Source organism: Dyella japonica DSM 16301 (genome assembly GCF_001010355.1).
In the GTDB taxonomy this organism is placed as follows: Bacteria; Pseudomonadota; Gammaproteobacteria; order Xanthomonadales; family Rhodanobacteraceae; genus Dyella; species Dyella japonica.
Genome location: NZ_JPLA01000027.1, coordinates 1 through 57,671, shown reverse-complemented (window position 1 = coordinate 57,671; position 57,671 = coordinate 1). Strand labels below are relative to the sequence as shown.

At 64.6% G+C, this 57,671-nt stretch carries 46 protein-coding genes (1 of these 46 running past the window's edge); 21 read left to right on the top strand and 25 right to left on the bottom strand.

The annotated features are described in order from the left end of the window. Positions 1-1,658: the 3' portion of an arginine--tRNA ligase gene (gene argS / locus Y882_RS11120; RefSeq protein WP_046971982.1), read on the top strand. It extends 34 nt beyond the left edge of the window; 1,658 of the gene's 1,692 nt are visible here — the last part of the coding sequence; its start codon lies off the left edge, out of view; it ends in the stop codon at positions 1,656-1,658. Then, a complete protein-coding gene (locus Y882_RS11115; RefSeq protein ID WP_046971981.1) occupies positions 1,659-2,405 on the top strand; it encodes an SPOR domain-containing protein in 747 nt (248 codons plus the stop codon). A gap of 147 nt (positions 2,406-2,552) precedes the next feature. On the opposite strand, the gene Y882_RS11110 is transcribed toward Y882_RS11115, so the two are convergent. The 5 genes from Y882_RS11110 to speA form a co-directional block, all read right to left on the bottom strand. Next, a complete protein-coding gene (locus Y882_RS11110; protein WP_046971980.1) occupies positions 2,553-3,413 on the bottom strand; it encodes an NAD(P)-dependent oxidoreductase in 861 nt (286 codons plus the stop codon). Between the two features lie 16 nt (positions 3,414-3,429). Next, positions 3,430-4,620: a DUF3734 domain-containing protein gene (locus Y882_RS11105; protein WP_046971979.1), complete on the bottom strand. Its 1,191-nt coding sequence runs from the start codon at positions 4,618-4,620 to the stop codon at positions 3,430-3,432. 16 nt (positions 4,621-4,636) lie between these two features. After that, positions 4,637-5,377 carry an acetoacetate decarboxylase gene (locus Y882_RS11100; protein WP_046971978.1) on the bottom strand — a complete coding sequence of 247 codons (741 nt, stop codon included), beginning with the start codon at positions 5,375-5,377 and terminating at the stop codon, positions 4,637-4,639. 107 nt (positions 5,378-5,484) lie between these two features. Then, positions 5,485-6,270 carry a 3-hydroxybutyrate dehydrogenase gene (locus Y882_RS11095; RefSeq protein WP_046971977.1) on the bottom strand — a complete coding sequence of 262 codons (786 nt, stop codon included), beginning with the start codon at positions 6,268-6,270 and terminating at the stop codon, positions 5,485-5,487. 198 nt (positions 6,271-6,468) lie between these two features. Then, positions 6,469-8,358, bottom strand: a complete 1,890-nt coding sequence (speA, locus tag Y882_RS11090) for a biosynthetic arginine decarboxylase (protein WP_046971976.1) — start codon at positions 8,356-8,358, stop codon at positions 6,469-6,471. Positions 8,359-8,645: 287 nt separating this feature from the next. Here speA and speE point away from each other — a divergent pair, with 287 nt between their 5' ends. Further along, entirely contained in the window at positions 8,646-9,500 is an 855-nt protein-coding gene (speE, locus tag Y882_RS11085) for a polyamine aminopropyltransferase (RefSeq protein ID WP_046971975.1), read from the top strand. Positions 9,501-9,563: 63 nt separating this feature from the next. Here speE and Y882_RS11080 read toward each other — a convergent pair whose 3' ends face one another. After that, a complete protein-coding gene (locus Y882_RS11080) occupies positions 9,564-9,764 on the bottom strand; it encodes a hypothetical protein (protein ID WP_046971974.1) in 201 nt (66 codons plus the stop codon). Positions 9,765-9,930: 166 nt separating this feature from the next. Here Y882_RS11080 and Y882_RS11075 point away from each other — a divergent pair, with 166 nt between their 5' ends. The 5 genes from Y882_RS11075 (at position 9,931) to Y882_RS11055 (ending at position 14,855) form a co-directional block, all read left to right on the top strand. After that, positions 9,931-10,959 (top strand): hypothetical protein, encoded by a 1,029-nt coding sequence (locus Y882_RS11075; protein WP_046971973.1) that lies wholly within the window; start codon positions 9,931-9,933, stop codon positions 10,957-10,959. 110 nt (positions 10,960-11,069) lie between these two features. Continuing rightward, complete coding sequence (locus tag Y882_RS11070; RefSeq protein WP_046971972.1) at positions 11,070-11,702, top strand: ParA family protein; 633 nt, start codon at positions 11,070-11,072, stop codon at positions 11,700-11,702. Positions 11,703-11,904: 202 nt separating this feature from the next. Beyond that, entirely contained in the window at positions 11,905-12,378 is a 474-nt protein-coding gene (locus Y882_RS11065) for a SixA phosphatase family protein (protein WP_046971971.1), read from the top strand. After that, positions 12,375-12,959, top strand: coding sequence for a YceI family protein (locus tag Y882_RS11060; protein WP_046971970.1), 585 nt, complete (start codon positions 12,375-12,377; stop codon positions 12,957-12,959). Before Y882_RS11065 ends, Y882_RS11060 begins: the two co-directional genes overlap by 4 nt. A gap of 30 nt (positions 12,960-12,989) precedes the next feature. Beyond that, positions 12,990-14,855 carry a phospholipase D-like domain-containing protein gene (locus Y882_RS11055; protein WP_046971969.1) on the top strand — a complete coding sequence of 622 codons (1,866 nt, stop codon included), beginning with the start codon at positions 12,990-12,992 and terminating at the stop codon, positions 14,853-14,855. 158 nt (positions 14,856-15,013) lie between these two features. Here the strand turns inward: Y882_RS11055 and Y882_RS11050 are convergent, their stop codons facing one another. Together Y882_RS11050 and Y882_RS11045 are read right to left on the bottom strand one after the other, a co-directional pair. Further along, positions 15,014-15,535 carry an energy transducer TonB gene (locus Y882_RS11050; RefSeq protein ID WP_046971968.1) on the bottom strand — a complete coding sequence of 174 codons (522 nt, stop codon included), beginning with the start codon at positions 15,533-15,535 and terminating at the stop codon, positions 15,014-15,016. 26 nt (positions 15,536-15,561) lie between these two features. Continuing rightward, positions 15,562-16,845 (bottom strand): acetyl-CoA C-acetyltransferase, encoded by a 1,284-nt coding sequence (locus tag Y882_RS11045; protein WP_046971967.1) that lies wholly within the window; start codon positions 16,843-16,845, stop codon positions 15,562-15,564. Positions 16,846-16,961: 116 nt separating this feature from the next. On the opposite strand from Y882_RS11045, the gene Y882_RS11040 reads away from it, so the two are divergent. Further along, entirely contained in the window at positions 16,962-18,089 is a 1,128-nt protein-coding gene (locus Y882_RS11040; protein WP_046971966.1) for a hypothetical protein, read from the top strand. A 104-nt stretch (positions 18,090-18,193) separates the two neighbouring features. Further along, positions 18,194-20,659 (top strand): sensor domain-containing protein, encoded by a 2,466-nt coding sequence (locus Y882_RS11035; protein ID WP_046972004.1) that lies wholly within the window; start codon positions 18,194-18,196, stop codon positions 20,657-20,659. Between the two features lie 55 nt (positions 20,660-20,714). Here the strand turns inward: Y882_RS11035 and Y882_RS11030 are convergent, their stop codons facing one another. The 5 genes from Y882_RS11030 to Y882_RS11010 form a co-directional block, all read right to left on the bottom strand. Continuing rightward, positions 20,715-21,164, bottom strand: coding sequence for a GNAT family N-acetyltransferase (locus Y882_RS11030; RefSeq protein WP_046971965.1), 450 nt, complete (start codon positions 21,162-21,164; stop codon positions 20,715-20,717). Between the two features lie 10 nt (positions 21,165-21,174). Next, positions 21,175-22,572 carry a nitrogen regulation protein NR(I) gene (gene ntrC / locus Y882_RS11025; RefSeq protein WP_046971964.1) on the bottom strand — a complete coding sequence of 466 codons (1,398 nt, stop codon included), beginning with the start codon at positions 22,570-22,572 and terminating at the stop codon, positions 21,175-21,177. Next, complete coding sequence (locus Y882_RS11020; protein WP_046971963.1) at positions 22,565-23,578, bottom strand: two-component system sensor histidine kinase NtrB; 1,014 nt, start codon at positions 23,576-23,578, stop codon at positions 22,565-22,567. The genes ntrC and Y882_RS11020 overlap by 8 nt, the downstream gene beginning before the upstream one ends. A 130-nt stretch (positions 23,579-23,708) precedes the next feature. Continuing rightward, entirely contained in the window at positions 23,709-24,383 is a 675-nt protein-coding gene (locus Y882_RS11015; protein ID WP_046971962.1) for a type 1 glutamine amidotransferase domain-containing protein, read from the bottom strand. 152 nt (positions 24,384-24,535) lie between these two features. Then, entirely contained in the window at positions 24,536-24,727 is a 192-nt protein-coding gene (locus Y882_RS11010; RefSeq protein ID WP_046971961.1) for a hypothetical protein, read from the bottom strand. 193 nt (positions 24,728-24,920) lie between these two features. Between Y882_RS11010 and Y882_RS11005 the strand changes: the two genes are divergently transcribed. Next, a complete protein-coding gene (locus tag Y882_RS11005) occupies positions 24,921-25,910 on the top strand; it encodes an aldo/keto reductase (protein ID WP_046972003.1) in 990 nt (329 codons plus the stop codon). Between the two features lie 212 nt (positions 25,911-26,122). Then, a complete protein-coding gene (locus Y882_RS11000) occupies positions 26,123-26,803 on the top strand; it encodes a class I SAM-dependent methyltransferase (protein ID WP_046971960.1) in 681 nt (226 codons plus the stop codon). Between the two features lie 520 nt (positions 26,804-27,323). Here the strand turns inward: Y882_RS11000 and Y882_RS10990 are convergent. Beyond that, positions 27,324-27,776: a fasciclin domain-containing protein gene (locus tag Y882_RS10990; protein ID WP_046971958.1), complete on the bottom strand. Its 453-nt coding sequence runs from the start codon at positions 27,774-27,776 to the stop codon at positions 27,324-27,326. Positions 27,777-28,025: 249 nt separating this feature from the next. Then, entirely contained in the window at positions 28,026-29,570 is a 1,545-nt protein-coding gene (locus tag Y882_RS10985) for a glycoside hydrolase family 30 protein (protein WP_046971957.1), read from the bottom strand. A 481-nt stretch (positions 29,571-30,051) separates the two neighbouring features. Here Y882_RS10985 and Y882_RS10980 point away from each other — a divergent pair, with 481 nt between their 5' ends. Then, entirely contained in the window at positions 30,052-30,564 is a 513-nt protein-coding gene (locus Y882_RS10980; RefSeq protein ID WP_052949916.1) for a PepSY domain-containing protein, read from the top strand. 65 nt (positions 30,565-30,629) lie between these two features. Here Y882_RS10980 and Y882_RS10975 read toward each other — a convergent pair whose 3' ends face one another. Then, positions 30,630-31,538 carry an alpha/beta hydrolase gene (locus Y882_RS10975; protein WP_046971956.1) on the bottom strand — a complete coding sequence of 303 codons (909 nt, stop codon included), beginning with the start codon at positions 31,536-31,538 and terminating at the stop codon, positions 30,630-30,632. A 195-nt stretch (positions 31,539-31,733) separates the two neighbouring features. Between Y882_RS10975 and Y882_RS10970 the strand changes: the two genes are divergently transcribed. Beyond that, entirely contained in the window at positions 31,734-32,636 is a 903-nt protein-coding gene (locus Y882_RS10970) for a LysR family transcriptional regulator (protein WP_046971955.1), read from the top strand. A 13-nt stretch (positions 32,637-32,649) separates the two neighbouring features. On the opposite strand, the gene Y882_RS10965 is transcribed toward Y882_RS10970, so the two are convergent. Beyond that, complete coding sequence (locus tag Y882_RS10965; protein WP_046971954.1) at positions 32,650-33,876, bottom strand: MFS transporter; 1,227 nt, start codon at positions 33,874-33,876, stop codon at positions 32,650-32,652. A gap of 290 nt (positions 33,877-34,166) precedes the next feature. Here Y882_RS10965 and Y882_RS18915 point away from each other — a divergent pair, with 290 nt between their 5' ends. From Y882_RS18915 to Y882_RS10950, 3 genes are all read left to right on the top strand, one after another. Continuing rightward, complete coding sequence (locus tag Y882_RS18915) at positions 34,167-35,816, top strand: serine hydrolase (RefSeq protein WP_162207413.1); 1,650 nt, start codon at positions 34,167-34,169, stop codon at positions 35,814-35,816. A gap of 76 nt (positions 35,817-35,892) precedes the next feature. Next, entirely contained in the window at positions 35,893-37,629 is a 1,737-nt protein-coding gene (locus tag Y882_RS10955) for an aspartyl protease family protein (RefSeq protein WP_046972000.1), read from the top strand. A 10-nt stretch (positions 37,630-37,639) separates the two neighbouring features. Next, positions 37,640-39,049, top strand: a complete 1,410-nt coding sequence (locus tag Y882_RS10950) for an FUSC family protein (protein WP_046971953.1) — start codon at positions 37,640-37,642, stop codon at positions 39,047-39,049. On the opposite strand, the gene Y882_RS10945 is transcribed toward Y882_RS10950, so the two are convergent. Next, positions 39,050-40,855, bottom strand: a complete 1,806-nt coding sequence (locus Y882_RS10945; RefSeq protein ID WP_046971952.1) for a family 43 glycosylhydrolase — start codon at positions 40,853-40,855, stop codon at positions 39,050-39,052. Positions 40,856-41,080: 225 nt separating this feature from the next. On the opposite strand from Y882_RS10945, the gene Y882_RS10940 reads away from it, so the two are divergent. Together Y882_RS10940 and Y882_RS18910 are read left to right on the top strand one after the other, a co-directional pair. Continuing rightward, positions 41,081-42,640, top strand: a complete 1,560-nt coding sequence (locus Y882_RS10940; protein WP_046971951.1) for a GH39 family glycosyl hydrolase — start codon at positions 41,081-41,083, stop codon at positions 42,638-42,640. A 183-nt stretch (positions 42,641-42,823) separates the two neighbouring features. Next, positions 42,824-43,930, top strand: coding sequence for a M23 family metallopeptidase (locus tag Y882_RS18910; protein ID WP_052949913.1), 1,107 nt, complete (start codon positions 42,824-42,826; stop codon positions 43,928-43,930). Positions 43,931-43,939: 9 nt separating this feature from the next. On the opposite strand, the gene Y882_RS10930 is transcribed toward Y882_RS18910, so the two are convergent. The 4 genes from Y882_RS10930 to Y882_RS20270 form a co-directional block, all read right to left on the bottom strand. Then, positions 43,940-45,271, bottom strand: a complete 1,332-nt coding sequence (locus Y882_RS10930; protein WP_046971950.1) for a hypothetical protein — start codon at positions 45,269-45,271, stop codon at positions 43,940-43,942. 97 nt (positions 45,272-45,368) lie between these two features. Next, the gene (gene glnA / locus Y882_RS10925) at positions 45,369-46,784 is read right to left on the bottom strand and encodes a type I glutamate--ammonia ligase (protein WP_046971949.1); all 1,416 of its coding nucleotides are present in this window, start codon (positions 46,782-46,784) and stop codon (positions 45,369-45,371) included. Positions 46,785-47,066: 282 nt separating this feature from the next. After that, the gene (locus tag Y882_RS10920; protein WP_052949912.1) at positions 47,067-50,312 is read right to left on the bottom strand and encodes a protease pro-enzyme activation domain-containing protein; all 3,246 of its coding nucleotides are present in this window, start codon (positions 50,310-50,312) and stop codon (positions 47,067-47,069) included. 239 nt (positions 50,313-50,551) lie between these two features. Further along, on the bottom strand, positions 50,552-50,737 hold the full coding sequence (locus Y882_RS20270; protein WP_162207412.1) for a hypothetical protein: 186 nt from the start codon (positions 50,735-50,737) through the stop codon (positions 50,552-50,554). Between Y882_RS20270 and Y882_RS10915 the strand changes: the two genes are divergently transcribed. Continuing rightward, the gene (locus Y882_RS10915; RefSeq protein ID WP_052949909.1) at positions 50,736-52,109 is read left to right on the top strand and encodes a sensor histidine kinase; all 1,374 of its coding nucleotides are present in this window, start codon (positions 50,736-50,738) and stop codon (positions 52,107-52,109) included. The two genes, Y882_RS20270 and Y882_RS10915, sit on opposite strands and share 2 nt — an antisense overlap. A 50-nt stretch (positions 52,110-52,159) precedes the next feature. On the opposite strand, the gene Y882_RS10910 is transcribed toward Y882_RS10915, so the two are convergent. Then, positions 52,160-52,876, bottom strand: coding sequence for a response regulator transcription factor (locus Y882_RS10910; RefSeq protein ID WP_052949907.1), 717 nt, complete (start codon positions 52,874-52,876; stop codon positions 52,160-52,162). Positions 52,877-53,046: 170 nt separating this feature from the next. Here Y882_RS10910 and Y882_RS10905 point away from each other — a divergent pair, with 170 nt between their 5' ends. Further along, the gene (locus Y882_RS10905; RefSeq protein ID WP_046971947.1) at positions 53,047-53,844 is read left to right on the top strand and encodes an undecaprenyl-diphosphate phosphatase; all 798 of its coding nucleotides are present in this window, start codon (positions 53,047-53,049) and stop codon (positions 53,842-53,844) included. A 55-nt stretch (positions 53,845-53,899) separates the two neighbouring features. Here Y882_RS10905 and Y882_RS10900 read toward each other — a convergent pair whose 3' ends face one another. Together Y882_RS10900 and Y882_RS10895 are read right to left on the bottom strand one after the other, a co-directional pair. Beyond that, positions 53,900-56,284, bottom strand: coding sequence for an FG-GAP-like repeat-containing protein (locus Y882_RS10900; RefSeq protein ID WP_082121071.1), 2,385 nt, complete (start codon positions 56,282-56,284; stop codon positions 53,900-53,902). 200 nt (positions 56,285-56,484) lie between these two features. Then, positions 56,485-57,435: a LysR family transcriptional regulator gene (locus Y882_RS10895; RefSeq protein ID WP_046971945.1), complete on the bottom strand. Its 951-nt coding sequence runs from the start codon at positions 57,433-57,435 to the stop codon at positions 56,485-56,487. Positions 57,436-57,671 lie beyond the last annotated feature (236 nt).

Genomic DNA, 57,671 nt, shown 5'->3' with positions numbered 1-57,671 from the left:
CCATTCGTACCCTGCAGAATGACGCCACCCTGCCCGCCGAGCTCGAAGTGCCCCACTTCGTGATCGAGCGTACGCGCAGCCGCGATCATGGTGACTTTGCCGCCAACGCGGCGATGCTGCTGGCCAAGCCGGCGCGCGCCAAGCCGCGCGAGCTGGCCGAGAAGCTGGTGGCGGCGCTGCCGGCCAATGGGCTGGTGGGCAAGGTGGAGATTGCCGGCCCCGGCTTCATCAACTTCTTCCTCGCGCCCGGCGCCTACCACGCTGAAGTGGGCCAGGTGCTCGCCGAGGGCAACGCCTACGGCCGCAGCAGCACCGGCAAGGGCGTGACGGCTGGCGTGGAATTCGTCTCGGCCAACCCGACCGGCCCGCTGCACGTCGGTCACGGCCGCAACGCGGTGCTGGGTGACTGCATCGCCCGCGTGCTCGACGCCACCGGTTGGAAGGTGAGGCGCGAGTTCTACTACAACGACGCCGGCGTGCAGATCCACAATCTGGCCGTGTCGACCCAGGCGCGCGTGCGCGGCCTGACGCCGGACGACGCCGGCTGGCCGGAAGACGGCTACCGCGGCGACTACATCGCCGACGTAGCGCAGTCCTACCTCAACGGCGACACCGTCGAAGTGGAAGGCCATGCGGTCACCGGCGCCAGGAACCCCGACGATCTGGAAGCGATCCGCCACTTTGCGGTGGCCTACCTGCGCCGCGAGCAGAACCTGGACCTGGCGGCTTTCGGCGTCGGCTTTGACGTGTACTACCTCGAGTCCTCGCTCTACAACGACGGCAAGGTGGACGAGACCGTGCGCGAGCTGGTCGCCCACGGCCACACCTACGAGGAAGGCGGCGCCCTGTGGCTGCGCTCCACCGACTACGGTGACGACAAGGACCGCGTGATGCGCAAGTCCGACGGCACCTATACGTATTTCGTGCCGGACGTGGCCTACCACATGACCAAGTGGCAGCGCGGTTACGTGAACGCGGTGACCGTGCTCGGGTCCGATCATCACGGCTCGCTGGCGCGCGTGAAGGCGGGCCTGCAGGCGCTGGATACCGGCATTCCCAAGGGTTATCCGAACTACGTGCTGTACCAGATGGTGACGGTGATGCGTGGCGGCGAAGAGGTGAAACTCTCCAAGCGCGCCGGCAGCTACCTCACCCTGCGCGATCTCATCGAGGAAGCCGGCCGCGACGCGACCCGCTACTTCCTGATCGCGCGCAAGGCCGATTCGCAGCTGGTGTTCGACATCGACTTGGCCCGCTCGCAGAGCAACGACAATCCGGTCTATTACATCCAGTACGCCCATGCCCGCGTCTGCCGCGTGCTGGAGGAGTTGGCCGAGCGCGGTCTGCCGGCGGTGGACACGAAGGCGGCCATTGCCCAGCTGTCGCGGCTGGACACCGAGCACGAGCAGGCACTGTTCACCGAGCTGTCGCGCTACGCCGAAGTGGTTGAGGCGGCAGCGGCCAATCTGGAACCGCACCTGATCGCGCAATACCTGCGCGAACTCGCCGGCTCGCTTCACAGTTACTATCACGAGCACAAGTGGATCGTGGACGACGCCGAGCTGCGCAACGCGCGCATCACGCTGGTGCTCGCCACGCGCCAGGTCATACGCAACGGTTTGGATTTGCTGGGACTCAGTGCCCCGGAGAAGATGTAAATGGCAGCACGCAAGGGCAAAGGTCGACAGGCCGTCCGCAACAACAGCGGTGGCATGCCGGGCTGGGGTTGGGCGGTCATCGGCATTCTGATCGGTGCCGTGCTGATGTTCGCCATGCGCGGCCATCTGCCGATGGCGCCGCGCGCCGGCGATGGCCCGCAACCCAACGCCCAGGCCACCGCGCAGCGCGGCAGCGATGCCGGCGCCGCCGGCACGGAATCCACCTCGGCCACCGATACCGCGCCCGCCGCGAAGAAGCCGCAATACGACTTCTACTCGGTGTTGTCGGAGAAGGAAGTGCGCATCCCCGATGCAGTAATCAGCGCGCAGGCCAAGGCCGAGCAGAAGCAGCAAGCGGCCCAGCAGGCGGCAGCCCAGCAGCAGGCCCAGGCCGCCGCGCAGAAGCCGGCGCCCGGCCCGGCCGCCGTCGCCGAAGCCATCACGCCCGCGCCGGAATCGGCCGTGCATGCACCGGCACCCGCGCCGACTGCGGCAGCCGCTGCACCTGCCGCCAGCGGCTACCTGCTGCAGGTCGGCGCCTTCCCCAGCCCGTCCGATGCCGAAACGCTGAAGGCCAAGCTCGCTATGCAAGGCTTCGTCGCCAACGTGTCGCCGGTGAACGTCAACGGCCAGACCTACAACCGTGTGCGCCTGGGCCCGTTCCATTCGGCCACCGAACTGGAATCGGCCAAGCAGCGTTTGTCGTCTGCGGGGATCAATGCGATTGCGCTGAAGGAAGGCAAGTAAGCCTCGTCTCGCAACGCAGCCACAAAAAAAGGCCGCGCGATGCGCGGCTTTTTTGTGCGCGTAATTGTGGGAGCGCATCCTGTGCGCGACGGCCTCGATACAACGCGACGCCGTCGCGCACAGGGTGCGCTCCCACAGTCGTCCTAATCAGCCCTTGCGCTTGAGCCTGATCAAACCGGAGATATCGTCATCGCCGTGGCCTTGCTTCATCAGCTCGGCATAGTCGGCGAGCGAGCGTTCGATTACGCTGCGGTTGGTGCCGGCTTTCTCGGCGATGCCGCGGACGATGCCCAGGTCCTTGTGCAGCAGACCCAGTTTGAAGCCGACGCTGAACTCATTGCGCAGCATGGTGGCGCCGCGCTTTTCGAGGAACCAGTTGCCGGCCGCGCCCGCGCCTAGCGTGGGCAGCAGACGTTCGGGATCCAGACCGAGCGCCTCGGCCAGCGCGAGGCCTTCGCAGACGCCCTGGGCGATGCCTGCCACGAGTACCTGATTCACCGCCTTGGTGGCCTGGCCGGCGCCGACGTCGCCCAGGTGGGTGACGCGCAAGGCGTACGCTTCCAGCACCGGGCGTGCGCGTTCGAGCACGTCGGCGTCGCCGCCCACCATCACGGAGAGCTTGCCGTTCTTCGCGCCTTCCACGCCGCCCGATACCGGCGCGTCAAGGAAGTAAGCGCCGACGGCGGCAATCTTGGCAGCGGCCTGCTTGGCGGTATCGGGCGCCACGGTGGAGTGATCCACCACGATCGCGCCCTTCTTCAGATGCGGCGCGAGTGCATCGACGGTGGCGAGCACGTCGGCATCGGCGGTGACGCACAGCGCGATCACGTCGCACTGCGCAGCGATCTCCGCCAGCGTCGGCGCGAGCACGCCAAGGTCCTTGGCCACCGCATCCGCGTTGGCCTGCGTGCGGCTGGCGACGGCGTGAAGCAGGCCGCGGGCTTTGAGATGACCGGCCATCGGCGTGCCCATGGCGCCGAGTCCGATGAATGCTGCCTTGAGACTCATATGTGTTCCCGGGTTTTCAATCTTCGCAGTGTACGTCGTGGGTGATGAAGGGATGTTCGGGCGTCGGTCGTTCGAACCACTCCGGTTCGTCCAGCGTGCACTGCATGTCATCCATGCCGCTGGTCCAGTGCTGGCGCATGCTGTCGACGCTGAACTCGTAATCCTTGTAATGCCCTTCGTACGGCTTGTTGCGGTAGATGAGGTGGAACAAGTTGATCAGCGCACCACTGGCGTGGACCTCGGCCTGTTTGTAGGCGAGATGGTTGCGCTGGTCTTCCGGCACCAGCTTCATCAGATCGTGAAGTATGCGCTGCTGGCGCTGGCGCTGCGCCATGTATTCGGTGATCAGGCGGGTGCGGCTGGAATACTGGATGTCCTTCGAACGTGTGGTGACTTCGGCAAGGTCGCGCGGCAGCTCGCCGCGGGCACTCCACAGATCCACCTGGAACACCAGCGAGTCGCGGCAGGCCGGGTCGGACAGCACTTTGTACAGCGGCGTGTTGGAGACCATGCCGCCATCCCAGTAGAACTCACCGTCGACTTCGATGGCGGGGAACCCGGGCGGCAGCGCACCCGAGGCCATGAAGTGCTCGACGCGCAGGCTCCCTTCGGTGTTGTCAAAATACGCGAAATTGCCGGTGCGTATGTTGACCGCGCCCACCGAGACGCGCATCGAGGTCTTGTGATTGATGCGGTCGAAATCGACCAGGCGTTCCAGCGTGGTCTTCAACGGCGCGGTGTCGTACCAGCTCGCCGAGGTGGGCGAGGCTCGCCATGGCATCAAGGGAAACGGGCGCGGCGTGAAGAAGCCGGGCTGTCCCTCGGTCAATGCGCGCAGTGCGGCCAAACCACTCAGGCCGTTCTGCCAGGGGAGCTCCCAGGCGGCCGGATCCATCGGCGGCGTGATCCAGGCGGGAAACAGCGGCGGTCGGGTGATGCTTTCCCAGAACTCGCGCAGGCGTTCCACCCGTTGTTCCGGCGCATTGCCGGCAATGATCGCTGCGTTCAACGCGCCAATGGAAATGCCGGCCACCCAGTTCGGATGCAGGCCGGCCTGGTCCAGGGCCTCATAGACACCGGCCTGGTAGGCGCCCAGCGCGCCGCCACCCTGCAGCACCAGCGCGATCGTCTGGTACTTCTGGTGATGCTTTTGCAACAGGTTGAGCGCGGCGGTCTTGTCGCTCGCGGTTTTCTTTCGGACGTCCATACGGATCAGCCTCGACTCACTCGGCCAGATAATCGTGCACCACGGTGCCCAGGTCGAGCGTCAGGTCCGTGATGAAATGCAGGGCCGACTCCACCTTCAACACCGGCAGGTCGGCCACCGGCGCCAGCGCATGCGGGTGCAGCTCCAGCGATCCGGGCCCGGTCCAGGCGCCCTTGAGCGTCACGTTGGTGGTGAAGTAGCGGACCAGTTCGCAGATGCGCGGCGTGCCGTCCACGTGCGGGATGATCTTAAGCAGATAGTTGGGCGCCGCCAACGAGGCCAGCACCGCCTGATGATCCGCCTCGCGGTGCTTGAAACCCATGGTGGCCTTGGCCACGCGCACCTTGCCGTAGTCCAGCGTGCCGACCAGGGTGTCGATCTCGGTGTCCAGCTGCGGACTGGCCAGCTTTTTCGGAAAGCCCCACAGCTCGCGCCCGCCGGCAATCGGCGGATGGTCGTTCAAGTACATCGAATGCACGTAGCCGCCATGTTGACCCTGGAAGCTGACGGGAATCACCTGGCCCGATTCGGTGTAGTCGCCGAAACCGGTGGAATCGGGCATGCGGATGAATTCGTACTTGACCAGCGGCTCGGTGACTTCGAGCGGCTCGGGCACCACGGCGCGCAAGGCGTCGAGATCGGTGCGATAGGTGATGACCAGGAATTCGCGATTGACGAAACGATACGGACCCACGGGAAACGCGGGACTGGTCAAGGGCATGGCGAAAGCATTGGCTTTCACGTCGGCAATCTTCATGGCGAGGCTCCGGACAGACCGCGCACGCGCCGCTCCTGGCTGCGCGTGGCGCGGTATCGACCCACTGCATTGGCGGCCGCCCGGCGCAACCGGGCGGCTCACCGCGATTACTGCATGTACCAGCCGTGGCTGACCACGATCGATTGTCCCGTCAGCGCGGCCGACGGGAAGCTGGCCAGATACAGCGCGGTCTGGGCGATGTCTTCCACCGTGGTGAAGACGCCGTCGACGGTGTCCTTGAGCATCACGTTCTTGATCACCTCGTCTTCGCTGATGCCCAGCTCCTTGGCCTGCTCGGGGATCTGCTTTTCCACCAGCGGCGTGCGCACGAAGCCCGGGCAGATCACATGCGAGCGCACATTGTGTGCGGCGCCTTCCTTCGCCAGCGTGCGCGCCAGGCCAAGCAGGCCGTGCTTGGCGGTGACGTAGGCGGACTTGAGCTTGGAGGCTTCGTGCGAATGCACCGAGCCCATGTAGATCACGGTGCCGCCGCGGTCGTCCTTGTACATGTGCTTGAGCGCGGCCTTGGTGGTGAGGAAGCCGCCATCGAGATGGATGGCCAGCATCTTCTTCCAGTCGGCGAAGGCGAACTGCTCGATCGGATTGATGATCTGCACGCCGGCATTGGAGATGAGGATATCGAGATGACCAAACTGCGCGACCACCTTGTCGGTGCCGGCGTTGACGGCGTCTTCGTTGGTCACGTCCATCGCAATGCCGATGGCCTTGCCGCCGGCCGCATTGATCTCGTTGGCCGCTGCGTCGGCCGCTTGCTGATTGATGTCGGCGATGGCGACCGCCGCACCGTTCTTCGCGTAAAGCTCGGCGATTGCCTTGCCGAGCCCACTGGCCGCGCCAGTGATGAGTGCCACCTTGCCGTCGAGACTTGCCATAACCACTCCTGTCGATGGGGAACGGGGAAAGCAGAAACGGAATCGGGTTGTGGCCCGTGCCGTACAACGGCACAGGCTGTCACAGCTCAGGGGCGCGTATCCATGCGACGAATGGACAAGTTGAAACGCAGGTTTTCCCGTTCGTCATCCCTGCTTTCGCAGGGATGACGAACGTGGAGTGCTCTGCGTTTTACTGTCTCAACGCACACCTTCCGACAGATAGGTATAGCCGGTGAGACCTTCATTCAATGTGACAAACAGCTGCTCTGCCGCATCGCCATCGACACCCGCGGCCGCAATGCGTTCGCGGTAGCTGCGACGCAGGGCTTCAAGGTCGTAGCCGACGTAGTCGAGCATCAGGTCGGTGGTGTCACCGCGACGCTTGTGCGCGAAAACATACGAATCGCCGTCGACGCGCACGTTCACCGCATCGGTGTCGCCAAACAGATTATGGATGTCGCCCAGCGTCTCCTGGTACGCACCGACCATGAAGATGCCCAGGCGATAGCTCTCGTCTTCTTTCAGGGCATGCAGCGGCAGGCTCACGTCCACGCCTTCGGCATCGACGTAGTCATCGATGCGGCCGTCGGAATCGCAGGTGAGATCGACGATCACGCCGCGACGCGTGGGTTCCTCGTCCAGTCGCGCGATCGGCGCGATCGGGAAGATCTGGTCGATGGCCCAGATGTCCGGCACCGATTCGAACACCGAGAAATTGGCGAAGTATTTGTCGACCAGCTTCTCGTCGAGTTCGTCCATGGCCTGGCGGTGCGAGCGCTCGGCGGGCAGCAGTCGCGTGCGCACCGCATTGGCGATGGCGTAATACATGTCGTCCAGATGCGCGCGGTGTTCCAGGTTCAGCTGGCCCAGCGCGTACAGCGCCTGGCCTTCGGCGAGGTGATGCTGGGCTTCATGGAACAGTTCCAGCGCGGGGCGTGTATCGAGCTCGGCCCAGGTTTCGCGCAGGCGGCGCAGCACGGCCGGTTCGTGGTCGTGCGCTTCGGGGATATTGCCCTCGGGCACCGGTTCCACTTCGGTCACGTTGACCACCATCACGGCGTGATGCGCGGTCATCGCACGACCGGCCTCGGTGATGATGTGCGGCGCGGGCAGGTTTTCTTCCGATACCGCTTCGGCCAGCGACTGCACGATGGTGGAGGCGTACTGCTCGATGGAGTAATTGATCGAGTTGTGGCTGCGCGAACGCGAGCCTTCGTAATCCACGCCCAGGCCGCCGCCGACGTCGACGATGTCCAGCGGCACGCCCATACGCTTCAATTCCACGAAGTAGCGCGTGGCTTCGCGCATGCCGTTGGCGATGTCGCGCACATTGGAAATCTGCGAGCCCATGTGGAAGTGCTGCAGCTTCAGCGTGTGCTTCAGATTGGCCTGGTCCAGGCGCTCCACCAGGGTGAGCACCTGGCTGGGCGAGAGGCCGAACTTGCCCTTGTCGCCGCCGGTGTTCTGCCACTTGCCGGCGCCGATGGAGGCCAGTCGCACGCGCACGCCGAGCAGCGGCTCGACGTTGAGCGCCTTCGCCTCGGTGAACACGTGGTCGAGTTCGGAAAGTTTTTCGATCACGATGTGCACGCGCAGGCCGAGCTTGCGGCCGATCAGCGCGAGGCGGATGTATTCGCGATCCTTGTAGCCATTGCAGATCACGATGCTGCCCGGGCGCGCCATCGCCAGCACCGCCATCAGCTCGGGCTTGGAGCCGGCTTCCAGGCCGAAGCCGTGTTCGCCCGCGGCCACCAGCTCGCCGGCCACGCCGCGCTGCTGGTTCACCTTGATCGGATAGACGGCCGTATAGCCGCCGGTGTAATTCCATTCGCCGATGGCCTTGGCGAAGGCATCCTGCAAGCGCTTCAGACGATCGGCGAGGATGTCGGGAAAGCGCACGAGCAAGGGCAGGCGCAGGCCTTCGGCGCGGGCGCGATCCACGATCACCGGCAGCGACAGTGCCGGACCGGTGGCGCCCTTGGGACGCATCACGATATGACCGGCGTCATTGATGTCGACGTAGCCGTCGCCCCAGTGCGGGACGGCGTAGGTATGACGGGCAGCGTCGATGTTCCAGTGCTTCGACATGGAGGGTTCCTTGTGCAACGGGCGTGTAACACCCTGAACATGTCGTCGCAGCGGCGAGCCTTGACGAACACAGTCAGCCGGGCCGGAAGCCTCGCACGCCGCGGGGCCGCGGCTGACCTGGCGTACCGCGGGCGGCTAAGCGCGGCGGTACGGACGGCTATTGTAACGGGCTCTTGTGACAATGTGCCGAAGATCGGGGCCCCCGCGGGCGCCCCGGAGACCCCGGAGACCCCGTTCGGCTACAATTACGGATTCTTTGAATCCATCTTTTCGTCAGGAACGTCCCCATGTCGCAGCATCCCAGCTGGTTCACCGAAGCCCACCAGGCCTCCGGCTCCTCCATCGGCTACCGCGTGGAGAAGCTGCTGCACGCCGAGAAAACGCCGTTCCAGACCATCGAAATCTACCAGACCACCGACTGGGGCAACCTGATGGTGATCGACGGCTGCGTGATGCTGACCAGCCGCGACAACTTCCTCTATCACGAAATGATGACGCACCCGGCCCTGTTCACCCATGCGCGCGCCAAGCGCGTGGTGATCATCGGCGGCGGCGACTGCGGCACGCTGCGTGAAGTGCTCAAGCACGAGGAAGTGGAGCACGCGGTGCAGGTGGAAATCGACGAGCGCGTGACGCGCCTGGCCGAGCAGTATTTCCCGGAACTGTGCGACTCCAACCATGACCCGCGCGCCGAGCTGCTGTTCATCGACGGCATCAAGTACATGGCCGAGGCCGAGCCCGAATCGCTCGACCTGATCATCGTGGACTCCACCGACCCGGTCGGTCCGGCCGAAGGCCTGTTCAATGCCGCCTTCTACAGCAGCTGCTACAAGGCCCTGCGCCACGGCGGCATCCTGGTGCAGCAGTCCGAATCGCCGATCGCGCACCTGGAACTGATCAAGTCTATGCGTTCGGCCATGCGCACCGCCGGCTTCAGCGCGGTGAAGACCCTGCCGTTCCCGCAGCCGTGCTACCCCACCGGCTGGTGGAGCTGCACCATGGTGCGCAAGGGCGGCGATCTGGCCGGCTTCCGCGAGCGCGGCGCGCTGAGCAAGAACTTCCCGACCCGCTACTACAACGCCGATATCCACAAGGCGGCGCTGGCCCAGCCGGAATTCATGCGCGAAGCGCTGGGCGAGTAAGGTCTACCGTTTCCCCGAAACCCGGTGCGGCAACGCACCGGGTTTTTTCGTGTCTGGACCTGCTTAGAACAGCGTCTGGCGCGCCTTGGGCATCAAGACCAGCACCAGCGTGGCCAGCGGCCCCAACACCAGCGACAGCAGGAACCACAGCAGGCCGCTGCGGTTCTTGCCCTGGGCAAGGCCCGCGTTGATCAGGGCCAGCGTGCCCCAGCCCACGAACCAGGGCGCCGCACGGCCGTCGGCCAAAAAGGAAATATCGTTCACGTGGTCTTCTCCTGTGCTGCGCAGGATGACGTATCACCCCGGGGCGTCGCGAAGCGGCCATGCTAGCAAGCTGGGACGCATTCTCCCGCCCATCGCGTCCAGCGGATCAGGCGAGCTTAATCCTTGGACGTTATCCTGATTGTTGGCTCAGTGTAAGGACTACTCGATGCTTGGACGGCGCTTCTTCACGTTTGCCCTGCTGCTGGCCGCGGCTTCCGGCCCGGCTTTGGCGGCCAAGGCCCCCGCAAAAACGCCGCCCGCCGCCACGGATGCCTCGTCGCCCGCCCGCCGCCAGGCCCTGCTGCAATACCAGAAGGATCTGGTCAGCGTGGCCGCCCCGCAGGCCGATCCGATCCCGCTGATGGGCGCCGCCCTGCTGGCCCGGCCCCTGCCGGACCAGCCGGATTTCAACAGCTACCACACCCTGATCGATCGGGCCGCGGCCGCGCAGGGCGCGGGTCCGGAGATCAGCTGGGCCCGCCTGACCGACTGCGACGCCAAGGCCTCGGACTGTCCCAACGCCGACGCCCTGGCCAAGCTGGTGCAGCAGGCGCCGGACAATGCGGCCGTGTGGCTGCTCAAGCTGGGCCAGGATCTGCGCGACGGCAAGAACGACGACGCCCGCCAGGACCTGGCCAAGGCCGCTGCGGCCAAGGTTTATGACGACTACACCGGGGCCACGCTGAAGGCTTTGTCCACCACGGTGACCGTGCTGCCGCCGCCCACCAACGTGGTGGGACCGCTTTCGGCCACCAATGGCGCCGACGTGCAGCTGACCCTGGTGTTCGGTCTGGCCGAAGGCCAGCCACAACCTGCCCTGCAGGCCACGGCGCGCCTGTGCGAAGAGAACGCCGACAAGGCCGGGATCAAGACCGACTGCCTGACCCTGGGCAAGCTATTGGAATGGGGCTCCAGCCCGCTGGCCCGTTCCCTGGGTCTGCATCTGCGCGAAGTCCTGGCCGACGATGCCTCCCAGCAGGAAGACGCCAAGCGCCTGCGCCGCAACCTGGTGTGGCAGGTGCAAAGCTTCTCCCAGCTTTCCATGCGCGCCAAGGGCGATACCGCCGTGGCCCAGCACCTGCTCAAGCTGGCCCGCTCGGGCGGTACACAGATGAGCCTGGTGCTGACCGCCCTGCACGACTACGACATGCCCGTCGATGCACCATCAGACTGGGAGCCGGGCAAGGCCGGCTGATCGCCCCGCCGATCCAGGCAACGCCAGCCCCGCAGATCGACACTCACGCTTGCATCCGCGCCCCGGCCATCGTGTAGGCTGGGGCCCGGCTTGGACACTGGGGCGGCATCATGCTGACGGTACTGGTAGCAAGCAGCAAAGGCGGTTGTGGCAAGAGCACGCTGGTCACGCAATTGGCCTCGCACTGGGCGCAGGATGGCAAGCACACCGCCATCGTCGACGCCGACCGGCAGAAGTCGGGTTTCCGCTGGGCAGCCAATCGCCCCGACAACGTCCCCGGCGTCCTGGCCGTGGAAGGCGGCCGACGTTCGATGGAGAAACTCCCGCCCGATACGCAGCGCGTGCTGATCGACACGCCGGCCGGTTCGCAGGAAAAGGACCTGGAGCCTTACCTGGAGAAAGCCGACATCGTGCTGGTGCCGGTGCTGCCGTCAACCTTTGACCTCGATGCCACGTTCGGCTTTCTCGAGGAACTCAAGCAGATCAATCGCGTCAAACGTGGCAAGTTGCCGGTCGGCCTGGTCGGCAACCGTCTCAAGCCGTGGACCAACGCCAGTCAGGACGCGATGTCGCAGCTGTCCGAGCAGGCGCCGTTTCCGCTGGTGGCGCAGCTGCGCGACAGCCAGGCCTATGTGCTGCTGACCGCGCTGGGCAAGGGGATCTTCGATTACGGGTCGGAAAACGTGCGTAGCCATCAGGAGGACTGGAAACATCTGCTCCGCTGGATCAAGCGCCAGCACTGAATGGTCTAACCGTGATCCGGTGCGGCCAAACGGTGCTCTGTTCTGCACAGCGGGGGTGGCATGATGACCAGCAAGTCGGCGAGGTGGGAGGCGCGGCATGGTGCAGGCGGTTGGCCTGGGCCGGTCGGGCATCGCGACCCGCGGGCCAACGGAAGCAGTGGCCCTGTCACTGCGTAGTACAGCGTATTTCCAGGAGCCAACCATGCACGAACTCATCCTGTTGCGTCACGCCGAAGCTCAGCCGGCTCCCACCGGCGGCGACGACCACAGCCGGCGCCTTAGCGGACGCGGGGAGCAGGAAGCCAAGGCCGCCGGCAAATGGCTGGCCTCGCACGGCGTGAAGCCCGACCGCGTGCTGTGCTCTCCCTCCGAGCGCACCCGCGCCACGGCGGCGCTGGCCCTGTCCGCCTACAGCTACGTCCCGGTCACCGAGTTTGCCGACGACATCTACGACGCCACGCCGGGCGAACTGCTGGCCTTGCTGGACCAGCACGGCGATGCCGGCACGGTGGTGCTGGTCGGCCACAATCCCGGCATCGAACGGCTGGTGGCGCTGCTGGTCGAAGGCCGTTCCGACGAATTCCGCGGCATGCCGCCCGCGGCCTTGGCCGTGCTTCATCTCGACGGCGCACTTGAACCCGGCAACGCCCGCCTGGATGCTTTCTGGTCCCCATGAGTTTGCCGTACGTCAGCTGCTGTCTTGTGCTGTTGTTGCTTACCCTGCTGCCGGCACAAGCAGCGGATTACCGCATCGATCCCGCCCGCTCGCACGCCGACTTCGGCGTGAAGCTGTTCTGGCTGACCCAGCTCAACGGCCGCTTCCAGGAGATCGATGGCGACGTCACGCTGAGCAGCCTGCATGACACCGCCATCGTCGACGCGCACATCACGGTGGAGAGCATCCATATGAACTCCGACCGCATCCGTCGCTGGGTGCTGGCACCGGAGTTTTTCGATGCATCGCGTTTTCCTTCGATCCATTTCGTGTCCGAACCGATCTCGCTCGCCATGCTGGAAAAAGGCGGCGACCTGGATGGCGAGCTGACCCTGCGCGGCGTCACCAAGCCGGCGCATTTCGAAGTGCTTCCCTCGCATTGCCCGCTCGACCTGCCGCAGCAATGCGTGATCTCGGTGCGCGGCACCATCCAGCGCAGCGATTTCGGCATGAGCAACCATCGCACGGCCATTTCCGACCAGGTGCAGCTGGGCATGATGATCAGTCTGGATTACGCCGCGCGTTCAGCCAACACTGACTGAGTGCGTCGTCGTCTCCCGTATCATCGCGCCATGCGCCAACGCTGGATCGCCGTCTCCTTTGTGTTTGTAGCGATCCTGATCCTGTCGGGATGCAGCGTGTCGCCCTCGCGCATCCGGCGCGCCGATGCCGCCGTCGCCGCGGACGTGGAGCGCCAGCTCAATTGCGGCCATCCCGATCATTGCGCCATCGCCTCGCCCTTGCTCGATGCCGCGCACCAGGCGATCAGCGACTCCACGCCTGAGCAGCCGGTGCATGTGGTCACTTTGCTCAACGACAGCGAGGCGGCGATGGTCGCGCGCCTCAACCTGATCCGCGCCGCCCAGCACAGCATCGATGTGCAGACCTATATCTGGGACCAGGACGACGCCGGCCAGCTGGTGCTCGACGAACTGATCAAGGCCGCACGCCGTGGCGTGAAGGTGCGCATTCTGGCCGACCAGTTGTTCTCCTTCGGCGACCCCGTACTGCTGGAGCGGCTGGCCACGGTGCACGAGAACCTCCAGGTGCGCCTGTACAACCCGACGTTCCATGAGGCGCAGACCTCGGTGGTGGAATTCAGCGCGAGCATCGTGTGCTGCTTCATGACGTTCAACCAGCGCATGCACAACAAGCTGCTGCTGGTGGACGATGCGATCGGCATCACTGGCGGGCGCAACTACCAGGACCGCTATTTCGACTGGGACAACGACTTCGATTACGTCGATCGCGACGTGATGGTGGGCGGACCGGCCGCACGCGAAATGGCCGCGAGCTTCGAGACGTTCTGGACGCACAAGCGCTCCACGCCACTTACTCACCTGCGCGACGTCAACCGCACCCTGCTCGACGATATCCATCCCGGCCCGTTGCCGGCACCGCGCTACGCGCATCCGCAACGCGTGGCACGCGTGGTGGAGGAAGCCGGCGATCCCGCGTGGATCGACGACGTGCTGGTGTCCGACACCTTGCGCACCGGCCGCGTCGACTATTTCAGCGATCTCCCGGCCAAGACGGACGAGCCCGGCAAGCGCAGCGCCCACGAATTCACCACCCACCTTATGCGCATGGTCGGCGCCGCGCAGCACGAAGTGGTGCTGCAGACGCCCTACCTGGTGATGAGCGACCGGGCCAAGGCGATCTTCGAACGACTGCGCCAGGGCGACTCGCCGCCGCGCATCGTGGTGTCGACCAATTCGCTGGCCTCGACCGATGCGTTCGCGGTGTATGCGCTCTCGTACAAGCACCGCAAGCGCTACCTCAAGGATTACGGTTTCGAGATCTACGAGATGAAACCGCATGCGCAGGGTCCGGCCGAAGACAACGCCGATGCGGCAGCCGACGAAGGTCCGCAGCCCGCTGCGCAAGGCGGCGCGCAGGCGCGTCATCGGGTCGGCACCGAGCGCGGCCTGCTCGGCAGCCGCAGCACCGCGCGCCGCAATCGCCCGGCGCCGCTGACCACCACCGGACGTCGTTTCGGCCTGCACGCCAAGTCGCTGGTGGTCGATGACGACTTCGCCATGGTCGGCTCGCACAATTTCGATCCCCGTTCGGATCACTACAACACCGAGGCGGGCGTGATCGTCTACGACGCGCGCTTTGCCAGCGAGCTGCGCGACAGCATCCTGCGCGACACGCAACCGGAGAATGCCTGGGTGATCGCCAAGCGCGAGCAGAGCAGCCTGAGCATGGCGATCGGCGATTTCTCCGCCAGCCTGCCGATCTTCGACCTGTGGCCGTATCGCTACGCCACCAGCTATGACCTCAAGGCCGGCTGCATACCGATGCGGCCGAGCGACCCGGCCTTCCTCAGCTGCTATACGCCGGTGGGCGATTTCCCCGATGTCGATGTGTCGCCGAAGCTGATCTATACGCGGCTGATTACGGCGTTTGGGGCGGGTGTGCAGGGCGTGCTGTAGAGGGATTCTTTATCTGTGGGAGCGCACCCTGTGCGCGACAGGCCTACAGAGCGGTACACCCCAGCGTGACTGTCGCGCACAGGGTGCGCTCCCACAGGGCACGGCGTTGCCTGGAGCTGATCGAACATCGATGCCGCGGTCGCGCACAAGGTGCGCTCCTACAAGGGTGGGGTATCGTCGAAGCGCATGACCAGTTGGCCGGTCAGGCCATTGGGATGGTCGCCAGGTACGGCGAAGCGCCAGCCTGTTGCCGTGCGCAATGCCCGGTCATCCAGCCCCGCGTTGCCGCTCGACTCGGTCACAGCCGCATGGCCGACGCGGCCTTCGCCGTCGATGCTGAGCTGCAGCACCACGCGCCCGCTGGCGAAGGCGAGCCGCTGCAGCCAAGGCGTCGCCAGCGGCGGCATGTCGATGGGCGTGAGGGTTGGCAGCTCCTCGGCAATGCGCGCTGGCGCGGTCACGGTGCGCGGATGCACAAGTGCTGCCTTAGCAACGGATTCGCGTGCTGCAGGCTCGCGCGCATGGCGACGCAGTATCCGGCGGACTTTGTCACTGCCGGCAGACGATGACGCCGCCGGACCCTGCCAGTCGCCGGTGAATGTGCTGAGCCAGGCCGTGCCCGCCACGCCGATCGCCAGCGCGAGCAGGCTCAGGCTGGCGGTGGTGCGCAGTCGAAACATCGCAATGACGGTGCCGAGCGGATCGCTCAGCGTTCGAGGATGGCGGTGACGCCCATGCCGCCGGCGGTGCAGATGGAAATGAGGCCGCGTCCCGAACCCTTCTGCTCCAGCAGTTTGGCCAGCGTGGCGACGACGCGCGCACCGGTGGCCGCGAACGGATGACCGGCGGCGAGGCTGGAACCGTTGACGTTGAGCCTGGCCGGATCGATCGCACCCAACGGCTGGTCGAGGCCAAGGCGGTTCTTGCAGTATTCCGCGCTTTCCCACGCGCGCAGCGTGCACAGCACCTGGGCGGCGAACGCCTCGTGGATTTCGTAGAAATCGAAGTCCTGCAGGCTCAGGCCATGGCGCGCCAGCATGCGCGGCACCGCCACGGTGGGCGCCATCAGCAGGCCTTCGCCATGCACGAAATCGACCGCAGCCACTTCCGCGTCGCGGAACCAGGCCTGCACTTTGAGGCCGCGCTGGTTGGCCCACGCCTCGGTGCCCAGCAGCACGGCGGCCGCGCCATCGGACAAACCGGTGGAGTTGCCAGCGGTGAGCGTGCCATGACCGGAGCTCTTGTCGAACGCCGGCTTGAGCGAGCCGAGTTTCTCCAACGTGCTGTCGGGACGCAGGAAACCGTCGCGCTTCAAGCCGCGGAACGGCACCACCAGATCCTCGAAGAAACCGGCGTCATAGGCCGCCGCGAGCTTGCGGTGGCTGTCCAGCGCCAGCTGGTCCTGCGCCTGGCGCGTGATATGCCACTCCTTGGCCATCTTTTCGCAGTGGTCGCCCATCGACATGCCGGTGCGCGGCTCGGCCACGCCAGGAAACGCCGGCTTGAGTTCCTTCAGCGAAAAACCTTGCGTAGCGCTGCGCAGCTTCTCCTGCCAGGTCCTGGCGCGGTTGACCGCGAGCAGCCGCTTGCGCAGGCGCTCGCCCAGCACGATGGGCACGTCGCTGGTGGTATCCGAACCGCCCGCAATGCCCGCTTCGATCTGCCCGGTGGCGATCTTGTTGGCGATGATGATGGCGTTGTCCAGCGAGGTGCCGCAGGCACGCGCCGTGGTGATGCCGGGCGTGGTGGGCGCCAGTCCCGAGGACAGCACCGCTTCGCGCGCCAGGTTCCACTCGGAGGCGTGCTTGATCACCGCGCCCATGGCCACTTCGCCCAGCTCCACGCCGTGCAGGCCATAGCGTTCCACCAGGGACCCAAGCACCTTGACCGACATGCCGAAGTTGCCGACATCGGCGTAGGCGGTGTTGTTGCGGCAGAACGGGATACGTACGCCGCCGATCACACCGACGCGCTTGAGCGTGTTTTCCATGTCTGGAACAGTCCGAAGAACCGAGTCCTCAAGGCTAACCCGCCCTGCCATCACGGGAAAGCCCAAAACCCGGCAAATGCTAGAATCCGGTTCTTTGCTGTTCGGGTTCGTGATCTGTGGAAGCACAAACGCTAGTCGCCCTGCCGGTGGTCCTCGCGCTGGAGCTGTCGGCCGGTGACACGCCCTCGCACCGTACGCTGAGCCGCGACGAGGCCGCCGAACTGGCCGCGCTGGTCGCCGCCGACCTGCACACCCTGGTGCCCCAGGTGGACGAGGCCCGCCTCGCCCTGGCCGGCGCCCTGTTCGACGCGGTGGAACTGCTGCGCCCGGGTTTCCCGGTGTGGGCCACGCTGGATGAACTGGCCCGGCGCGTGCCGCGTGGTCATCTGGAGAACGTGGTGGCCTTTGGCACCCACGACGGCCACATGCCCGCCCAGCCGCTGGAACCGGAGGCGGCCTTTGCCGATGGCCCGATGCGCCTGCTGCCGATCTCGCTGCTGGCGCCCGAAGCGCTGGCCGAGAGCCTCTCGGAAAAGCTCGAAGTGGAACTGGTGGGCCGTGGCGAAGCCGGCGCGCGCACCGCCGACTGGCTGATGCGCACGCTGGGCGTACGGCTGGAACACGCGCGTTACCTGAGCCGCAACGATCTGCTCGCGCTGACCTGCGTGCAATACGAACACGTCAACCTCGCGCCGCTGTGGAGTCTGCTGGAGGCCGCGCTGCTTACGCCGTATCGCGACGAAAGCACGCTGAGCGCGCGCGGCCTGGCGCTGCGCTATCACCAGGGCAAGGTCCAGGTGCAATCGCCCGCCGACTGGCTGCGCAGCCAGCCGATGGATCCGCAGCAGCGCGCGCATGACTTCGCCGGTGCGATCTTCGAACTGCGCCAATACGCCGCACTGCTCGATGCGCATCACGTGCCGCTGGTGTTGGCCGATGGCGAACCCGCCACAGGCTACTTGCTCGAAACCTTCGGCAACGCCGATGCCGGCTACGATGCGCCGACCCTCTATGCGCACGAAGCACCGGGCCTGGGCGTGGTGGCAGTGACGCTGGCGCAGCGTGGCGACGGCGGCCGTGCCCGCGTGCTTGCGCATGGCTATCCGCTGCACCCCAAGGCCTTGGGTCCACTGGTCACCGAGCTGGCGCAGCGCCATGGTGTCTCGGCCGACCTGCATGCGCTGGGTCGCATCCTGCTCGATGCCGATGGCCTGTTGGGTGCGCCTGCCCAGGCCTTGCACTGAACGCCAACGCATAACAGTTCAGCAGGGACCCTGCACAGCCGGCCTCAGTTGGCGCATGATGCGCTGACAAGGCGCGGGGGGTGCGCCAGCGGGCCGAACCGACGATGCGCGAAACCGATCACGAGTTCGTCCCAGCAGGAGGCGAGGCGCATTGGCCCGCCCACGTGCTGGATGGCGCGCCCGCTTTGATCACCTATGTGGATCGCGATCGGCGTTTTCGCTTCGTCAACGCCACCCATCGCACCTGGCTGGGCATCGAACCCGCACGCATGATCGGTCGCACCGTCGACGAAGTGATCGGCATGTGGAATCTCGAGCGCGCCGGCGCCTGCCTTGAACAGGCCCTGGCCGGCGAAGCAAGCGTCTACGAAGGCGAACTGTTTGCCGGCGCCGCGCGCTGTTATGTGCACGGCAACTTCCAGCCGGACGTGGACGACGACGGCCACGTGCGCGGTGTATTCACCGTGTTCACCGACATCACCGCGCGCCATGCGCTGGAGCTGCAGCTGCGCGAAAGCGAGCAGCGCTTTTTCGGCGCCTTCCAGCACGCGCCGATCGGCATGGCGCTGGTCACCACCGAAGGCCACATGCTCCGCGTCAATGCGGCGCTATGCGAGATGCTGGGCTACAGCGAACAGGAACTGCTGACGCGCGCTCTGCCCGACCTCACCCACGTCGACGACCTGCCCGCCTCGCGCGAGCTGTCCCGCTCACTACGGGAGGGCCGGCGCGAGACGTATCAATTGGAGAAGCGCTACATCCACCGCGACGGTCATGTGGTGTATGTGCTGCTCAGCGTGTCGCTGGTGCGCGCGATCAACGGTGAGCCGTATCACGCCGTCGCGCAGATTCTCGACATCAGCCAGCGCAAGGCGTACGAGGAAGCGCTGTTCCGCGAACGCGAGCTGGCCGAAGTGACCTTGCGTTCCATTGGCGACGCGGTCATCACCACCGATTTGAGGCATTGCGTGACCTCGCTCAACCCGATCGCCGAAGCGATGACCGGATGGAGCCAGGCCGAAGCGGTGGGCAAGCCGATGAGCGAAGTGTTCCGCCTCATCGACAGCCGCACACGCGAGCCGCTGCACAGCCCACTGCTCGATGCCATCACGCGCGACGCCATCGTGGAACTGAAGGGCAATGCCGTGCTGCTGCACCGCAATGGCTTCGAAACGCCGATCGAAGATTCCGCCGCCTCGATCCACGATCACGCCGGCAGTGTGATCGGCGGCGTGCTGGTGTTCCACGACGTGAGCGAAACGCGCGCGCTCGCGCTGAAGATGGCGCACCTGGCGCAGCACGACACGCTCACCGGCCTGCCCAACCGCAGCCTGCTGCAGTCGCGCCTGGAACAGGTGCTGGCCGCGGCCGTGCGGCGCCAGGACGAAGCGGCGCTGCTGCATATCGACATCGACCACTTCAAGCTGATCAACGACGCGCTCGGCCACAGCGCCGGCGACGATCTGCTGCGTGCCTTCGCCGCCCACCTGCGCCATCACCTGCGCAACGAAGACACCGTCAGCCGCATCGGCGGCGACGAGTTCGTGGTGCTGCTGTCCCACGTGGACGGCCGCTCCGGCGCCAGCCAGCTGTGCGAGAAGCTCATGCGTCTGTGGCAGGCCTCGCCGGCCAGCAAGATGGGCGAGTTCAACATCACCTATAGCGTGGGCATCAGCGTCTATCCCGATGATGCGCTCGACGCCGAAGCGATGCTGCGCAACGCCGACATCGCCATGTACGAAGTGAAGATGAAGGGTCGCAACGACTACCGCTTCTTCACCTCGCAGATGAGCGAGCTGCCGGCGGCGCGCCTGCGCATCGAGCAGGATCTGCGCAAGGCGCTCAAGCGCGGCGACCTGCATCTGCACTACCAGCCCAAGGTCGACGCGCGTACCGGCGTGATTGTCGGCGCCGAAGCGCTGTTGCGCTGGCAGGTGGATGGCCGCGACGTGTACATGCCCGATCAGTTCATCCCGGTGGCCGAAGAAAGCGGCCTGATCGTGCCGATCGGCGAGTGGGTGATCCACCAGGCCTGTCGCCAGGCCGGTGCGTGGTATCGCGCCGGCAAGCCCATCGTGGTGGCGGTGAACGTGGCGGCGCCGCAGTTCCAGCACCCGGGTTTCCACGCCACGCTCAAGAACGCGCTGGACGAAGCGCAGCTGCCGCCATCGCTGATCGAACTGGAACTGACCGAACGCATGGTGATGTCCGCCGGCGACCAGAGCCGGGCGCTGATGCAGGGCATCAAGGATCTGGGCGTGAGCCTGGCGCTGGACGATTTCGGCACGGGCTATTGCAGCCTGTCCTACCTGAAGTACTTCCCCATCGACGCGCTGAAGATCGATCGCACCTTCGTGCGCGACATCGCCACCGACGCGGACAACGCCGCCATCACCGATGCCATCATCACCATGGCGCGCGGCCTGGACATGAGCGTGGTAGCCGAAGGCGTGGAAACGGCGGCGCAAGCGGAACATCTACGCCGTGCCGGCTGTTCACTGCTGCAGGGCTTCCTGTTCGGCACGGCGATCCCGCCGGAACAGTTCAGTCAGCAGCTCCTGCCCGCCTGAGTAACACAGGGCCACGATCCCCTTGTAGGAGCGCACCCTGTGCGCGACCAGCCCTTCAGAACTCCGCTTCGTACATAAAGTAATGACAGCGCTCCATGCCCAGCCCCGCATAGGTACGCTGCGCCCGCTCGTTCTCCGTCTCCACGTACAAACGAAGACCCACCGCACCCGCCTGGCTCGCGCGCTGCTTCGCATCGTCGTACAGACTGCGAAACACCCCTTCCCGGCGAGCCGACTCCACCACGTACACACTCTGGATCCACCAGAAATCGCCCGCGCGCCAGTCACTCCATTCGTAGGTCACGAGCAGACAACCGACCGGCTCGCCGGCGCGTTCGGCCACCAGATAAAAGCCGCGGCGCGGTTCGTCGAACACCGCCGTCACGCCCCGCCCGATCACGACCGGCGATAGCGCCTTCTGCTCGGTCTCCCACGCCATGGCGGTGTTCCACTGCGCGATATGGGCGATGTCGTCGCGGCTGGCGATGCGTATCTCGATGCTCATGCGGAATCTCTCAAGGCTTGGCAGGTCCGCGCGTGCGTGACGCGCCGAGTTTGCGGGTCAAGGTATTGCGGCCCACCCCCAGCGCGGCGGCCGCGTGCTGTCGATGGCCCTCGTGCGCATCCAGCGCCACCTGCAGCAGAGTCTGGTCCAGTGCGGCGCGGGCGCGCGTGTGGATGTCGACCTCGCCATCGGCCAGGGCCTGCGTCACCCACTCGCGCAAGGCGTCGGTCCAACCACCGGACGAACTGCTTGAGGCACCCGCGCCCAGGTCCGAAGGAAGAATCTCGTTGCCCGGCGCTATCACCGCCAGTCGGCGACAGAGGTTTTCCAGCTCGCGCACGTTGCCGGGGAAATCACGCTGTGCGACCGCCTTGAGCGCCGCCTTGGAAAACCGCTTGGGCGCGAGCTGCAGCTCCTGCGCGGCAGCGGCGAGGAAGTGCCGCGCCAGCAGCGGGATATCCGCGCGGCGCTGGCGCAGCGGCGGCAGCTCGATGCGCACCACGTCAAGGCGATGCTTGAGGTCGGCGCGGAACTGGCCCGCGGCGACGCGCGCATCCAGGTCCTGGTGGGTGGCCGCGATGATGCGCACGTTGCCGCGGATCAGTTCGCGGCCGCCCACGCGATAGAACTCGCCGCCTGCCAGCACGCGCAACAAGCGCGTCTGCAAGGCCAGCGGCATATCGCCGATTTCATCGAGAAACAGCGTGCCGCCTTCGGCTTGTTCGAAACGACCGGCATGGCGTCGCGTGGCGCCAGTGAAAGCGCCCGCCTCGTGCCCGAACAATTCGCTTTCCAGCAGTTCGCTGGGAATGGCTGCCGTGTTGAGCGCCACGAACGGTTTGCCGCGACGCGCACTCTCATCGTGCAGGGCGCGCGCCACCAGCTCCTTGCCCGTACCGGTTTCGCCGGTGATCAGCACGTTGAGGTCGCTCGCCGCGACGCGACCGATCAGACGGAAAACTTCGCGCATCGCCGGGCTATCGCCCAACAAGGCATGCGTGGGCGCAGGTGCTGTATCGGGCGCCGTCGTCGAGGTCGGCAGATCCGCCAGCGCGCGCTGCACGGCGGCCACTGCCTGATCGAGATCGAACGGTTTGGCGAGATAGTCCACTGCGCCCGCGCGATACGCCGCCGCCGTGGTCGCCACATCGGTAAAGGCGCTCATCACGATCACCGGGCCCAGGCCTTGCGCCTTCCATGCGGCAATCAGGGCCAGTCCGTCCTCGCCCGGCATGCGTACATCGGTGAGCAACAGGGCCGGCGACGATGTGCGCAGCGCCTCGCGTACCGCCTCCGCGTCGCCAAACTCGCGCACGTTGAGGCCGGCGTCGCGCAGCGCTTCGGCGAGCACGAAGCGGATGCCGCGATCGTCGTCGGCAATCCAGATCTCCTGGGCTGATTCAGTCATGCGCGTGGCCCATAGGCAGATAGAGAGAGAACGTGGTTTCGCCAGGGCGACCCACATGGCGCAGCTCGCCGCCGTGCTCGCGCGCAATCTCGCGCGCCAGCGCCAGGCCCAGTCCACTGCCATCGGCGCGACCGGACACCAGCGGTTCGAACAAGGTATCGCGCAGGTGCTCGGGCACGCCCGGTCCGTCGTCGACCACATCGACGCGCAGCGCCATGCGCGCCATGCGTTCGCCCAGCCTTACCGACGGTTCGGCGCGCGTGCGCAACAGCAGCGTTCTTGCACCCGCTTCGACCGCATTGCGCGCCAGGTTGAGCAGCAACTGCAGCAGGCGGTCGGCGTCGCCGTAGATATCGGGTAGGCTCGGGTCGTAGTCGTGGCGCACCGTCGGCGGCTGCGCTTCGGCCAGCAGCAGATCGCCAAGGCGCTCCAGTTGCACGTGGATGTTGACGTCGCCCAATTGCGCAGCGGCGCCGTCATGGTGCAACAGGCGATTGGCCAGGGCGGCCAGCCGATCGGCTTCGGCGATCACCAGGCCAGCGAGGCTGCGCAGCTGTTCGTCTTCGACGCGCCGCTGCAGCAACTGCGCCGCACCGCGCAAACCGGCCAGCGGGTTCTTCACCTCATGCGCAAAGCCGCGCAGGGTGGCCGAGAGCGGCGTGGCCGAAGGCGCCGGCGGCGCCAGCGCATGCACTTCGAGCAACAGCTCGCCGGAGGCCAGGCGCTGCATCGATACATCGACCCGCGCCATCTCGCCGCGCGCCGAGGGGATGTCGATGCCGCGCAACTGATGCGGCGAGGGTTCCTGCAGGGCGCGACTGGCGAGCGCCATCCACTCCGGCCGATGCAGCAACACCCCCAGCGACTGCCCAACGGCACTGCGGGGACCGATATCCAGCAACTCCGCCAAGGCCGGATTCACCCACAGCAGGCGCAGCCGCTCATCCGCCAGCGCCATCCCGGTCGCCAACGGCTCCGCCCACCCACGCGCTGCCGTATCGTTCATTGCACCATCATGGACAATGCGCCGGCTTGGTGCAATGCCGCATGGGGCGGGGTCGGTGTGGGGGCCGAGCCCCCGGGCGCACATCTCTCGGCGCCGTGGGCTCGGCAAAGGCTTTCTGCCGCTGGTGAATCTATTTGAACAGCGCCATGAGAGCCTGCGCGCCGGCCGTCGAAGAGGCTGGGTTCTGGCCGGTGACGAGGCGACCGTCGGTCACGGTGAACACTTCCCAGTTGGCCTTCTTCTCGAACGTGGCGCCAAGCTTCAGCAGCTCGTCTTCGACCAGGAAGGGGACGACGTGGGTCAGTTGGACTTCTTCTTCTTCGCCGTTGGTGAAGCCGGTGACGTGCTTGCCCTTCACCAGTGGTTCGCCCTTGTGCTTGACGTGCCGCAATACGCCGGGAGCGTGGCAGACGAAGGCGATGGGTTTGCCGCTGTCGTAGAACGATTCGATCAACTTGATCGAGACCGGGTCTTCGGCAAGATCCCACATGGGGCCGTGGCCACCCGAATAGAACACGGTGTCGAAATCCTTCGACGAGACGGAGTCCAGGCGCGATGTGTTGGCCAGCACATTCAGTGCTGCCTTGTCCTGCTTGATGCGAGTCTGCGCAGGCGTCTGGTTGTTCGGGTCATCGCTCTTGGGATCGATGGGCGGCTGGCCACCCTTGGGCGACACGACGGTCACCGATACACCGGCGTCGGTGAAAACGTAGTACGGCGCCGCAAATTCCTCCAGCCAGAAGCCGGTCTTTCTTCCCGTGTTTCCGAGTATGTCGTGTGAGGTGAGTACCATCAGTATCTTCATGCCGTAACCCTCGTTAGCTGCGACCAAGATCTGCCATCTCGCCCGATGGATGGGCTTCCACGGCGGGCGATCATGCTCGATGGGTCGGTTGTTCGGACCCCCGGCCGCAAAGATTGCCCCGGCTACTCCATGTGGTCTATCGAGCTTTGGTATCAGTTTTCGTTCGTGCGCTGATCGAGCATCGCGTGGCGAATTGCGAGGTGCGAAATCCGGTGTGCGCGTCGATGCATCGTGATGATCTTCCCGCTATGCAGTGATGTCTTTGCGAAAGCCATCGCAGGCGCGATCTCAGCGCCGCGCAGAGACAAATGCACACGCGTGCGGGAATGACGGCGGCGATTCATTAGCCCTCCTTATAGGGGCATGCCGTTTGCCCCCACTAATCAGCCGCACCCCGCGCCCTTAGATTGCTGGCCACGTAGCCAGCGCGCACCGTCCACCGTAGACACAGAAGACTCCATGGCGACGCGGGACGGCGCCAGGCCTGCCGTGGAGAGCGATGCAAGCAAGGCATCGCAGCATCAACCGGAGAACATCATGCAAAAGCGTCAATTGGGTACAAGTGGTTTGCAAGTCTCGGCCATCGGCTTCGGCGCGATGGGCCTGAGCGCCATCTATGGACCGCCGACCGACACGACCGAGGCCATCGCCCTCCTTCGCGCGGCGTTCGAACGCGGCGTCGACTTTTTCGACACGGCGGAGACGTACGGCCCCTATGTCAACGAAGAGCTGCTCGGTGCGGCGGTCGAACCTTTTCGCGATCAAGTGGTGATCGCCACCAAGTTCGGCTTTGAATTCGGTGCCAACGGCCAGCGTCGCATGAACAGCCGGCCGGAGCACGTCAAGAAGGTGGCCGAGGAGCAGCTCAAGCGGCTGCGCACGGATCACATCGATCTGCTTTATCAACATCGCGTCGATCCGAACGTGCCGATCGAGGACGTCGCGGGCGCGGTCAAGGATCTGATCGCCGAGGGCAAGGTCAAATACTTCGGCTTGTCCGAGGCCAGCGCACGTACCGTCCGCCGCGCGCACGCCGTGCAGCCCGTGGCGGCATTGCAGAACGAGTATTCGCTGTGGTGGCGCGAGCCCGAGGCGGAGGTGTTGCCGACGCTGCAGGAGCTGGGCATCGGCTTTGTTCCCTTCAGCCCGTTGGGCAAGGGCTTCCTCACCGGCGCGATCAACCAGGACACGAGCTTCCACAGCACCGATATGCGCAACGCTGCATTCCCGCGCTTCTCGGCGGAAGCGCGAGCAGCGAACCAGGCCTTGGTGGACGTGCTGGGCGACATCGCTTCGGCCCGCAAGGTGACGCGCGCGCAGATCGCTCTCGCCTGGTTGCTGGCGCAGCAGCCGTGGATCGTGCCCATCCCCGGAACGACCAAGCTCCATCGCCTCGATGAGAACCTCGGCGCCGCGGACGTTCGCCTCAGCGCGGCTGACCTGAGCGAAATCGATCTCGCCCTGGCCAGCATCACGGTGGTGGGCAACCGCTACAACGAAGCGATGGAGCGGATGGTCGATCGCTGATCGGTTTTTCGAAGCTGCCGTCTGCTATGTACCGCCGCAACGGTCATCCGTTGCGGCGGTGTCGCGCGCGAGTGATGGATCGACGAAGTAGCCGCACTGCCGCCAGTGAGTGCATGAGACTCAGCTCCGAAAATCCGTAGCTTTCGCCGTGTACGCTATCGACGCTTTGGTTCCACTCCCCGTCCCCGTCCCCGTCAAAAGCAGTGTTATCCATGACCAAGCCTTCTGCCCCCCTCGACTCCGAGCACGGCGCCGCCGTCTATTCCGATCGCGTATTGAAGATCTATGACCGTTGGGTCCTGGGCTTCTCAAACAACTACGCGTGGAAGTGCCCGACGGATGCTGTGCTGCTTCCCTTTTTCCGGCAACACCTGAGCTCCAATCACCTGGATGTCGGCGTAGGTTCGGGCTACTACCTGGCGCATAGCTCGGGGCAACCCGGGCAGAAAGTCGCGCTGCTCGATCTCAACGACAACAGCCTGAGGGCAGCTGGTTCGCGCATTGCACATGTGCAGCCATCGCTGGTCCGCGACGATGTGTTGCATCCCGCGGGCGCACTCGGCGGCAGGAAGTTCGATTCCATTTCGCTGTTCTATCTGCTGCATTGCCTGCCAGGAACCATGACCGAGAAGGCGCGCAAGGTGCTTTCCACGCTGGTCCCTCACCTGACCCCGGGCGGCGTGCTGTACGGCGCGACCATTCTGGGTGAGGAGGCGAACCACAACTGGCTCGGTCGGCGGTTGATGGCGCTTTACAACCGCAAAGGCATTTTTGGAAACCGCCACGACACCTTGGCAAGTCTGCAGTCGGTACTCAATGAATACTTCGCCAAGGTCGCTGTCTGGCAGGTGGGAAAGGTGGCGCTGTTCAGGGCTGAAATGCCGCTGCCCTAAAAGAGAGGAGCACGCGAAGCCGTGCTCTGGCAGGGCCGAATGGGCTAACGCGAGACCGCTTCCACCGCGGCGCGTACCCATCGGCGGCGCAAGTCGGTGGCTCGCGACAACCAACTCTTGCGCATCACATGCAGCGCATGCAGTTCTTCGATCGATGGCGCGTGTCGATACGCACCTCGCCGGAACGGCCGGAAGAAGTACCCCAATCGCGTGACGGCGCCGAGGATCATCGACCGCCGCCGCGTTTGAGTCGTCGCGCTGCTTCCATCGCTGCCGCCAGCTGCTGCCGCTGAGACATCACGGGAGAGAGCTGTTTGTACGGCTCACCGAACATGTGATCGAACAGATCACCGATGGACTGGATAAGCTTAGCTAGCCGAGAGGGTCGGGACGTGTAGCGAAAATGGCCAGCCATGGTAGTCACCTTGAGTTTTGAGGACGCGCCCAGGTGGACGCGAATCCCTGCCGGCGTGCCGACAGGTGCTGTGGTGGGGACCTGCCCCACCACAACCTGTACTGGTTAATGCTTGGTGGGTACGTTCACGGTGTCGATCGCATGGATGATGCCGTTGCTCGACGTGATATCCGCCTTGGTGATGGTGGCTGCGCCAATGCGCAGCTTGTCGCCGTCCTTGGTGACCGTCGCCGTCTGGCCTTGCATCATCTTTGGTGTGGTGAGCTTCTCGACGTCTGCGGCCGATGCGCGACCCGGCAACACGTGATACTTCAGCACGGAGATCAACTCCGCCTTGTTTTCCGGCTTGAGCCAGTTGGACAGCACGTCCTTGGGCAGTTTCTCGAACGCTTCATCCGTGGGCGCAAAGACGGTGTAGGGGCCGGTGCCCTTCAAGACGTTGGTAAGTTCTGCCGCTTCAAGCGCCTTGCCAAGGGTATCGAAGCTGCCGTTGGCAGCCGCTGTTTCGACGAGGTTCTTGCTGCTAACGCGAGACACGTTGCTATCGTTGGTGGACATGAGTATTTGCCTTCAGTGAAGACCCGCAGGGCGGATCCAGAGCGGCCGAAACCGCAACTCCGATACAGATCGGAGAAATACTCAGATGGCGTTAGGGAGAGGACCGCGAGGCTGAGACGCCTGCCAAGGAGGAGACTTTCTATCCTGGCGCCCATGCAGCATGCACGTGTAGTTGTTACGTAAGGGTGATGTGGCTGCGCGCCGTCCTCATGCCAGTGGGCGAGCCATCCTTCCCCAACGCGACGTCGATCAGCGGGACCGTTGCAGCCACTCGAGCGCACGTCGCAGCCACGCGTTCGCCTGGTTGGGGTTCCACACCAGGGTCGCCACGCTGCGCGGTGGCATGGCGTAGTCGAAACGGGTCTGGCCTTCCGCCACCGAGACGTTCCGCGCACCCTCACCGCTATTGACCATCACCAGCACGATCGATCCGTCATTGGGATTGAGGAAGGCCACGTTGTCCAGACCCTTCTCGGTGGCCGTGGAGTTGATGCGCAGCGCGCCAGGCGGCACGAACCGACTGAAGTGGGCCAGCGCGTAGTACTCGTCGTTGCGGCTCACCTCGCCGGTGGCCGAGTCGATCGTCACCACGCCCTTGCAGGCGTCGCAGCCGCCAAAATGCGGGCCGTGCTTCTCGTCCAGCACCAGGTTCCAATAGATGACGCCGCGCGCCCACTGCCGGATGCCTGCGATCAGCAGGTCGCGCGAGAACCACAGCAGCTCGCCCTTGCTGGCGGATGCCCAGTCGCCGCCGGAACACTCGGTGATGTAGGCGTCCTTGTCGGGATAGGCGCGGTGCACGCGGCCCTGTGCATACGGGCTGCCTTCGTAGCAATGCCAGGCGACGCCATCGATGTAGCGTGCCGCCGCAGCGTCGCCCAGCACAGCCAGGGGCTGCTCCGGCGCATTCCAGTTGTGGTCCCATTCCAGGATCCGCGTGTTCGAGTGGCGGCTTGCCAGCTTGGGACCCAGGTATTGCGCGACGATGCGTGCCCGCGTGGCCGCCGGCATCTGCATGCCGGGATAGGTGATCGGTATGAAGCCGGGTTCGTTCTGCAGGGTCAGCGCGAAAATCGGGATGCCATAGCCGCTGTAGGCATCGAGATACTTGATCAGATAGTCCGTGTACGTCTCTTCGTACTGCTCGAGCAGCTCGCCGCCGATCAGGTTTTCGCTGGTCTTCATCCAGGCCGGCGCGCTCCATGGTGTGGCCACGATCTGCAGGTCCGGGTGGATGGAAAGCACTTCGAGCACCGTCGGTATCACGTCGCGCAGATTGCTGGTGATATTGAAGTGTTCCAACGACGGATCGGTCTGACCGAACGGCACATCGTCCAGCGTGTAAGGCTTGATCGAAAAATCCGAGGCGCCGATGGTCAGGCGCATCATGTGGAAATTGAGGTTGGGCGGCGGCCCATACAGCTCGTGCAGCAGCGCGCTGCGTTGCGTATCGCTGAGGTCGTTCTGCAGCAGCCACGCCGAGGAGTCGGTCATCGCCGCGCCAAAGCCCACCATGCTTTGATAAGTGGTCTGCGCATCGATGACCACGTCGGCAGGCGCCGAGCCGCGGGCGCGCATCGCCAGATCGGGTTGCCGCGCCAGCTTCAGGCGACGGTCGGCCGTGCTGAGCCACAGCTCGACCGCAGGCAGCAGTGACGGCGCGGCAGGCGCAACGTGGGCGCCCACCACCGGGCGCTCGAAGCGCGGCGCATAGAGGGCAGTCAGGGTGAGCAGCGCAATCAGGCCGACGGGGACAAGTGCGGCCCACCTGGATTCCGGTCGATGCTCATCCATGGCTCACGAAAAACCCTACGCTCGCGCTGCAGTTCAGTTGGATCACGAAACTCCCGGGTTTGCACATCAACACAAGATCCTGCCCGATCACGACATCCGCATGGGATTGCTTGCTCCAGCACCCCGGCACGACCCCGATGCCATGCGCGCAGCATAGCGAACCTGCGCCGATTTGACTGTGGCCGAGTGCATTGAATGGCCAGCGCAAAGGCTTGTCGATCTGTGCGGCTCGCTCTCTCGTCAAGCCCGGCATGCTGTCAGCAGGCTGCACGTCGCGTCTTTTCAATGATGGCGCTGCACGAGGACGCCGTGGTCCGTTGGCGCGCATTCATCACCTCGCCCCGTCAGGTCACTGAGCGCGGTGTACAGGCCTTTATTTCATGAATCGACCGTAAGTGTCACGGCCGGCTTCACGCGCCCTTTGACTCAACCATGCGCGCGCCGGCGGCACGATGCGCCGCCAACAGCAAAGGAGTTCATCATGATCAAGCGCATGCTTCCCCTAATGATTGGACTGGCTGTTTCCAGTGTGGCGTCCGCGCAGACGATGCCTGCCACGGCGCAGTCGACGACCAGTGCCACGACCCAGACGACCCAGACCACCACGGTGACGACCTGGAGCAATCAGCCGCCGACCGGTGCGTTGACCGAAGAAGCGATCAAGACCTCGATCGCCAATGCCGGCTACAAGGAGGTCAAGGGCCTGGCCTTCAAGGACGGTGTGTGGCGCAGCGAGGCGCGCGGCGGCGACAAGAAGTGGGTCAAGCTCTCGGTCGGTCCCGTCAGCGGCAAGGTGTACCCGGCCGATGCGCCGTCCAAGCTCAACGAGAACGAAGTCAATGCACAGCTGGCGACGGCGGGCTTCCAGAACGTCAAGCACGTGAAGTTCGCCGATGGCCTGTGGAGCGCCGACGCCAAGAGCAAGCGGGGCAACGATGTGAATCTGCTGGTCGATCCCACCGATGGCAGTGTGGTGGCCCGCTCGCGCGACTGACGCGTCTTTGGGATTGCAGTGAACGATGGAACCCGGCGTCATCACGACGCCGGGTTCTTGCTGTCTCAGCCCTGGATCACGCCGATGGTCCGCAACCAGACCTGCACCAGTTTCGGCCAGTCGTTGATCGGAAACTCCGGATGCTGCATGCCGAAGGCGTGGCCGCCGTGCGCATAGATGTGCAATTCCGTGGGAACGTCGGCGTCCTTGAGCGCGGTGAAGTACACCAGTGACTGCTCGACACCATCCACCTGATCATCCTCCGCCTGCGCCAGGAAGGTTGGCGGCGTGTCGTGGGACACCGGCACATGGGGATTCAAGCTGTTCTGCTCGGTGGCGAGATGGCCCGGGTAGATCGCCACTGCAAAATCCGGGCGGCTGCTTTGCTTGTCGGCCTCGTCCACCGGCTTGTACAGCTGACGCTTGAAATTGGTGCTGGCTTCGGCCACCAGATAGCCGCCCGCGGAAAAACCCAGCACGCCGATCTTGTGCGGATCGATATGCCATTCGGCGGCGCGCGAGCGCACCAGCCTCAGCGTCCTCTGCGTGTCCTGCAGCGAGGGCACCGACAATTGGAGGTTGTGCGGGCGACTGTCGGTTTGCCAGACATAGGGAATGCTTGGCACGCGATACTTCAGCAGTACACAGGTAATGCCTTGCGAGGTGAGCCAGCGGCAGACGTCGGTGCCCTCAAGATCGATCGCCAGTATCTGGAAGCCACCGCCCGGGATCACCACGACCGCCGCGCCCGTGTTGACACCCGTGGGCGTGTACACCGTCATCGTGGGGCGGGTCACATTGGTGATCGCACCCTTGGTCAGCTGTTCGGGTCCTGGCACCGGTTGCAGGCCCGGCGCCGCGCCCGGCCAGATCGGTATTTGCGTATGACCTTCTGAAGGCTGCCAAACGGGCGCTTCTGCATAGGCGCTTGCACTCGCGGCCAGCAAACACGCGGCGATCATCCCCATCTTCATGGTGCTTCCTCCCTGTTGGCGCTCGGCCACGTCATTCGTACGCGACCCGATGCGCGATCGATCCCAGAGTGACCACCATGCCCATCGCATCGGGCCATGCGCGGCGGCGCCTGTGGAATTTTTCGGGCAATGCGTTCGCGATGGGCAGGTGACCCGATGGCATAATCGGCCTGCTCCTATTAGGAGGCCTAATGAATGGCATCGGCGAACTTCAACGACCTGGCGGCTTTTGCGCTGGTGGCGAAAGAACGCAGCTTTACCCGCGCGGCGGCCAAGCTGGGTGTTTCCCAATCGGCGCTTAGCCAGACCATCCGCGCCCTGGAAGAACGGCTGGGCCTGCGCCTGCTCACCCGCACCACGCGCAGCGTATCGCCCACGGATGCGGGCGAACGCTTGTTGCAAACCATTGCGCCGCGCTTCGAGGACATCGAAACCGAACTGGCCGCGTTGAGCGAGTTGCGCGACAAGCCGGCGGGCAAGATCCGCATCACCTCGTCCGAACGTCCGGCCATCACCATCATCGCCCCGGCATTGGCCAGGTTGCTGGCGAAGTATCCGGACATCCAGGTGGAAGTGGTGATCGATTACGGCCTCAAGGACATCGTTGCCGAACGCTACGATGCAGGTGTACGGCTGGGCGAGCAGCTGTCCAAGGACATGATCGCCGTGCGGATCGGTCCGGACCTGCGCATGGCGGTGTTTGGATCGCCGTCGTACTTCAAGCAGCATGCGCGCCCGCGTTCGCCCGGCGATCTCACTAGGCACCGCTGCATCAATCTGCGGCTGCCGCCCCACGGCAGCATCCTGCCGTGGGAGTTCGAGAAGAACGGCCATGAAGTGAAGGTGCAGGTGGAAGGGCCGCTGGTGTTCAACAATCGCGCCATGCGCTTGCACGCGGCGCTGCATGGGCTGGGCCTGGCGTATATGCCCGAGGACGAAGAGATCAAGACGCACATCGCCGAAGGCCGCCTGATCCGCGTCCTGGCCGACTGGTGCCAGCCCTTTGCGGGCTATCACCTTTACTACCCGAGCCGCCGGCACCCGTCGCCGGCATTTACCTTGCTGGTGGATGCGCTGCGCTATCGCGGAAAAAAGTGAAGGGCTGCGTTGCTCAGCAGGCCTCGGCGGCAACCGTCGCTACGCTGCGGCGATCCATCGCCGCGGAAACCGACCACAGCAGCAAGCCGCCCAATGCCAGACCGCTGCCCACCCAGCCGGGCGAGGTCCAGCCATGGCCGTGCGCGATCGCCAGTCCGCCAAGAAAAGGGCCGAGCGCATTGGCGGCGTTGAAGGCGGAATGGTTGAGCGATGCGACAAGGCCCTGGGCGTCGCCGGCCACATCCATCAGTCGGGTCTGCAGCACGGTGCCCAGCGCACCACCGATGCCGATCAGGAACACCGTGGCACTGAGCGCCCACACATTGCCCGCAGTGAACGGGAAGATGGCGAGGATCAGCGCACTCCACAGCAGCAGGCCACCGGCCGTGCGCATCAGCGCGCGATCGGCAAAGGCCGGGACGATCACATTGCCCAGCGTCATGCCGATGCCGAACACGCCCATCACCCAGGGCACGCTGTCGAGCGACATATGCGTCACGTGCAGCAGGATGTCGGCGAGATAGGTGTACACGGCGAACATGCCGCCGAAACCGATCGCGCCGATGCCCAGCGTCAGCCACACCTGCGAGCGCTTCAGCGCGCCCAGTTCGCGCAGCGGACTCGCCTTGGCGTCGGCCGGCGTATCCGGCGCAAAGGCCAGCACGGCGCTCATGGTCGCGACACCCAACAAGGCCACCAGCGCAAAACTCCAGCGCCATCCCACCGCCTGACCAAGCCAGCTGGCCAGCGGCACGCCCACCACCGTGGCGCAGGTAAGGCCCAGGAACATCTGGCCCACCGCACGCGTGCGCCGATTGGCAGGCACCAGCGAACTGGCCACCAGGGCGCCCACGCCAAAGTAGGCGCCGTGCGGCAGGCCGCTGAGAAAGCGGAACAGCAGCATCCAGTGGTAACTCGGCGACAGACCGGTCAAGCCGTTGAACACGGTGAACATCGCCATCAGCAGCACCAGCAGACGGCGGCGCGGCAGGCGCGCACCGAGCACGGTGATCACCGGCGCACCGACCACCACGCCCAAGGCATAGGCACTGATCGCGTGGCCGGCCGTCGGCGCGTCGATACCCAGCCCCTGCGCGAACAAGGGCAGCATGCTCATGGTGGCGAACTCGGTGGTGCCGATGGCAAAGCCACCGACTGCCAGCGCGAGGATGACCAGTCCGACGTGGGGAACGCGTACAGGCGGCGTGCCCGGAGCGAGGGCGGGGGAAGAGGCGGACATGGGGACTACTCGGGCCGTGGGGCGGCGCAGTGGTGCGCTGCAGCAAGCGATCGTAGCGGCTATCCCCCGGCGTTGCCAGCCTGAGAGCCTGGCGAGTGGCGACCTGCTGCCGCCCAGAGTTGGGCGAAATCATCGGACAAAGCGCACGCATCGCCGCTTCATGCATCGCAAGAAAGCACGACGCATTTCATGCATAACTCGTCTTGTCCGCTCAACGCGAGGCTGCCAAAGTCCGCGCGCGGTGGTGCGAGCGCTGGTTATCCGTGTCTGACTCACTCAAGGGAATGTCCATGAAACGGCTTTGTTTCGCATTGAGTTGCCTGCTTGTCACGACGGCCGCCTGGGCAGACGCGCCGCAGCTCCCTGCACGCGTGGCGCAAGCCGTGCAGCAACGCATCGACGTCGGCGAATATCCGGTCGTCGTGATCGGCGTGGTCGATGGCGATCGCAGTGCGGTCTATACCTACGGCAAACTCGATGGCGGTCGCGCGCCCGATGGCGACACCGTGTTCGAGATTGGTTCGATCACCAAGACCTTCACCGCGACCCTGCTCGCGCAGCAGGTCATCGCCGGCAAGCTGCAGCTCGATCAGCCGGTCGCCACGCTGCTGCCAGGCTTCACGGTGCCGACGCGCGACGGCAAGAGCGTGACCCTGGGCAATCTTGCCTCGCAGAACTCCGGCCTGCCGCGCATGCCCACCAACTTTGCTTCGGCGAACCCCAACGATCCGTTCGTCGACTACGACGCCGCCAAGCTGAAAGCCTTCCTGGCGTCGTACAGCCTGCCGCGTGATCCCGGCGCGAGCTACGAATACTCCAATCTCGGCGTCGGCCTGCTCGGCTACGCACTCAGCGTGCATGCGGGCAAGAGCTACGAGCAGCTGCTGCAACAGCAGATCTTCCAACCGCTGGGCATGCATCACAGCACCAGCGTGCAGGATGACGCGCTGCGCGGACGCCTTGCACCCGGGCATGGCGGCAAGGATCAACCGGTGGCGAACTGGCATTTCGACGTGCTGGCTGGCGCGGGCGCCATCGTCAGCACCGCCGACGACATGCTGCGCTATCTCAAGGCCAATATGGGACTGCAGCCCTCGCCGCTCTACCCCGCCATGCAGCTGGCGCAGACGCCGCGTGCCGACAGCCCGATTCCGTCCGAACGTCTGGGCCTGGTATGGATGGTGCGTCACAGCGCCGGCGGCGACATCATCGAACATAACGGCATGACCGGCGGCTATGCGAGCTACCTCGGCTTTACCGCCGATCGTCGGCATGGCGTCGTGGTGCTGACCAACAAGAACGTTACCGTCGATGACCTTGGGCAGGCGACCTTGCTGCCCGATGTCGCGCTCGCTCCCGCGCACAAGCGCATCGCCGTTACGGCGCAGGAGCTGGAAGCCTACGACGGTGCGTATGAGCTGCACCCGGGATTTGAGATCACTGTCTTTCACAAGGGCGATCAGTTGATCACGCAGGGCACCGGCCAGGCACCGTTCCCGGTGTATGCCAGCGCCAAGGACGAGTTCTTCGCCGACGTGGCCGAGATCAGCCTGAGCTTCCAGCGCGACGAGCATGGCAAGGTCAACCAGCTGGTGCTGCACCAGCACGGCGACCATGTCGCCCCACGCGTTGGCGCCCAGGTGGCCGACGCCAAGGTGCCGCAGTCCGTTACCTTGGACGCCACCACGCTGGCGAACTACATCGGTCACTACCAGCTCACCCACGATGCCGTCATCGACGTCACCGTCAAGGACGGGCAGCCCTTCGTGCAGCTCACCGGGCAACCGGCATTCCCCCTGTTTGCCAGTGCCAGGGACAAGTTCTTCCTCAGCGTGGTGGATGCCAAGATCGACTTCGAACGCGACGCCAGCGGCAGGATCGTGGCGCTGACGCTGCACCAGAACGGCGTCGATCGCCGGGCGCCTCGCATCGAGCAGTGATCGCAGCTGGCCGCCGTTCTATGCTGCGGCCAGGGCCAACGGGGGGTGAGGCATGAGGATGCTGCGGCTGGGCTGCATGGCAATCGGCGTCTTGCTTGCAGGGCAAGCCTGGGCCGAGGACTGCCATCTGAAGGACTACGGCACGCTGCCCATCGAAATGGTGGGCAGTCGCGCCACCACCATGGTCAAGATCAATGGCACCGACACGCGCTTCATTCTCGATACCGGCGCGTTCTTCAACTTCATGTCCAAGGCCAACGCCGCATCGCTGGGGCTCAAGCTGCAACCGGCGCCGTTCGGTTATCGCATGGGTGGCGTGGGCGGCGAGACGAATGTGCAGCAGGCACACGTCAGGGAGTTCGGCATACTCGGCACCACGCTCAACAATGTCGACTTCATTGTGGGCGGCACCGATGTGGGCGATGGACTGCTTGGCGCCAACCTGCTCGACTTCGCCGATCTTGAGCTCGATCTCGCCCACGGCAAGGTGACGCTGTTCAAAGTGGAGCACTGCGAGAAGACCTCGCTCGCCTATTGGGTGAAGGACGGCAAGTACAACGTCGCGGATCTTGAACCGGCCGAGATGGGGTTTGACCGGCGCAGCTTTCTCACCGTCACCATCAATGGCGTAAAGGTGCGGGCGGTGCTGGACTCGGGTGCGGCAGCCACGCTGTTGAGCCGCGATGCGGCACGACGCGCAGGCATCGACGTGAAGGCGCTTGGCGTCAAGGCCGGCAGCAGCACCTTCGGCGTGGGCGCCAAGCCGGTCAGGACCTGGACCGTGAATATCGATACGTTTTCGGTCGGCACGGAGACGATCCAGCACAGCCAGATGATGGTGCTCGACGGAAATTTTGGCGACAAGACGGAGATGCTGCTGGGCGTGGACTTCCTGCTCGCCCATCACCTGTTCATCGCCAACAGCAAGAAGAAGGCCTATTTCACCTATAACGGCGGACGCGTATTCAGCTTCGCCAGCGCAGCAGACGAAGAAGTCCCCAAGCCGGCTGATACCGCGGCCGACGAGAACGGCTCCAACAGCGCGAGGGAGCACGCCTTGCTCGGCCAGGCACACCTGTCGCGCGGCGAAGCGAAGGCCGCCGTGGCCGAACTGGATCAGGCGATCCGCCTTGCACCCGATCAAGCCGCTTACTACGTCGCGCGTGCGCGGGCGCAGATGGCAGACAAGCAGCCGGAGGCAGCACTCGCCGATCTGGACAAGGCGCTGAGCCTGGACCCGAAGAATCTCGATGCGTTGCAGATGCGCGCCGAACATCGCTACGCAACGAAAGAACTGGCGGGAGCGGCCACCGATGCAGCAGCGGCCGCCGCGCTCGCGCCCGCGGGATCGGCCCGGGCACGCTCGATTGCCGCCCTGTACATCAAGCTCGATGAGCCAGCCGCCGCCTTGCCGCTGCTCGACGACTGGATACGCCTGCACGACAACGACGCCATGCTGGGATCGGCACTCAACGAACGCTGCTGGGCGCGCGCGCTCAGCAACCAGATGCTCGACGACGCTTTGAAGGACTGCCGCAAAGCGATCAAGCGCGATGGCGCGGATGCGGCCTATCTGGACAGCCTAGGTCTGGTGCAGTTGCGGCTGGAGCATTACCCGGAATCGATCAAGGCCTACGAGCAAGCCGTCGCGCAGAGCCCGGGTTCGGCCTGGTCGCGCTACGGACTGGGCCTGGCGAAGATCCGCAGCGGGCAGACGGAAGCGGGCAACGCCGACCTGGCAGCCGCCCGCACGCTCGATCCGCAGATCGAACAACATGCCAGCAAGTTCGCCCTGGCCGTACCGAAACCCTAGGCCAGCGCGCATGACCAACAGCTTCCCCACCTGGATCCGCCTGGCCCGCTCGCATGCATCGGTGTTGATGCAACCGCTGGTGGAAGCGGTGGTGACCATGTTCGCGGTGTTGGCCACGCTGGGCTGCACATTGGCCATCGCAGCAGGCAGCGGGCCCGCCGTGCTGGCGGTGGTGTTGACCCTCTCGTTGTCACGCAGCCATCTGGATCGCGACCTGCGTGGTCGCCTGGAGGCCGCACTGGTCCTGCCGCTGGTGGGCCTGGTGGCGATAGGCGTGGGCATGTTGCTGCGGCAATTGCCCTGGGTCGGCGCGCTGACGTTTGTCGCTGGCATGTTCGTGTCGATCTGGTTGCGCAACTTCGGCTCGATGGCGCGTCGTGCGGGGCACTTGATCGCCTTGCCGTTTGTCACTTTGCTGACCGTGCCTCATGTGCGCGCTGCCGCGAACGGCGTACTTCCCCCCATGCTGGTGCCGATCGTGGTCGCCTTGCTGTCGCTGCTATGGGTGACGGTGTTTCATGTGGTGGCGCGCCGACTGGGCCTGCTGCCACCGTTGACCGCACCGGCACCCACGGCTGCGACGCCCGGGCAGGAGAGCAGGCTGCGGCCCACCGCCAGCACGCGTATGGCCATCCAGATGGCGGTCGCCTTGTCGCTGTCCTTCGTGGTCGGTTACCAGTGCTTCGCCGAGCGCTGGGCGTGGATCGTGCTCACGGCCTTCATCGTCCACAGCGGCAATCGCGGGCGTTTGGACGTGGCCTACAAGAGCGGACTGCGCGTGCTCGGTGCTGCCGCGGGTACCGTGCTCGCGATGTCGTTGAGCTTTCATGCACAGGCGAGTCCGATCAACACGGGCCTGTGGATTCTTGCCGCGCTGTTCTTCGGTGTCTGGTTGCGTCCGCTCGGTTATGCATGGTGGGCGTTGTTCGTCACCCTGGCATTGGCCCTGCTGCAAGGCTTTGAGCCGCAGCCGCCTGGCATGCTGTTGTGGCAGCGACTGGAGGAGATTCTGATCGGCGCTGTGATCGGGCTGGCCTCGGCGTGGTTCGTGTGGCCGGTGCGCTCTACCGATGTACTGCGCCGTCGCTTGGCGGATGCGCTTGCGGCGATGGCCGAAGCCACCGATCCGGCCACCCCTGAGCGCAGTCCCGCACGCGTGGCCAAGACGCTGGATGAGCTGGCCGGCATGGCTGCACCCTTTCGTGCCGCGCGTCGATTCACGCAAGGCTTTCGTACCGTCCAGCCCGCCGATTGGGTGGATACGCTGCTGGCATGCCGTACAGCGGCCATCGAAGTGATCGCGCGGGGCGAAACACCGGGCCGGCTGCGTCAGGCCATCGGCGCGGCACGCAAGTCGCTGCGCGAACCCGACACGCTGTTGCCGGCGCTGCAGCAGTTGCGTCAGACGCTCGACGGCTGATCAATCGCCCGCGGGAAGACTTTGCACGCGTGAAAGCGCGGAAACGCCGTGCTCGTCGAACGCTTCGACCGCCACCACGTAGTTCACGCCCTTGTTCAACGCGTGCAGTACGAGTCGGGTGGGTTGGTCGGCAAAGCGCTGATAGGTCGAATGCAGACGATCGACCGCCAGCCCCCAGCGCACGTTGTAACCCACCGCGCCGGGCACCGGCGTCCACACGATCTCGGCATCGCGCGTGTCGCTCAGGCGCTTGGCCGACTGCAGCGCCGGCGCTGCAGGCAGTGCACCGTCGGCGTTACCGAAGACGCGCAGATCCGCAATCGCCAGCGTGCGTGCGCCCACATGCTGATGGCGATAGCGCACATATCGAATCCGCGCCGCTCGATCGAGTTCGACGTAGGCGTTGGCGCGATCGCGCGTTTCGTGTGAAAGATCGGCCAAGGTGCTCCAGTGCGTGCCATCGCGCGATCCTTCCAGCACGAACTGCGTGACGATGTCGGGCGCATCACCGTAGCGTCCGGACTGGTAGTCCGCGAAGTTCACCTGCACGGCGCGCACCGTGCGCTCGCCGCCAAGATCCACCGTCAGCGTCTGACCCGCCGTGTTGCTGTCGGCCAGCCAGAACGTGCGCGGATTTTCATCCGTCGCTGCCGAGGCCGGATGCCCGGGCTGCGATGACGATGCCGTGGCCTGCTTGCGATAGGACAACAGCATCCAGCCGGTGAAGGTGTCCTCGCCTTCCTGCATCGCATGGTCGGGCATGCGGTGCGGGAAATCGCCGAAGCGGGTATCGATCCACATTTGGCCGTCCGCATGGAAACCGGCTGGGTAGAGGCCGATGCGGCGCTCGAAGGTCCAGTTGGAACCGATCCACGACGTGCCGGTATTCCACACATTGCCGTGGGCGTCCTCGAAGGTTGAGCCATGGCCCACACCAGTGACGAAACCGCCCGGCTTCTCGCCGACCGGGTTGTAGGGTGCATAACGGAACGGGCCGAGCGGCGCATCGCCCACCACGACGCCGGTGCCGTAGACATTGAACTCCGTGCCTGGCGCGGCGTACTGCAGGTAGTAGCGGTCGCCGTGGCGATTCATCCAGGCGCCCTCGAGAAACGGCTTGGTCGTTTCATCGGTGTGATCCTGGCCGAAGCGCTCCCAGCCGTGCTGGGTCGGGTTCAACTGAAGCAAGGACTGCGGCCGAGTAGCGAAGCTCAGACGCTTGCCCTCGCCTTGGTCGGCATCACCGAACTTCAGATCGAGCTGGGCGCCATACAGCGGATGCACGTTGGACGAATCCCAGTACAGATAGACCTTGCCGTCGTTGTCCTGAAATAGCGCAGGGTCCCAGGGGCCGGGCGGCAGCTCATCGGGTTTCATCGTCGCTTCGCCGACGCTGGAGACGGCGCCTGGGATAGGCGGCAACAGACGCGTCCAAAAGGTCCAATGGCCGTGCGCCGGATCCGTGCTTGCGAGCAACGGCCGCGGCTCAGTGGCGGACTGCATGAGGAATAGCCGTCCATCCGCCACCAGCGTGGCCGGCGCCACTTCGCTGTCGAACGGCCATTGATCGGGCTGCACGAAGTCCCAGTGCAGCAGGTCGGTGGAGTGCCAGTAACCGTCCGCGAGCGTCATGAACAGGTAGTAGGCATCGCCGTAGCGCACCACCGCCGGGTCGGCGCCGGTGCGGTAGGAAATGCCCTCGTTCATCTGCTCGAAGTTGTAACGGTAGTCGATGTCGACGGGGTTGGCCCAGGTCCGCGAAGCCGCCGGCGCGGCGGATGCGGCCGCCGCGACCAGCCATGCCATGCAGCAAAACATGGCGATCCGAAGCGGGGCAAAAGCCTTGGAGACAGGGTCTGACATCGGATACATCCCATGCTGCAGCGCAGCGGCGCCGGATTCTGTGAACTTCCCTTATTGATCAGGTGACCCGGTCTGTAAGAGACTCCGTCACCATCGACGTAAACGTTTACATCGTAGCCGCCCGATCACGGCCGGCCAACCCTCTCCCCGTTGATCGAAGGACTCGTCATGACTACCCCGTCGCCGCTCCGCCGCCTTGCCCTGCGCACCTGCGCCGCGGCCTGCCTCGCCCTGCTCGGCTCGGTGCACGCGGCGCCCGCCGGCAACGACGCCGTGCAGCTGCAGGTGGATGCGACGGCCAAGGGCACGCCGCTGCCGCACTTCTGGGAAAACATGTTCGGCTCCGGCCGCGCCGTGCTGGCGCTGCGCGACGACTACCGCAAGGATCTGGAAGCGGTGAAGGGCGCCACCGGCTTCAGCTATGTGCGCTTCCACGGCATCTTCGACCGCGACATGGGCGTGGCCTACCGCGATGCGCAGGGCAAGCTGCAGTTCAACTTCAGCTATGTCGACCAGGTCTACGACGGCCTGCTCGCGCGTGGCGTCAAGCCGTTCGTCGAGCTGGGCTTCATGCCGCCGGAAATGAGCACCGATCCGGCCAGCCACCACGACTTCTGGTATCACCCCAACGTGATGCCGCCGAAGGATCCGGCCGAGTGGGACGCGCTGGTGCGCGCCTTCCTCAAGCATGAGATCGAGCGCTACGGCATCGACGAAGTGCGCAGCTGGTACTTCGAGGTCTGGAACGAACCGAATCTCGCCTTCTGGGGCGGCAAGCCGGAGAAGGACACCTATTACGAACTGTACGACCGCACCGCGCGCACGGTGAAGTCGGTGGACAGGCAGTTCCGCATCGGCGGCCCGGCCACCGCCCAGGCGGCGTGGTTGCCGGAGTTCCTCAAGCATGTGAAGCAGAGCGGCGCGCCGATCGATTTCGTCAGCACGCATGTGTACGGCGACGACACCGCCGACAATGTGTTCAAGACCACGGAAAACATTCCGCGCCGGGACATGGTCTGCCGCGCCGTGGACAAGTCGCATAAGGAAATCGGCGCATCGCCGTTCCCGAAGCTGCCGCTGATCTACAGCGAATACAACGCTTCGTACGCCAACCTGCCCAATGTCACCGACACGGTCTACATGGGCCCGTGGATGGCCAACACCATTCGCGAATGCGCGGGCAAGGTCGACATGATGAGCTACTGGTCGTTCTCCGACGTGTTTGACGAACAAGGCGTGGTGAAGACGCCGTTCTACGGCGGCTTTGGCCTGATCGCTGCCGATCGCATCGAGAAGCCCGCGTTCAACGCGTTCGCCATGCTGCACAAACTCGGCGAGACGCAGCTGCCGCTGAAGACTGACAGCGCCCTGGCCACGCGCCGCGCCGATGGCACCGTCGTGCTGGCCTTGTGGAACTACACCAAGCCACTGGGCGACACCGCCGATTACACGCCGGGCGTGCCCACCGGCGACACCAAGCACTTCGATGTGGACCTGAAGCATCTGGGCAAAGCCACCGGTGCGACGGTGTGGCGCCTGGATCAGGATCACGGAAACGCCGTGGCCGCCTTCGACAAAATGGGCCGCCCGGCAACCCCGAGCCGCGAACAGATCACTCAGCTACGTGAGGCGGGCAAACTCGCCGCTCCGGAACAGGCCACCCTGCAGAACGGCCGCCTGAGCATCGATATCCCGCCGCAGGGTCTGGTGGTGGTGGAACTGCACTGACCACCAACGAGCGTGTGACGCCGCCATCCCCTCGTGGCGACGTCACACGCTGCTTTATCCCGCCGCAACGGGCGCAGTGACCTCTGGCATTGGCGCCTGATCCTTCGCGGATCAAAGCTCGCGCTGCTATCCACACGGATGACGCCGATGCGTTGCTGGCGCGGGTCTCTCTTCGCTTTGCTCATGTTGCTCACTGCGCCAGCCGTCATCGCGCAACGTGCACCGCTGCACCAATCATTCGATCTGCGCGTGCCGTGGACGCCGGAACCGGTCGTCGTCGCCGGCAAGGCGTCCCTGCTGTACGAACTGCACCTCACCAACGAGGCGCAGGAGACGCTGACGATCCAGCGCATCGAAGTGCTCGACGATCAGCAACACATGCTGGTCGGTTTGGTGGGCAGCGAACTGGCCGCAGCTGTCGGCAGGGCCGATCGCGCCAAAGGCGATGAGCGCTTGCGCATGGCGCCGGGCATGTCGGCCGTGGCCTATCTCTCTGTCCCGCTTGCCGACACCGCTGCGGTGCACCTGCACCACCGCGTGGTTTACGCCGCTCAGGCGAATCAAGACCTCACCGCCGATGGCGCCAATATCACGACATCCCGGCGCCCGCCGCTGCAACTCGGCGCGCCCCTGCGTGGCGGCCCGTGGGTAGCGATCTACGATGCGAGTTGGGAGCGCGGCCATCGTCGTGTGCTTTACGCCACCGACGGCAGCGTCAAAGTACCTGGCCGGTTTGCGATCGATTGGATCCTTCTGGGACCGCACGGGGGCTTCGCCAAGGACAAGGGCGAGTTGCCCAGCCAATGGTTCGGCTATGCCGCCAACGTGGTCGCAGTCGCCGATGCCACCGTGGCATCGACGGGTGAAGGCGTCGCCGAACCGGCGACGCTGGCCGAAGGTGCCGCGCACAAGGTGACGCTGGAAGATGCTGCCGGCAACTACGTGAGCCTCGATCTGGGCGATGGACGCTACGCGTTCTACGAACACCTCAAGCCTGCAAGCATCCGCGTGAAAGCCGGCCAGCGTGTGCATCGCGGCGAGGTGATCGGGCAACTAGGCTTTACCGGCGAATCCACCGGCCCGCATCTGCACTTCCACGTGAGCGATGCCAATGCGCCGCTCGCTGCGGAAGGGTTGCCCTATGCCATGGAGCCGTTTCGCGTCCTCGGCGGCTATGCATCGATCGAGGACTTCGCCCAGGGCAAGCCCTGGATGCCGGCAACAGCGCCCGCAATCGGTGATGGCTTTCCTGCGCCGCTTTGGGTGGTGGACTTTGGCAACGGCCGTTGAGGTTATGTCCTAGATCCCTGCAGGAAGCGGCCAGATGGTGGGCCATGGATCACTGCTGGTGGTGTCCCGCACATCCATGTGAATACTCTTGCTGTCTGCCGTGACCTCGACATGACGGTCGTCCGCAAAAAGCATCCACGCCGGACGTGTAGCCAAGCGTTGTTGCAACGGCACAGCGTGATCGTGCGTTTCCCGCAACCAGAGGATCAGGGCGCCCATGCGAAGACTGGCAGCGACATCCTGTTGGCGCGCGAGGTAGGGATCGAAGGCGGGTCCGGGAATACGGGACAAGATGGTGCCCGCGCTATTGGAAACCAGATCGAAGATGTCGACGTCTGGCGGAGCGGTCGCCAACGCCACGCGTTTGTCCGACAACAACCTCTCTGGCAGCGATGCGTTGCATAGGGCACCGTAACGCGGCGCCAACATGAGTCGCGCCCCCTTCGCATTCACGCTCAGGTTGTCGTACCAGTGCTCCTGTTTTCCGAAGAGCTCAGGGGATGCCACCAGGGCAAATTCCGAGCGGATGCTCGGACATAGGTCGATATCCGCGTTGGTCACCGGCACGAACGCTGCCGCGCACGATGCGGGCAGAGGTTCATCGGCCGGAAACGCCGCCAACAGCTGCACGAACAGCTGCACGGCGCCACGCAACCGCGCAGCGAAGATCAACGTGCTGACCAGCGTGTTGCTGTGCGCGTGCAGTCGGCGCATGGTCGCCACTTGCGTGCAGGCGGCGTCCATCGCTTGTGCTGCGTGACCGTCGAGGAAGTTCGCTGCGATGGCGGTATGCCACAGTCCCATGGATGCACCGAAGGACGGCATCGGCGCCACGGGGGCCATGGGCATATCTGTCCAGACGTAGTCGAAGTCACGCAGCGCTTCATCACGCGCGAGCCTGTGCTGGTGACGTGTCAGCAACTGGTTCACTTCATCGCGATGCGCTCGCACTTTGCCCGGGCAATCGGCTTCGCGCGGCTTGCACAGCAGCTCTCGATCTGCGCGGGACATCTTCGCAAGCGCGGGGAAGTCGGCTTGCGGGTTGGGTATGGGGTCGGTGCTGCCGGTTCCCGGCTTGAAGTTCGATTCCCACGCGAGCACGCGCAGGCGATCCTTCGCATACGCCGCGTCGAGCTGATCAGCTGGCACGTCGTAATCAGCAAACCACAGCCATGGATACGCATTGCGCCCCTGCGGCGGTTGGCTATTCGCTTGCAGCGCGGCCAATGCGTTGGCCTGCTCCGGCGTCGGCGGCCGCAAGCGCCCCCATGCAAACGCCGCCACGATGGCGACGATCATTCCAGCGACCGCCCACAGCATTCCCTTCAGCGCGCGATGCATGCAAGTTCCCCTTGTGTCCCTGCACGCATTCTAGCCACAGAAAAAACGAAGGGCGCCGAAGCGCCCGTCGTCTCTCTGCCATCGCGGAAACTTGCGATCAGAGCGCGTAGTACATCTGGAACTCCAGCGGATGCGTGCTGGCGCGGTAGCGGGTCACTTCCTGCATCTTCAATGCGATGTACGCATCGATGAAGTCGTCGGTGAACACGCCACCGGCCTTGAGGAAGTCGCGGTCCTTGTCGAGCGCGTTGAGCGCTTCGTCGAGGCTGGCGCAGACCTGCGGGATGTTCTTCTCTTCTTCCGGCGGCAGGTCGTACAGATCCTTGTCGGCCGGTGCGCCCGGGTCGATCTTGTTGATGATGCCGTCCAGGCCGGCCATCATCAGCGCGGTGAACACCAGGTAGCCGGAGTTCATCGGATCGGGGAAGCGCACTTCGATGCGGCGGCCCTTCGGGCTGGACACATACGGAATGCGGCAGCTGGCCGAACGGTTGCGGGCCGAGTAGGCCAGCATCACCGGCGCTTCGAAGCCCGGCACCAGGCGCTTGTAGCTGTTGGTGGTGGAGTTGGCGAACGCGTTGATGGCCTTGGCGTGCTTGAAGATGCCGCCGATGTACCACAGCGCCGTCTGCGACAGGCCGCCGTACAGATCACCGGCGAACATGTTGTTGCCGTCCTTAGCCAGCGACTGGTGCACGTGCATGCCGCTGCCGTTGTCGCCAACGATCGGCTTGGGCATGAAGGTGACGGTCTTGCCGTTCTGGTGCGCCACGTTCTTGATGACGTACTTCATCGTCATCAGTTCGTCCGCCTTCTTCACCAGCGTGTTGAACTTCACGCCGATCTCGCACTGGCCGGCATTGGCCACTTCGTGGTGATGCACTTCCACCACCTGGCCGAGTGACTCCAGCACCTTGCACATGTCGGCGCGCAGGTCGCCCAGCGAGTCGACCGGGCTGACCGGGAAGTAGCCGCCCTTTACGCCCGGACGGTGGCCGGTGTTGTTGTCTTCGTACTTGTAGCGCGAGCTCCACGCGGCTTCTTCGGAGCCGATTTCGTAGAACACGCGGCCCATGTCGTTCTGCCAGCGCACGGAATCGAAGATGAAGAATTCCGGCTCCGGACCGAAGAACGCCGTGTCGGCGATGCCGGTGGACTTGAGGAACGCCTCACCGCGCTTGGCGATGGAACGCGGGTCGCGGCCATAGGCCTGCATGGTGGACGGCTCGAGCACGTCGCAATGCAGGACCATCTGGGTGTGGGCGCTGAACGGGTCGAGGTAGGCGGTGTCCGGATCGGGCATCAGCACCATGTCCGATTCGTTGATGCCCTTCCAGCCGGCGATCGACGAACCGTCGAACATCTTGCCGTCCTCGAACGTGCCCTCGTCGATGGCATGCGCCGGGAACGTCACGTGGTGATGCTTGCCGAGCATGTCGGCAAAACGCAGGTCGACGAATTCGACCTCGTGTTCCTGGATCAGGTCGAGCACTTTCTGGACGGGGGACGACATGGGAAACCTCAGCGTTGGAACGACGGAATGTGGAAAGACGAGAGCGCTTTTGCAAAGCCTATGCCATGACTCGAAACGCTTTTGTGACAAGGACTTCCACGTGTGGAGGGTCACGCAGCAGCCCGACTTTGCACCAAACGCGAGCTAAGTACCTGCCGTCATAGCACCAAGTAGTGGCAATCAGGGCAGCCAGGACACGAGCTCACGGCAAACGCAAAAAGAAAGGCCGGACGATAGTCCGGCCTTTCTCACGCCGCAACACGGAAGCTGCGGATGGTGCGCTCAGGGTGTGGACGGCATGGTGTAACCCGCCGTGGCCGAGCCCTGCAGGCGCGTCGCCTGCACCTTCGCGCCGGCCGGGATCACCAGCGGACTGCCATAGGCATCGGTCACCCGGAACGGTTCGAAGCCCGAGCCCGTGGCCTGCCACTCGTAGACGTCGCCTGCCGTGCCCACCCACAGGAGGTCGGCCAGGCCGTCACCGTTGTAGTCGGCGATGCTGGACAAGGTATAGCCGGGCGTCACGCTGCGGATCTCCTGATCCACCACATTGAAGCCGTTCATCACCCACCAGCTCATCTGGTTGGACGAGGGATTGGTCCAGATCAGGGCGGTCTTGCCGTTGCCCGTCAGGTCGCCTGCGCCATACAAGGTAAAGCCGGCGGGATGATCGTTGATGCGGTGACGGACGAAGTCGCCAGCGTGATTGTTGATCCATACGTACACGCTGTTGTCGCTGCGGCTGGTCCACACGATGTCCGCGTAACCGTCGCCGTCGACGTCGGCGATGGTGGGGACATAGCCCGCGGCAGCGGCAAGCGTAGAGGGCGGCTCCACGAAGAAATGACGTTGGATGGCGCCGAGGCGGAAGGTGGCGGTGAGATCAAGCTGCCACCAGGCAATCTGTCCGGTGCTCTCGTTGCGCCAGAGCAGCTCGTCCTTGCCGACACCGTCAAAGTCGCCAGCACCCACCAGCGTCCAGCCAGCGCCGTAAGGGGCACCTTGGGCCGAGGCGAGGTAATTGCCCTGGCCACCGCTGCCGTTGGAAAGCCACACGTAGAGCTGGTTGTCCGGGCCGGTCCAGGCCACGCTGGCCAGGTTGAGTCCGGGCAGCAGCGCCTGCAGCAATTCGCCTGCGGGGTCATCGATGTGCTGGTAGAACGCACCGACGGCACCGATCGTGTAGCCCGGCGCGATGGACTGCGTCTTCGTCTGCATGGCGGTGCTGCCCTGCATCGAGATATCGGTGAAGATGCCAGCCACCGAATCGACCAGGGCGATGTCGCTGTAACCGTCGACGCCGGCAGCGTTGGGACCCAGGAAGTCGCCTGGCGACGCGTAACCACGCTGACGCGGGTGGTCATAGGCGGTCATCGCGTTGACCAGGTTGGCGACGTTGATCGAGCCCAGGCCGGTCGCATAGTCGTAGCCCGCCTGGGTTTTCCATGCCGGGGCCAGGCTCACATCGCCACCGTGGCTGACCACGCCGAACGCATTGCTGCCCTTGCCGGAATAGCACGACGTGCTGCCCGCGTAGCACGGTTCGTCGATATCACCCTGGGTGATGTCGTTGAACACGCAGTTGGCGCCGACCGAGGTGCCGTTGGAGGAATTGCACGCCGCCAGCATGCCGGTGTTCGGCGACACGTTGGTGCCGTATTCGCGCGTACCCAAGGCATACAGGGCCGGTGCCACGTTGCCATGGGCCTGGTTGGTGGCCTGGTTCACCAACGCCTGCACGCCTGCCATGGCCGGCGCAGCGAACGAGGTGCCACCGGCACTGTTGTAATAGACATTGTCGGGGTTGGTGTAGTCACAGGCCGTACCGCCGACGCCCGGATCGGACATGCAGAACACCAGCGCGTGGCCGTACAGGCCATTGGCCGCGAACAGCGATACGTCCGGCAGCATGCGCGTAGCCGTGCCTGGCGCACCATAGATACCCGTCTGCCATTCAGGCTGGTTCCACAAGGTACTCGGGCCACCGCTGCCGCCACCGGTGTTGAGGAACTGCTGGCCCTTAGGGTCGTTGCAGGCCGTGACACCGTCGCTGAGCTTCAGCACGACATCGAGCTTGCTGCTGGCGCACGAGGTGTTCCAGGTCTGCTCCGGGATGTAGCTGATGGCGGACTGGCCGTAGACCAGATTGCTCTGCGTCCAGTACTTGCTGTACTGGTTGAAGTCGTCGAAGTCCGTACCGCCCACGGCCACGTTGAAAGGCGTGGATGCCATGGCGTTCACCGCGGAGCCAAACAGGGCTGCCGCTTCGTTCTGATCGCAACCGGCCGAACCGGCATCGCCAGAGGATACGAACACCGTGACGCCTTCTGCCGCCGCCTGCTGCCAGATCAGCCCGACCTGGCTCACGACGTTGGTAAGGCTCATCACTTCGCATTCGCCGTAGCTCAGGCTGAAGATGGTCGGAGGCGGTACGTCGAAGTTGTTGAGCATGTTGAGCGCGGCGGTGAACGGACCGAAGCTCGGGCTGTTGCTGTCGTCGCAGGAGGCAAACATGATGTTGGCGTCCGGCGCAGCGGCTCCCGCCCACTCCGCGTCCAGGGCCGCTTCGCCTTCATCGCCGTTGAGACCCGGATCGGGGCAACTGGTATCACCGACACCCACGATGGGGTTGGTGTAGTTCACCATGCCCTTCGCATCCGCCGGCAGGAAGGCCTGGCGGAATGTGTTGATATCCGCAGGCAGCACGTCCGTGCGCTCAAGCACCGCGACGGTCTGGCCGGCGCCGCGAATCGGCGTGGTCTGGTTCCACAGCGGGGTGACGTTGTAGATCGTATTGAAGTCTGCTGGAACCACATCGTAGGCCGCCGCCGTATCCACCGTGCCCGGTGGCACGGTAAAGGCAGGATTGGCCGACAGCTGCTTCCACTTGCCGGTCTTCTTGTCCTTATTCACCACGCCCACGTTGTGGTACTGCGGCTTGGGGAAAAAGTTGTCGAGCGAGGCGACACCGCCCACGACGGAAGCTAGCGCCTGTGGAATCTGCTGCTCTTTGGTGTTGGCGAAATGCGTTTCACCGTTCAGCTTGAAGCGGTGGATTTCGGTGTGGAACGCCTTGCCCACCGCGGCGGGGGTGCCGGAAAAACGGATCATCACGCCCGAGGGCATCACGCGTTCGACCTTCAGGCCCTGCGAGGTCAGCCACTGGGTAACCTGGTCGATGTCCGACTGTGCCGGACCAAACATCGTGCCGATCTGCTTGGCGGTCAGCCACTTGTGGAAGTAGGGCGAACCAGGGTTGTTGAGCTGGTTCACATAGGCGTCGAAGCGCCCCTGCTTCTCTGCGCTGCGCTTGAGGATCAGCGTCATATTGTGGATCTGGCTGCCCGCGGGCATCGCGCCGGTATCCGAGGCGATCATGGCCCGGGTGGGCCGGCTGCCGGCCAGGGTGGTCAACCGCGCATTGTCGACGGCGCCGGTGATGCGCGCCTTGTCCGGCGCCAGGTTCAGTGGATTGGCTTGCGTCGGTGCCGCATGGGCAACCAGGGGCGAGCCAACGCCCAACAACATGAGCGCTGCCCAAGGCAGCACCCCCGCTTTACATCGAAACATAGTGGTTTTCTCCCCGAAATTCGTGCGCAAAAAGCCGTCCAGGCCTGGCTGCCCCCCGGCAGCCAGATCCTGGCGATCGCTTGCTGTGTCGCTCCCCGAATCCTCGCCACGTCGATGCAATACAAACGTAACGGCGAGGTCATCCGGACCGTAGAGGAAGCATCCGCCGCTCGTCACGCACCACAATTTCGCTCGACTTACAAAAACTCACCAAGCACCATGGCCGCTTGATGGACGTCCCGATTGGCTTCGGTGAGCTGACGTCCGGGGGGATTGCCGTTCATGTCTGCACATTCCAGATCGACCGCGTGGCAACGGGTCATTGCGTGGCTGCACCGCGTTCCCATCAGTGATCCGGTTGACCGGCGAAACGCCGTCTTCATGCAGCTGCTGCTGGCTTTCCAGGGCCTGCGCACGCCCTTGATGAAGATCTACCTGCTGGCCACGGAATGGCCGTACATGGTCGCGACGTTCTTCAACAAGACCGTGACCGGACCGGTGGTGTCCATCACCGTGGACCTGGGTACGGATGTGGCCATTACCGCCGCCGCGTGGCTGGGCCTGTACCTGATTCGACGGGGCAAGTTCCGCCAGGCGGTAAAGCAGTTCCTCGCCACGCAACTGATCTGCGGCGTGGTCGTCTACGCCACCTTTGGCTATAAGGTCACGCCGGGGGACACGCTGCTGCTCATATCGCTGGCGCTTGGCGGGTTGATGCTTGGCCGGCGCGCGCTGTGGACCATCTACGTCACCATTCTGCTGGTGCTCGCCACCGGCATGACCGCCGACTACCTGCATTCGACCCGCGCGGCGCACGACTTCTTTGCGGCGTATCACGACCTGCTCTTTCGCACTTTCAGCTACGCGCTCATCACCATCATTCTCGACCGAAGCATCGGTGCACTGCGCGAAGCACTGGCCGAGTCGGACACGCATCGCCGCCAGCTCCAACATGAGATGCTCGAGCGCGAACTGGCCCAGGAGCAGCTGCTGCATTCGCGGAAGATGGATGCCATCGGCCGCCTTTCGCAGGGCATTGCACACGACTTCAACAACGTCCTCGGCATTGTGCTTGGGTTTGCGCAGGAACGTTATCGCTTGGATGAGCCCGGCGCGGATCGTTCGTCCGATGCCCTTGCATTGGCGCAGGCTCTGCTGGGTGTGGAGACCGCGGCGCGGCGCGCCGATGCCATCACGCGCAAGTTGCTCAATTTCAGCCGCCACGACACCACCAACATCGAGACTTTCGACGTCACGCAGGCCACCCGCGACCTCGAGCTCATGCTTCGCCAGCTGTTTCCCAACCATGTCCAGCTGATGGTCGAAACACCCGCCGATACGCTGCTGATCGATTTCGACCAGAGCCAGTTCGAACTGGCCATCCTCAATATTGCTTCCAACGCACGCGATGCCATGCCCGACGGCGGACGCTTTGAAGCGGCGCTGTCGCGCGAAGGCGAAAGCGGCGTGGTACTTACACTGCGCGACAACGGCACAGGCATGACCGAAGAGGTGAAGGCCCGCATGTTCGAGCCGTTTTTCACCACCAAGCCGATCGGCCGCGGCACCGGCGTGGGCCTCACCGTGGTCTACAACCTGGTGGTGCAGGCGGCGGGCGACATCACGGTCGAGAGCCATCCTGATCGAGGCACCACGTTCCGCATCCGGCTGCCGTTGTCGAAGCGTCGTCATGGAGCAGGCGCCCATCCGACGATGACGCCCGTGTCTGCGTTGGCGAACGTCTGGGCGCGCTGACGGCGCGCCTTCCGGCGATCCACCGGCGGGCGTTTCGTCGCCGCGTGACGTCAGAGCAAGACGAACACGTACCCTTCGCCATGCACCGCATTGAGCGGCAATGGCGCACCCACCACGCGCTGTACTTTCTTGCGCAGGCGATGGATCAGCGAATCCAGCCGGTGCGTATCGAAATCGTAGACGTTGTCGGTCAGCATCTCGATCAGTTCGGCGCGCGACACGGGATGGTTGGGCGTCTCCAGCAGGCGGGTCAGCAGTTTGCCCTCCGTCTTGGTAAGGGCGACCGCGTTTCCGGCCGGTTCGAGCAGGCACCAGCCGTCCGCGTCCAGCCGCCAGCGCCCTGCCTGGGCCGGCGGCAAGGCACGCAGGCGACGCGCGAGGCTGTACAGGGTGGCGCCCAGCAGGTCCACGTCCACCGGTTTGGTGAGATAGGCGTCCGCCCCTTCGGTGAGGCCGCGCACGCGATCGGCCATGCCATTGCGGCCCGTCAGCATCACGATGCCCACGTCACCCATCTTCGAGCGCAGCTCACGCGTGAGGTCGAATCCGTCCGCATCGGGAAGGCCCACATCCAGTATCAGGATGTCCGGCCACCTCGGCTGCATGTAGCGTTCGAGCACACTTGCGTTACCTGCCGCGACCACCTCAAAGCCGAATCGCTGCAACTGGGGAACCAGCACGTGATCCCTGAGCAGTTCATCGTCTTCGAGCATCAGTACGCGAAGAGGAGCCTTGCCGGCGGAGGGAGAAGCGGACGTCGGATTCATCGGAAAATTCATTCACGCGATACGCGGACTGTACTGTCTGGACGGCGCCATCGTCGCCGCGCCGCACCATCGCATGAACCTACGATCATCCATGATGTGTCGAAGTCCACATCACATGCGCCGATCCACTTAAGCTATGGCGCCTTATTGCAGGCTATGGAAGCCCATCCGTGAGCGATCTCATCAACGTCATTGTGCTCGGCATCATCGAGGGCATCACCGAGTTCCTGCCCATCTCCAGCACGGGCCACCTGCTGATCGCCGAGAAGTTCGGTCTGGGCGAACGCTCGGACCTGTTCAACGTAGGCATCCAGGCGGGCGCGATCCTCGCGGTCACCTTCATCTACTGGGGCCGCATCTGGCGGTTGTTCACGCAGTGGCGCGATCCGGCCAACCGCGACTATCTCGCCAAGCTGTTCGTGGCTTTCATGATTACGGCGGTGCTTGGCTTCATCGCGGTGAAGCTGGGCTTCAAGCTGCCCGAGGCAGTGACGCCGGTGGCGTGGGCGTTGGTGATCGGCGGCATCTGGATGATCGTGGCCGAATATCTGGCGGCCCGGCAGCCGGACCGCACGCGCGTGACCTGGGTGGTGGCGATCCTGGTCGGCATTGCGCAGATGATCGCAGGCATCTTTCCGGGCACGTCACGCTCGGGCGCCACCATCTTCGCGGCGATGCTCTTTGGTACCAGCAACCGCGCGGCGGCGACGGAATTCGCCTTCCTCGTCGGCATTCCCACGATGTACGCGGCGACCGGCTATGAGTTGCTCAAGGTGCTGAAGGAAGGCGGCGTGCATCACGAAGACTGGACCGCGCTCGGCGTCGGCTTTGTCGTGTCGGCTATCGTTGCGTTCATCGCGGTGAAGTGGCTGCTCGGTTATATCCGCAGCCATCGCTTCATCCCGTTTGCGATCTATCGCATCGTGGTCGGCGCGGCGTTGCTCTTGCTGGTGCCGGCGGGCGGTTGAGCAGGCTCTGACAGGCGCACCACAGAGAGGGGGCTTGCGCCCCCTCTCTTGTTTCTTACCGCCAGGGCAGCGGCTGCGCTCCATTGGAAGGCGCACCGATCACATACCACCCCTGCGGGTAAGTCCACTGCTGCGGGTTGGTGGGCATGGGAGCGACGCCCGAATAGCTGAAGTCGCTCTGGTCCACCAGCACGCCGCTCGTGCCAATCGTGTTGTGCAACCGGTCCAGCACGTACAGCGCTGTGCTGTTGTAGCCACCCAGGATCTGATAACCACCCGATTCGGGCTTGTCCATCCATCCATTGCCGGCCCACGACGGCGTCAACGTATAAGACGTCTGCGTCTGTGCGGAGTAGGTGCGCGAGAGCAGGCCGCCAAAGCCTGTGTTGTTGGACGGCTTGAACCATTCAATACCGATGCCCTGGCCCTGCCAGCCACCACCGAACGACCAGATGTAACGCGGGTCCACGTTGCCGCCGCCCCACTGGGTCAGCGTCGCACTCATGTCATACGAGGCGAAGGCACCGCTATGCGAATCCCACACCCAGAGGTCGTTGGCGGCACTGCTCCACAAGAGGCTCGCCATGCCCGACGGCGAGTAATAGCCGATGCCCACCGGGTAATAACCGCATGGCACGGAGACAATCCGGTAACCCACACGCGTGCTGCCATTCATCAACCAATACGCGAACTGGCAGTCGCTCGGGTCGAGCCACAACAGATCGTCATGACCATCGCCATCGATGTCCGCCGCACCCACCAGCTGCCAGTTGGCCGGGTACGTGCCGAACTGCACCGAGGAAAAGTGGCCGCCGTGAATGTTGGTCCACATCCACAGATCGCGATTGGCGCTGGTGAAGACCAGGTCCGCATAGCCATCGCCGTTGAAGTCACCCACGGCGCCGACGAAGTAGCCCGGCGTGACGTTGTACGTGAATCCCCCATTGCGGCTTACCGGCGCCGTCTTGCCCGTACCAGGCGCCCGGCTGGCACTCATCGGCCAATAAGCGACCTGACTCGTGCCCGGATTGAACCACAGCAAGTCTGACGATCCGTCGCCAGTGAAGTCCCCCGGCACGTGGCCGCTGCCCGGGATGGCCGTCGTCGGATGCAGCACGGGCAACGTATCGAAAGACACCACTGGCGCATAAGGCGTGTTGTCTGCGGTCACCGTCACCGACACCGTCGCGGTCACCTTGGCCCGCCCATAGTAGGCAGCATAGGTAAAGGTGTCCGTTCCGCTGTAACCCACGGTGGGCACATAGGTCAGCGTGCTGCCATCGACGAAGGCCTGGCCATGCGCCGGCTGGCTATCCACGGCGTAAGCGATCTTGCCGTTGTTGCCGATACTGCCGGGCAAGTTCACCTTCGTACGATGCCCCCCGCTCGTTGCCGTCACCGGCGCAGCGGCCAGCGGCGTGTACAACTGCAGGAAGCGCACGCCGCCGGCTACCGACACCATCAGGATCGAGCCGTCATCGGACAGACGCGTGCGGCCGCCCATGAAGCCGGCGTTCCAGGATGGAACGGTAAAGCTGCTCAGGAAATCGTACGAGCCGATCTGCTGGAACGTATCGGTGTCGTAGACAAGCACGTTGCTCGTGCCCGCCATGGGGGCATACAGCTTGTGGTCAACCGGATGGTAGGCGACTCCCACCGGATGCGCGGTGAGGCCCGAGGCGCCGAGCGTGGTCAAGCGCTTGTAGCTGGCGTCGTAAACGAATACGCCCGATGCCGCGACGATGGTGAACTGCGTTGCGTCCCCACTGATGCCGACTTCGTAATTGAAGGCCGACGTGCCATCGGTGTACCCGTTGCGCGCGTCCAACGCATTGCTGGCCGGGAAATAGACGTCCCAACGTCCGTCGGAAATATTGCTCTCCGCCAGTGCAAACGTGCGCTTGCCGGCATCGGTCGCCAGCATCGTATTCTGCAGAATTCCCGGACCTGAGCTGGCCGGCATGGCGATGTTGGTCCAGGTCAGGCTCGAAGGATCGAGGCGCTGAAACGGCACCCAGCCGCTTCCCGAGTACATGCCGGTCACCATCAGCGTGCCGTCATGTGCGTAGAGCACATCGAACAGGCCGTTTTGCCCGACCAGCTGAGAGGCTGTCATCGCCTTGGTATCGACCAGCGTATCGGGATTGACCAGGTGCACGACGTTGTTGTTGCCCAGCGACGCACCATCTGCCACGGCGAGCGTCTGGCCGTCGGGCGACAGATCCAGACCCATCAGACTGCCACCCAGCACAATGGGGCTGAGCGGATAGTTGTGCACTACGTCGTAGCGTTCGACCTGGGAGCCATTGGCGACATAGATCAGTCCGCGGGCATGGTCGTAGACCATGTCGGTTCGGTTGGCCGCGTTGATCAGAACGCCATTCGCGTGCGCCAGGCCGCACAGAGCCATCGCCAGCGAGCCGGCGAGTAAGCATTTCATTCCGAGTTTCACGTTCCCCCCTCTGAGAACGATGTGTCGATGGCGATGGCGCCATTGCAACCCGTGCAGTTTGCTGCACTGGCCCCCTGCTGCAGCGTGCTAGATACAGGAGAACTGCCGCGTCGTCCATGCTCCTTCCGGAGGATGGCGTGGCTCTGGACACCCCGCCACCGCGATCAGCTGGGTTGCGCGTCAGACGCTCAGGCGCTCAGGCGCTCCGGCACCGCCGCCACCATCGGCTTCTTGTGCTTGCCCGGCTCGCTGGTCTGCTCGAACACCTCGCGCACCCACTCGATGAAGGCCTGCACGCGGGCGGACAGGTGCTTCTTCTGCGGGTAGACGATCCACACCGGCTTGCCGGTGGAGGTGGTGTCGGTCATCACCAGCTCGAGCTTGCCGAAGTCGAGCATGCAGGCAGCGATGACATGCGGCGCCTGGGTGATGCCCAGGCCCGCGACCACGGCCTGGATCACCGACTCGGCGTCGTTGATCAGCAGGTGCGCCTCGATGTCGACCGCCACCTGCCCGCTCGGCGTCTCGAACTGCCACTGGCGCGGACGGCCATTGGGCTGCACATAGTTGATGCAGCGATGGTCCTTCAGATCCTCGATGCTCTGCGGCGCCCCGTGCTTCACCAGGTAGTCCGGCGAGGCGATCATCACGTTGCGCAGGTAGCCGATCTTGCGGGCGATCAGGCTGGAATCCTCCAGCGGCCCGACCCGGACGGCGCAGTCGATGCCTTCCTCATTGAGGTCGTAGGGGTAATCGCACATCGACAACTCCAGACGGATGTCGGGATAGCGCTGCTCGAATTCCGCCAGCCGGGGGATGATCACGGTACGGCCCACGGCGGCCGGCACGCCGATGCGCAACTTGCCGGTCGGCTTGCGCTGGGCATAGCCCAGGGCCTCGGTCGCCTCGGTCAGGTCGGCCAGGATCTCCTTGCAACGTGCATGGAACGAGGCCCCATCGTCGGTCAAACGCAGCGAACGCGTGGAGCGGAACAACAGCCTGGCGCCCAGCTGTTCTTCCAGCCGGGACACGGCACGGCTGACGCCGGAGGGAGTCATGCCCAGTTGGGCGGCCGCGGCGGCAAAGCTCTTGGCTTCGACCACCCGGACAAACGCAGAGATTGCGGCAAAGTCTTCCATAGGCTGGATTTTCACCCCATTCGTGACTCGCAGTCACTATTGCGTTGCATCAAAAAGCATTTATTGAACCAGATAGTACACCTAATCTTCCGCTCCTGATCGTCGGGGTAGTCCTACTTCGACGAGTTCATTTCGGGAGCGGAACATGAAAAACCGATGGATACTCGCCATTCTTGCCCTCGCCGTGGTGGGCGGCAGCTGGGCCTTGCTGGGCCATAGCGCCGATACCCACGCCC

Excerpts from the sequence above, each read along its gene's own strand:
- Y882_RS11115 (WP_046971981.1), top strand. The coding sequence starts at position 1,659 with ATGGCAGCACGCAAGGGCAAAGGTCGACAGGCCGTCCGCAACAACAGC.
- Y882_RS11110 (WP_046971980.1), bottom strand. The coding sequence starts at position 3,413 with ATGAGTCTCAAGGCAGCATTCATCGGACTCGGCGCCATGGGCACGCCG.
- Y882_RS11105 (WP_046971979.1), bottom strand. The coding sequence starts at position 4,620 with ATGGACGTCCGAAAGAAAACCGCGAGCGACAAGACCGCCGCGCTCAAC.
- Y882_RS11100 (WP_046971978.1), bottom strand. The coding sequence starts at position 5,377 with ATGAAGATTGCCGACGTGAAAGCCAATGCTTTCGCCATGCCCTTGACC.
- Y882_RS11095 (WP_046971977.1), bottom strand. The coding sequence starts at position 6,270 with ATGGCAAGTCTCGACGGCAAGGTGGCACTCATCACTGGCGCGGCCAGT.
- speA (WP_046971976.1), bottom strand. The coding sequence starts at position 8,358 with ATGTCGAAGCACTGGAACATCGACGCTGCCCGTCATACCTACGCCGTC.
- speE (WP_046971975.1), top strand. The coding sequence starts at position 8,646 with ATGTCGCAGCATCCCAGCTGGTTCACCGAAGCCCACCAGGCCTCCGGC.
- Y882_RS11075 (WP_046971973.1), top strand. The coding sequence starts at position 9,931 with ATGCTTGGACGGCGCTTCTTCACGTTTGCCCTGCTGCTGGCCGCGGCT.
- Y882_RS11070 (WP_046971972.1), top strand. The coding sequence starts at position 11,070 with ATGCTGACGGTACTGGTAGCAAGCAGCAAAGGCGGTTGTGGCAAGAGC.
- Y882_RS11065 (WP_046971971.1), top strand. The coding sequence starts at position 11,905 with ATGCACGAACTCATCCTGTTGCGTCACGCCGAAGCTCAGCCGGCTCCC.
- Y882_RS11060 (WP_046971970.1), top strand. The coding sequence starts at position 12,375 with ATGAGTTTGCCGTACGTCAGCTGCTGTCTTGTGCTGTTGTTGCTTACC.
- Y882_RS11055 (WP_046971969.1), top strand. The coding sequence starts at position 12,990 with ATGCGCCAACGCTGGATCGCCGTCTCCTTTGTGTTTGTAGCGATCCTG.
- Y882_RS11050 (WP_046971968.1), bottom strand. The coding sequence starts at position 15,535 with ATGTTTCGACTGCGCACCACCGCCAGCCTGAGCCTGCTCGCGCTGGCG.
- Y882_RS11045 (WP_046971967.1), bottom strand. The coding sequence starts at position 16,845 with ATGGAAAACACGCTCAAGCGCGTCGGTGTGATCGGCGGCGTACGTATC.
- Y882_RS11035 (WP_046972004.1), top strand. The coding sequence starts at position 18,194 with ATGCGCGAAACCGATCACGAGTTCGTCCCAGCAGGAGGCGAGGCGCAT.
- Y882_RS11030 (WP_046971965.1), bottom strand. The coding sequence starts at position 21,164 with ATGAGCATCGAGATACGCATCGCCAGCCGCGACGACATCGCCCATATC.
- ntrC (WP_046971964.1), bottom strand. The coding sequence starts at position 22,572 with ATGACTGAATCAGCCCAGGAGATCTGGATTGCCGACGACGATCGCGGC.
- Y882_RS11020 (WP_046971963.1), bottom strand. The coding sequence starts at position 23,578 with ATGAACGATACGGCAGCGCGTGGGTGGGCGGAGCCGTTGGCGACCGGG.
- Y882_RS11015 (WP_046971962.1), bottom strand. The coding sequence starts at position 24,383 with ATGAAGATACTGATGGTACTCACCTCACACGACATACTCGGAAACACG.
- Y882_RS11010 (WP_046971961.1), bottom strand. The coding sequence starts at position 24,727 with ATGAATCGCCGCCGTCATTCCCGCACGCGTGTGCATTTGTCTCTGCGC.
- Y882_RS11005 (WP_046972003.1), top strand. The coding sequence starts at position 24,921 with ATGCAAAAGCGTCAATTGGGTACAAGTGGTTTGCAAGTCTCGGCCATC.
- Y882_RS11000 (WP_046971960.1), top strand. The coding sequence starts at position 26,123 with ATGACCAAGCCTTCTGCCCCCCTCGACTCCGAGCACGGCGCCGCCGTC.
- Y882_RS10990 (WP_046971958.1), bottom strand. The coding sequence starts at position 27,776 with ATGTCCACCAACGATAGCAACGTGTCTCGCGTTAGCAGCAAGAACCTC.
- Y882_RS10985 (WP_046971957.1), bottom strand. The coding sequence starts at position 29,570 with ATGGATGAGCATCGACCGGAATCCAGGTGGGCCGCACTTGTCCCCGTC.
- Y882_RS10980 (WP_052949916.1), top strand. The coding sequence starts at position 30,052 with ATGATCAAGCGCATGCTTCCCCTAATGATTGGACTGGCTGTTTCCAGT.
- Y882_RS10975 (WP_046971956.1), bottom strand. The coding sequence starts at position 31,538 with ATGAAGATGGGGATGATCGCCGCGTGTTTGCTGGCCGCGAGTGCAAGC.
- Y882_RS10970 (WP_046971955.1), top strand. The coding sequence starts at position 31,734 with ATGGCATCGGCGAACTTCAACGACCTGGCGGCTTTTGCGCTGGTGGCG.
- Y882_RS10965 (WP_046971954.1), bottom strand. The coding sequence starts at position 33,876 with ATGTCCGCCTCTTCCCCCGCCCTCGCTCCGGGCACGCCGCCTGTACGC.
- Y882_RS18915 (WP_162207413.1), top strand. The coding sequence starts at position 34,167 with ATGAAACGGCTTTGTTTCGCATTGAGTTGCCTGCTTGTCACGACGGCC.
- Y882_RS10955 (WP_046972000.1), top strand. The coding sequence starts at position 35,893 with ATGGCAATCGGCGTCTTGCTTGCAGGGCAAGCCTGGGCCGAGGACTGC.
- Y882_RS10950 (WP_046971953.1), top strand. The coding sequence starts at position 37,640 with ATGACCAACAGCTTCCCCACCTGGATCCGCCTGGCCCGCTCGCATGCA.
- Y882_RS10945 (WP_046971952.1), bottom strand. The coding sequence starts at position 40,855 with ATGGCATGGCTGGTCGCGGCGGCCGCATCCGCCGCGCCGGCGGCTTCG.
- Y882_RS10940 (WP_046971951.1), top strand. The coding sequence starts at position 41,081 with ATGACTACCCCGTCGCCGCTCCGCCGCCTTGCCCTGCGCACCTGCGCC.
- Y882_RS18910 (WP_052949913.1), top strand. The coding sequence starts at position 42,824 with ATGTTGCTCACTGCGCCAGCCGTCATCGCGCAACGTGCACCGCTGCAC.
- Y882_RS10930 (WP_046971950.1), bottom strand. The coding sequence starts at position 45,271 with ATGCATCGCGCGCTGAAGGGAATGCTGTGGGCGGTCGCTGGAATGATC.
- glnA (WP_046971949.1), bottom strand. The coding sequence starts at position 46,784 with ATGTCGTCCCCCGTCCAGAAAGTGCTCGACCTGATCCAGGAACACGAG.
- Y882_RS10920 (WP_052949912.1), bottom strand. The coding sequence starts at position 50,312 with ATGTTGTTGGGCGTTGGCTCGCCCCTGGTTGCCCATGCGGCACCGACG.
- Y882_RS10915 (WP_052949909.1), top strand. The coding sequence starts at position 50,736 with ATGCAGCTGCTGCTGGCTTTCCAGGGCCTGCGCACGCCCTTGATGAAG.
- Y882_RS20270 (WP_162207412.1), bottom strand. The coding sequence starts at position 50,737 with ATGAAGACGGCGTTTCGCCGGTCAACCGGATCACTGATGGGAACGCGG.
- Y882_RS10910 (WP_052949907.1), bottom strand. The coding sequence starts at position 52,876 with ATGAATCCGACGTCCGCTTCTCCCTCCGCCGGCAAGGCTCCTCTTCGC.
- Y882_RS10900 (WP_082121071.1), bottom strand. The coding sequence starts at position 56,284 with ATGAAATGCTTACTCGCCGGCTCGCTGGCGATGGCTCTGTGCGGCCTG.
- Y882_RS10895 (WP_046971945.1), bottom strand. The coding sequence starts at position 57,435 with ATGGAAGACTTTGCCGCAATCTCTGCGTTTGTCCGGGTGGTCGAAGCC.